The organism is Enterobacter cloacae complex sp. OE43NF, from assembly GCF_023544405.1.
GTDB lineage: Bacteria > Pseudomonadota > Gammaproteobacteria > Enterobacterales > Enterobacteriaceae > Enterobacter > Enterobacter cloacae.
The window spans coordinates 1-53,781 of record NZ_JAMJFW010000035.1 but is presented as its reverse complement, the minus strand read 5'-3'; the positions used below and the strand labels follow the sequence as shown (position 1 = coordinate 53,781).

46 protein-coding genes are annotated in these 53,781 nt (G+C 54.8%); 21 read left to right on the top strand and 25 right to left on the bottom strand.

The features are described from left to right. Positions 1–100: 100 nt before the first annotated feature. Complete coding sequence (locus M8370_RS16395; protein WP_040021918.1) at positions 101–1,747, bottom strand: dihydroxyacetone kinase subunit DhaK; 1,647 nt, start codon at positions 1,745–1,747, stop codon at positions 101–103. 137 nt (positions 1,748–1,884) lie between these two features. On the opposite strand from M8370_RS16395, the gene M8370_RS16390 reads away from it, so the two are divergent. Then, positions 1,885–3,387, top strand: a complete 1,503-nt coding sequence (locus M8370_RS16390; protein WP_038420703.1) for a helicase HerA-like C-terminal domain-containing protein — start codon at positions 1,885–1,887, stop codon at positions 3,385–3,387. Here M8370_RS16390 and mnmL read toward each other — a convergent pair. Then, positions 3,367–4,308 (bottom strand): tRNA modification radical SAM protein MnmL/YtqA, encoded by a 942-nt coding sequence (gene mnmL, locus M8370_RS16385; protein ID WP_097533874.1) that lies wholly within the window; start codon positions 4,306–4,308, stop codon positions 3,367–3,369. The two genes, M8370_RS16390 and mnmL, sit on opposite strands and share 21 nt — an antisense overlap. 681 nt (positions 4,309–4,989) lie before the next feature. On the opposite strand from mnmL, the gene gltB reads away from it, so the two are divergent. Further along, positions 4,990–9,450 (top strand): glutamate synthase large subunit, encoded by a 4,461-nt coding sequence (gene gltB / locus M8370_RS16380; RefSeq protein ID WP_058661929.1) that lies wholly within the window; start codon positions 4,990–4,992, stop codon positions 9,448–9,450. 9 nt (positions 9,451–9,459) lie between these two features. After that, a complete protein-coding gene (gene gltD, locus M8370_RS16375) occupies positions 9,460–10,878 on the top strand; it encodes a glutamate synthase subunit GltD (RefSeq protein ID WP_058661928.1) in 1,419 nt (472 codons plus the stop codon). A 30-nt stretch (positions 10,879–10,908) separates the two neighbouring features. Here gltD and M8370_RS16370 read toward each other — a convergent pair whose 3' ends face one another. The 9 genes from M8370_RS16370 to zapE form a co-directional block, all read right to left on the bottom strand. Continuing rightward, on the bottom strand, positions 10,909–11,460 hold the full coding sequence (locus M8370_RS16370; RefSeq protein WP_013098960.1) for a DUF1120 domain-containing protein: 552 nt from the start codon (positions 11,458–11,460) through the stop codon (positions 10,909–10,911). After that, positions 11,457–13,883, bottom strand: coding sequence for a fimbrial biogenesis outer membrane usher protein (locus M8370_RS16365; RefSeq protein WP_250021392.1), 2,427 nt, complete (start codon positions 13,881–13,883; stop codon positions 11,457–11,459). Before M8370_RS16365 ends, M8370_RS16370 begins: the two co-directional genes overlap by 4 nt. A gap of 6 nt (positions 13,884–13,889) precedes the next feature. After that, the gene (locus M8370_RS16360; protein ID WP_038420707.1) at positions 13,890–14,597 is read right to left on the bottom strand and encodes a fimbria/pilus chaperone family protein; all 708 of its coding nucleotides are present in this window, start codon (positions 14,595–14,597) and stop codon (positions 13,890–13,892) included. Between the two features lie 110 nt (positions 14,598–14,707). Continuing rightward, positions 14,708–15,379 carry a DUF1120 domain-containing protein gene (locus M8370_RS16355; protein WP_038983653.1) on the bottom strand — a complete coding sequence of 224 codons (672 nt, stop codon included), beginning with the start codon at positions 15,377–15,379 and terminating at the stop codon, positions 14,708–14,710. 421 nt (positions 15,380–15,800) lie between these two features. Beyond that, on the bottom strand, positions 15,801–16,298 hold the full coding sequence (gene sspB / locus M8370_RS16350; RefSeq protein ID WP_013098964.1) for a ClpXP protease specificity-enhancing factor: 498 nt from the start codon (positions 16,296–16,298) through the stop codon (positions 15,801–15,803). Between the two features lie 5 nt (positions 16,299–16,303). After that, on the bottom strand, positions 16,304–16,942 hold the full coding sequence (gene sspA / locus M8370_RS16345) for a stringent starvation protein SspA (protein ID WP_013098965.1): 639 nt from the start codon (positions 16,940–16,942) through the stop codon (positions 16,304–16,306). A gap of 308 nt (positions 16,943–17,250) precedes the next feature. Beyond that, positions 17,251–17,643, bottom strand: coding sequence for a 30S ribosomal protein S9 (gene rpsI, locus M8370_RS16340; RefSeq protein WP_000829818.1), 393 nt, complete (start codon positions 17,641–17,643; stop codon positions 17,251–17,253). Between the two features lie 15 nt (positions 17,644–17,658). Then, positions 17,659–18,087, bottom strand: a complete 429-nt coding sequence (gene rplM / locus M8370_RS16335) for a 50S ribosomal protein L13 (protein WP_013098967.1) — start codon at positions 18,085–18,087, stop codon at positions 17,659–17,661. Between the two features lie 289 nt (positions 18,088–18,376). Continuing rightward, entirely contained in the window at positions 18,377–19,501 is a 1,125-nt protein-coding gene (gene zapE, locus M8370_RS16330; RefSeq protein ID WP_250021390.1) for a cell division protein ZapE, read from the bottom strand. 189 nt (positions 19,502–19,690) lie between these two features. Here zapE and zapG point away from each other — a divergent pair, with 189 nt between their 5' ends. From zapG to degS, 3 genes are all read left to right on the top strand, one after another. Beyond that, the gene (zapG, locus tag M8370_RS16325; protein WP_008502832.1) at positions 19,691–20,089 is read left to right on the top strand and encodes a Z-ring associated protein ZapG; all 399 of its coding nucleotides are present in this window, start codon (positions 19,691–19,693) and stop codon (positions 20,087–20,089) included. 172 nt (positions 20,090–20,261) lie between these two features. Further along, positions 20,262–21,629 (top strand): serine endoprotease DegQ, encoded by a 1,368-nt coding sequence (gene degQ, locus M8370_RS16320; RefSeq protein ID WP_013098969.1) that lies wholly within the window; start codon positions 20,262–20,264, stop codon positions 21,627–21,629. A gap of 93 nt (positions 21,630–21,722) precedes the next feature. Continuing rightward, on the top strand, positions 21,723–22,790 hold the full coding sequence (gene degS / locus M8370_RS16315; protein ID WP_013098970.1) for an outer membrane-stress sensor serine endopeptidase DegS: 1,068 nt from the start codon (positions 21,723–21,725) through the stop codon (positions 22,788–22,790). 50 nt (positions 22,791–22,840) lie between these two features. Here the strand turns inward: degS and mdh are convergent, their stop codons facing one another. After that, a complete protein-coding gene (gene mdh, locus M8370_RS16310; RefSeq protein WP_020687375.1) occupies positions 22,841–23,779 on the bottom strand; it encodes a malate dehydrogenase in 939 nt (312 codons plus the stop codon). Between the two features lie 397 nt (positions 23,780–24,176). Between mdh and argR the strand changes: the two genes are divergently transcribed. The 3 genes from argR to yhcN (M8370_RS16295) all read left to right on the top strand — a co-directional run bounded on the left by argR (position 24,177) and on the right by yhcN (M8370_RS16295) (position 25,662). Continuing rightward, a complete protein-coding gene (gene argR, locus M8370_RS16305) occupies positions 24,177–24,647 on the top strand; it encodes a transcriptional regulator ArgR (protein ID WP_013098972.1) in 471 nt (156 codons plus the stop codon). A 375-nt stretch (positions 24,648–25,022) separates the two neighbouring features. Beyond that, a complete protein-coding gene (gene yhcN / locus M8370_RS16300; RefSeq protein WP_250021388.1) occupies positions 25,023–25,286 on the top strand; it encodes a peroxide/acid stress response protein YhcN in 264 nt (87 codons plus the stop codon). A 109-nt stretch (positions 25,287–25,395) separates the two neighbouring features. After that, complete coding sequence (gene yhcN / locus M8370_RS16295) at positions 25,396–25,662, top strand: peroxide/acid stress response protein YhcN (protein ID WP_013098974.1); 267 nt, start codon at positions 25,396–25,398, stop codon at positions 25,660–25,662. 67 nt (positions 25,663–25,729) lie between these two features. Here the strand turns inward: yhcN (M8370_RS16295) and M8370_RS16290 are convergent, their stop codons facing one another. From M8370_RS16290 to aaeX, 5 genes are all read right to left on the bottom strand, one after another. After that, positions 25,730–26,002 carry a barstar family protein gene (locus M8370_RS16290; RefSeq protein WP_013098975.1) on the bottom strand — a complete coding sequence of 91 codons (273 nt, stop codon included), beginning with the start codon at positions 26,000–26,002 and terminating at the stop codon, positions 25,730–25,732. Positions 26,003–26,047: 45 nt separating this feature from the next. Beyond that, complete coding sequence (locus tag M8370_RS16285; protein ID WP_013098976.1) at positions 26,048–27,502, bottom strand: NAD-dependent succinate-semialdehyde dehydrogenase; 1,455 nt, start codon at positions 27,500–27,502, stop codon at positions 26,048–26,050. Positions 27,503–27,590: 88 nt separating this feature from the next. Next, the gene (gene aaeB, locus M8370_RS16280; RefSeq protein WP_013098977.1) at positions 27,591–29,558 is read right to left on the bottom strand and encodes a p-hydroxybenzoic acid efflux pump subunit AaeB; all 1,968 of its coding nucleotides are present in this window, start codon (positions 29,556–29,558) and stop codon (positions 27,591–27,593) included. Between the two features lie 5 nt (positions 29,559–29,563). After that, positions 29,564–30,496: a p-hydroxybenzoic acid efflux pump subunit AaeA gene (gene aaeA / locus M8370_RS16275; RefSeq protein WP_013098978.1), complete on the bottom strand. Its 933-nt coding sequence runs from the start codon at positions 30,494–30,496 to the stop codon at positions 29,564–29,566. 7 nt (positions 30,497–30,503) lie between these two features. Beyond that, entirely contained in the window at positions 30,504–30,707 is a 204-nt protein-coding gene (aaeX, locus tag M8370_RS16270) for a p-hydroxybenzoic acid efflux pump operon protein AaeX (RefSeq protein ID WP_003860416.1), read from the bottom strand. Positions 30,708–30,885: 178 nt separating this feature from the next. Between aaeX and aaeR the strand changes: the two genes are divergently transcribed. Continuing rightward, positions 30,886–31,812 (top strand): HTH-type transcriptional activator AaeR, encoded by a 927-nt coding sequence (aaeR, locus tag M8370_RS16265; RefSeq protein ID WP_013098979.1) that lies wholly within the window; start codon positions 30,886–30,888, stop codon positions 31,810–31,812. 49 nt (positions 31,813–31,861) lie between these two features. Here the strand turns inward: aaeR and tldD are convergent, their stop codons facing one another. The 8 genes from tldD to csrD form a co-directional block, all read right to left on the bottom strand. Then, a complete protein-coding gene (tldD, locus tag M8370_RS16260) occupies positions 31,862–33,307 on the bottom strand; it encodes a metalloprotease TldD (RefSeq protein WP_020687383.1) in 1,446 nt (481 codons plus the stop codon). A gap of 84 nt (positions 33,308–33,391) precedes the next feature. Next, positions 33,392–37,192: an AsmA2 domain-containing protein YhdP gene (yhdP, locus tag M8370_RS16255; RefSeq protein WP_250021386.1), complete on the bottom strand. Its 3,801-nt coding sequence runs from the start codon at positions 37,190–37,192 to the stop codon at positions 33,392–33,394. Positions 37,193–37,233: 41 nt separating this feature from the next. After that, complete coding sequence (rng, locus tag M8370_RS16250) at positions 37,234–38,703, bottom strand: ribonuclease G (RefSeq protein ID WP_014833490.1); 1,470 nt, start codon at positions 38,701–38,703, stop codon at positions 37,234–37,236. Further along, positions 38,693–39,286 (bottom strand): Maf family protein, encoded by a 594-nt coding sequence (locus tag M8370_RS16245; RefSeq protein WP_038420713.1) that lies wholly within the window; start codon positions 39,284–39,286, stop codon positions 38,693–38,695. Before M8370_RS16245 ends, rng begins: the two co-directional genes overlap by 11 nt. Positions 39,287–39,295: 9 nt before the next feature. Next, positions 39,296–39,784, bottom strand: a complete 489-nt coding sequence (mreD, locus tag M8370_RS16240; RefSeq protein ID WP_013098985.1) for a rod shape-determining protein MreD — start codon at positions 39,782–39,784, stop codon at positions 39,296–39,298. Further along, positions 39,784–40,788 carry a rod shape-determining protein MreC gene (mreC, locus tag M8370_RS16235; protein ID WP_250021384.1) on the bottom strand — a complete coding sequence of 335 codons (1,005 nt, stop codon included), beginning with the start codon at positions 40,786–40,788 and terminating at the stop codon, positions 39,784–39,786. The genes mreD and mreC overlap by 1 nt, the downstream gene beginning before the upstream one ends. 61 nt (positions 40,789–40,849) lie before the next feature. Next, positions 40,850–41,893, bottom strand: a complete 1,044-nt coding sequence (gene mreB / locus M8370_RS16230) for a rod shape-determining protein MreB (protein WP_000913396.1) — start codon at positions 41,891–41,893, stop codon at positions 40,850–40,852. A gap of 282 nt (positions 41,894–42,175) precedes the next feature. Next, positions 42,176–44,116 (bottom strand): RNase E specificity factor CsrD, encoded by a 1,941-nt coding sequence (gene csrD / locus M8370_RS16225; protein ID WP_013098987.1) that lies wholly within the window; start codon positions 44,114–44,116, stop codon positions 42,176–42,178. 181 nt (positions 44,117–44,297) lie between these two features. Here csrD and acuI point away from each other — a divergent pair, with 181 nt between their 5' ends. The 11 genes from acuI to fis all read left to right on the top strand — a co-directional run. Continuing rightward, on the top strand, positions 44,298–45,272 hold the full coding sequence (gene acuI, locus M8370_RS16220; RefSeq protein ID WP_250021382.1) for an acrylyl-CoA reductase (NADPH): 975 nt from the start codon (positions 44,298–44,300) through the stop codon (positions 45,270–45,272). A 77-nt stretch (positions 45,273–45,349) separates the two neighbouring features. Continuing rightward, a complete protein-coding gene (gene msrP / locus M8370_RS16215) occupies positions 45,350–46,351 on the top strand; it encodes a protein-methionine-sulfoxide reductase catalytic subunit MsrP (RefSeq protein ID WP_013098989.1) in 1,002 nt (333 codons plus the stop codon). After that, positions 46,352–46,951, top strand: a complete 600-nt coding sequence (msrQ, locus tag M8370_RS16210; protein WP_013098990.1) for a protein-methionine-sulfoxide reductase heme-binding subunit MsrQ — start codon at positions 46,352–46,354, stop codon at positions 46,949–46,951. A 233-nt stretch (positions 46,952–47,184) separates the two neighbouring features. Further along, positions 47,185–47,637, top strand: a complete 453-nt coding sequence (gene aroQ / locus M8370_RS16205) for a type II 3-dehydroquinate dehydratase (protein ID WP_013098991.1) — start codon at positions 47,185–47,187, stop codon at positions 47,635–47,637. 21 nt (positions 47,638–47,658) lie between these two features. Further along, on the top strand, positions 47,659–48,123 hold the full coding sequence (gene accB / locus M8370_RS16200) for an acetyl-CoA carboxylase biotin carboxyl carrier protein (RefSeq protein ID WP_013098992.1): 465 nt from the start codon (positions 47,659–47,661) through the stop codon (positions 48,121–48,123). Between the two features lie 10 nt (positions 48,124–48,133). Further along, the gene (gene accC / locus M8370_RS16195) at positions 48,134–49,483 is read left to right on the top strand and encodes an acetyl-CoA carboxylase biotin carboxylase subunit (RefSeq protein ID WP_003860388.1); all 1,350 of its coding nucleotides are present in this window, start codon (positions 48,134–48,136) and stop codon (positions 49,481–49,483) included. Positions 49,484–49,591: 108 nt separating this feature from the next. Continuing rightward, positions 49,592–49,834 (top strand): YhdT family protein, encoded by a 243-nt coding sequence (locus M8370_RS16190; RefSeq protein WP_047351792.1) that lies wholly within the window; start codon positions 49,592–49,594, stop codon positions 49,832–49,834. Next, positions 49,824–51,275, top strand: coding sequence for a sodium/pantothenate symporter (gene panF / locus M8370_RS16185; protein WP_020687390.1), 1,452 nt, complete (start codon positions 49,824–49,826; stop codon positions 51,273–51,275). The genes M8370_RS16190 and panF overlap by 11 nt, the downstream gene beginning before the upstream one ends. 11 nt (positions 51,276–51,286) lie before the next feature. Further along, positions 51,287–52,168 carry a 50S ribosomal protein L11 methyltransferase gene (gene prmA, locus M8370_RS16180; RefSeq protein ID WP_250021380.1) on the top strand — a complete coding sequence of 294 codons (882 nt, stop codon included), beginning with the start codon at positions 51,287–51,289 and terminating at the stop codon, positions 52,166–52,168. A gap of 329 nt (positions 52,169–52,497) precedes the next feature. Then, complete coding sequence (gene dusB, locus M8370_RS16175; protein WP_013098996.1) at positions 52,498–53,463, top strand: tRNA dihydrouridine synthase DusB; 966 nt, start codon at positions 52,498–52,500, stop codon at positions 53,461–53,463. Positions 53,464–53,486: 23 nt separating this feature from the next. After that, the coding region (fis, locus tag M8370_RS16170; protein ID WP_000462905.1) for a DNA-binding transcriptional regulator Fis at positions 53,487–53,781 on the top strand (295 nt) is incomplete at its 3' end.

Here is a 53,781-nt window from a genome sequence, read left to right as displayed (position 1 = left end):
CATTTTCCTGAAACAACTTTCGTCGCTTTCGGTAAAAAAATTACTGGGGATCCCTCAGCCCAAAGGGAGAGGGCGCAAACACTAAAAACGGTAACGGTCGTTACCGTTTTGCTTCTACCATGGCCTTAAACACCTCTGCCACCGCAACCGCTCCCGGATCCATTACCCCATCCAGATTCTCTTTATTCACATACGACGAACGTCCCGCGCCCGCTTTGCCCATTCTGGCCGTTGCCTCTGCGCCCTGCTGTGCCGCCTGCGCTGCCGCCTGAAGATCGTTTTTCTGCAACGTCTCCAGCGCCGGCTGTAGCGCATCGATCAGCGTGCGATCGCCGAGATCGGCCCCGCCATACTGCTTCATCTGTGCCAGCCCGCTCAGCAATGCATCCGCAAGCGATTGTCCGTCATGCAGCTTTTGTCCGGCTGCCGTGAAAAAGATCGACATTAATACGCCGCTCGATCCGCCCATCACCGTTGCCAGACGCTCGCCCACCAGCAGAAGTAATGTCGACACGTCGTTAAGAGGAAGGTTATTCTCCTCCAGACGCTGCGCAATCTCCCGCGCCCCTTGCGCAAAGGTGGATCCGGTATCACCATCCCCCACTTTCGCATCCAGCGCGTTCAGACGGTTTTCCAGCTGAATCAACGTCTTTGTCACCACAGAGACATATTCGCCCACCTGCGGATTTGCGGACGGGGTAAACTCCACGCGGTCATGGATCGCACTATGCTCCAGGGTACGCAGCGGGGCAAACGCCACCGGCTTCTGCCAGCCCAGCGTCTCAACCTCTTCATGAAGGGCTTTTTCGAACAGATCGTTTAGCTTCAGCAGCGTCAGCGAAAAGCCCTTCATATCCAGGGCGCTCACCAGCGGTGCCGGGCCAATCAGGTACGCCAGGTTATCTTTCAGTGCCGAGTGGGCCAGCTCTTTGGTGAGCAGAGCCATCTCAAGCGCTGATACGCCCCCCAGGTTATTGATCAACACTGCGAAGCGCCCGTCACCCGCCTTCGCCTTGAGCGGCGTCACCAGCGTGTCGATAATCGCTTTACTGTTCTGCGTATCCACGACGGAAGCCCCCGGCTCACCATGAATGCCCAGACCCAGCTCGACATGACCTTGCTTAATGCGCCCTTCTTCCTCGTCGCTTCCCGGCAGATTACACGTTTGCATCGCAACACCCAGGCTCCAGAGGTTATCGCAGGCCTGTTGCGCAATATTACGCACTTCACTCAGCGATTTTCCGTGCTCTGCGGCATAACCCGCGATCTTATGAACCAGCGCCGTACCGGCAATGCCGCGCGGCTGTTTGTTGTCCGGCAGCGCAATATCGTCTGCCACAATGACCATCTCCACCTTCAGGCCGTAGCGTTTCGCCTTTTCTGCCGCCAGACCAAAATTCAGGCGGTCACCGGTGTAGTTTTTAACGATCAGCAGGCAGCCACGGTCACCCGTCACCGCCACAATGGCATTCAGCACCGCATCCACGCTCGGCGAGGCGAAAAGATCGCCGCACACTGCTGCCGTCAACATACCTTTGCCGACAAACCCGGCGTGTGCAGGCTCGTGGCCGGAACCGCCACCGGAGATCACCGCCACGCGGCTCTTGTCCCAGTCGCTGCGGGCCACAATGCGAATGGCAGGATCAACATCAAGCTTGACGAGGTTACCGTGCGGAGCAGAAATCAGAATGCCTTCAATAGCATCGTTGACCAGTTGTTTGCGATTATTAAAAAAGAATCTGGACATACATTCTCAACTTGTTGTGAACCGTATGCAAAAGCATAGTCCGCGCTGGGTAATACGCCGCAAAGTAAGGAATTTTTAACGCCATTTTGCCGTCAGGTTGCCTATACTCCACCCAGGACTAAGAGAGGATGAGTATCATGAGTACACCATTGTTAATTGCCAGGACGCTGGAGAAAGAGCTGTTTTTACTGCCTGCGATGGCGAACCGTCACGGCCTGATCACCGGCGCCACCGGGACGGGGAAAACCGTTACCCTGCAGAAGCTGGCCGAATCGCTCTCTGAGATTGGCGTGCCGGTCTTTATGGCCGATGTAAAAGGCGATTTAACCGGTGTGGCTCAGGAGGGGGCCCCCTCAGAAAAACTCCTTGAGCGTCTGAAAAATATCGGCGTCAATGACTGGACGCCGCACAACAACCCGGTAGTTGTCTGGGATATCTTTGGTGAGAAAGGTCATCCGGTACGTGCCACCGTCTCCGATCTTGGCCCGCTGCTGCTGGCCCGTCTTCTGAATCTCAACGATGTCCAGTCCGGGGTGTTGAACATCATCTTCCGTATTGCCGACGATCAGGGGCTGCTGCTGCTCGATTTCAAAGATCTGCGCGCCATTACCCAATACATCGGCGATAACGCTAAATCCTTCCAGAACCAGTACGGCAACATCAGCAGTGCCTCCGTGGGGGCCATTCAGCGCGGGTTACTGACGCTGGAGCAACAGGGTGCAGAGCATTTCTTCGGCGAGCCGATGCTCGATATCAAAGACTGGATGCGCACTGACAGCAACGGCAAAGGCATCATCAACATTCTGAGCTCAGAGAAGCTCTATCAGATGCCGAAACTCTACGCCGCCAGCCTGCTGTGGATGCTCTCTGAACTTTACGAACAGCTGCCGGAGGCGGGCGACCTTGAGAAGCCGAAGCTGGTGTTCTTCTTCGACGAAGCGCACCTGCTGTTCAACGATGCGCCGCAGGTGCTGCTCGACAAGATCGAGCAGGTTATCCGGCTGATCCGCTCCAAAGGCGTCGGCGTGTGGTTTGTTTCGCAAAACCCGTCGGATATCCCCGATAACGTGCTGGGGCAGCTCGGTAATCGCGTCCAGCACGCCCTGCGCGCCTTTACGCCAAAAGATCAGAAAGCCGTCAAAGCTGCCGCACAAACCATGCGCGCGAACCCGGCCTTTGATACCGAAGCGGCGATTCAGGCGCTGGGTACCGGTGAGGCGCTGATCTCCTTCCTGGATGCCAAAGGCAGCCCGTCCATTGTGGAACGCGCCATGGTGATTGCCCCTTGCTCGCGAATGGGGCCGGTAACGGACGATGAGCGCAACGGACTGATTAACCACTCCCCGGTTTACGGGAAATACGAAGATGAAGTGGATCGCGAATCTGCCTTCGAGATGCTGCAAAAAGGGGTACAGGCCACCACCGACTCGCAGGACGCCCCACCCGCCAAGGGGCAGTCAGTCGCGGTGGATGACGGCATTCTGGGTGGGCTGAAAGACATTTTGTTTGGCAGTACTGGGCCGCGCGGCGGCAAGCGCGATGGCGTTGTACAGACGATGGCGAAAAGCGCCGCGCGGCAGGTCACGAATCAGATAGTGCGCGGCATGCTGGGGAGTCTGTTAGGCGGTCGCCGCCGGTAGCGGAGCGACCCACGGCCGTCCCAGCGCCGAGCCCTGCACACCGTGCTCATGCAGATAGCGGTCAATCTCCACCATCCCCGTCCAGCGGTTCTCACACCATAGCGGTGCCAGAAGCGTTGGACGGCGGGCGCTGGCGGAGATACGGTGATAGACAATCTCGGGCGGCGTATGACGGATCATCTCCCCTGCCGTTACCGTATACTCGTCGAGTGCGATGCCGTTTAACCGCCCGGCTTGCCAGGCTTTGGCCATAATGCTGCCCTGCACAATATGCAGCGGGTGCAGCTTGATCCCGTCCACGCCTGTCTCAACGACTTTTTCCAGCGTCTCCAGGCCATGCTGAAGCCCTTCTCCCGGCAGGCCGACAATCAGATGCGTGCAAACTTTCAGGCCACGTTCGCGGGCCAGGCGCGTGGTGCGCTGATAGCAGGCAAAATCATGGCCGCGATTAATACGGTGCAGGGTTTTGTCATGCGCGCTCTGCAGGCCTAGTTCCAGCCAGATCTCATAGCCCTGCTCTTTATACTCGCTGAGTAAATCCAGCACCGCGTCGGGCACGCAGTCCGGACGCGTACCGACACACAGCCCGACAATGTTCGCCTGAGCGACCGCCTGTTGATACATCGAACGCAGCACCTGCACTTCCGCCCATGTGCTGGTGTAGGCCTGGAAATAGGCCAGATACTGCTTTGCCCGGTTCACAAGACGGGCCTGATGCGCGAGCTGTTCCGCGATAGATTTATGCTGCTGCGCCTCGTCCGCAAAGGAGGCCACGTTACAGAAGGTGCAGCCGCCGCGCCCGAGCGTACCATCGCGATTCGGGCAGCTAAAACCGCCATGCAGCGTCAGCTTGTGAACCTTTTGCCCGTAGCGCTGCAAAAGATCCCCACCAAACATATTGACTAATTTCTGTAACTGCATAATCTGATAGACCGTCCCGAAGAAAGGGGACAAGCCTGCCATTTTTAGCCACCATCGGCGATGACCTGGATCAATCGCCCTGGCTGGCCTTTATCTATTTGAATAACTACTCAAGATTACTGCAATTTCATTCACGCCAAACGTAATTACTTTTCCTTATGTTCTGATTGTTTTTTTTATTTATAACGCCAGCACTGAAAAACAGTGACTTTATGCGGGTTTAAACCGCACAGCAGTTTATTATCCTGCCATAAAACCGCTATTCAGCACGCTGCATCAATAATACCGCTTTCATATAGTGAGTCAGATCACACTCCGCTGCGACTTCGCAGGGCGTTTAGTGGTTGTAAAAATAGTTAAATATCTTTTAAATACAATCCATTAGCTTCTCTATAGCACATTTTTGTATAAATAAGATTGCCATTTGACCTGTGTACCAATTCCCGATAAGTTGGAAATCCGCTGGAAGCTTTCTGGATGAGCGGCCTGCTCATCATATTTATGCAGTAATTGAGATTCCCTCTGAAGCAAGTCCTCAAACTTGTTTACCTGCGCGAAAGGATGAAAAGAGGGCGAATGCGAGGTCCGCGTATGAAACGCAAACCCCGTCGCCATGCTCTTTCTGTGCCTGTGCGCCACGGTTCAGTGGGAAGCCCGACGAGCCTGGGGAGGTTCACTGATATGTTGTACGATAAATCCCTTGAGAAGGATAACTGTGGTTTCGGCCTGATCGCCCACATAGAAGGCGAACCTAGCCACAAGGTAGTGCGTACTGCTATTCACGCACTGGCCCGTATGCAGCACCGTGGTGCCATCCTTGCCGATGGTAAAACCGGCGACGGTTGCGGCCTGCTGCTGCAAAAACCGGATCGTTTCTTCCGTATCGTGGCGGAAGAGCGCGGCTGGCGTTTAGCCAAAAACTACGCTGTCGGTATGCTGTTCCTGAATCAGGATCCTGAAAAAGCTGCCGCCTCACGCCGCATCGTTGAAGAAGAACTTCAGCGTGAAACCCTGTCTATTGTCGGCTGGCGCGATGTGCCAACCAACGAAGGGGTGCTCGGTGAAATCGCCCTCTCCTCGCTGCCTCGTATTGAACAGATTTTTGTTAATGCGCCTGCGGGCTGGCGTCCACGTGATATGGAACGCCGTCTGTTTATCGCCCGCCGCCGCATTGAAAAACGTCTCCAGGACGATAAAGAGTTCTACGTCTGTAGCCTCTCGAACCTGGTGAACATCTATAAAGGTCTGTGTATGCCGGCTGACCTGCCGCGCTTCTACCTGGACCTGGCGGACCTGCGTCTGGAATCGGCCATTTGCCTGTTCCACCAGCGCTTCTCCACCAACACCGTTCCACGCTGGCCGCTGGCACAGCCGTTCCGCTATCTGGCGCACAACGGCGAGATCAACACCATCACCGGTAACCGCCAGTGGGCGCGCGCCCGTACCTATAAGTTCCAGACCCCACTGATCCCGGACCTGCATGATGCTGCGCCGTTCGTTAACGAAACCGGCTCTGACTCCAGCTCCATGGATAACATGCTGGAACTGCTGCTGGCAGGCGGCATGGATATCGTGCGTGCCATGCGTCTGCTCGTGCCACCGGCCTGGCAGAACAACCCGGATATGGATCCGGAGCTGCGCGCATTCTTTGACTTTAACTCCATGCACATGGAGCCATGGGATGGCCCGGCGGGCATCGTCATGTCCGACGGTCGTTTTGCCGCCTGTAACCTGGACCGTAACGGTCTGCGTCCGGCGCGCTACGTCATCACCAAAGACAAGCTCATCACCTGCGCCTCAGAAGTCGGTATCTGGGATTACCAGCCTGACGAAGTGGTTGAGAAAGGCCGCGTTGGGCCGGGCGAGCTGATGGTTATCGATACCCGCGGTGGGCGTATTCTGCACTCCGCCGAAACCGATAACGATCTGAAGAGCCGCCATCCCTATAAAGAGTGGATGGAGAAAAACGTGCGCCGTCTGGTGCCGTTCGAAGATCTGCCGGACGAAGAAGTGGGCAGCCGCGAGCTGGACGACGATACGCTGGCAAGCTTCCAGAAGCAGTTTAACTACAGTGCGGAAGAGCTGGATTCCGTCATCCGCGTGCTTGGTGAAAACGGCCAGGAGGCTGTCGGCTCCATGGGTGACGATACCCCGTTTGCCGTGCTCTCCAGTCAGCCACGTGTAATTTATGACTACTTCCGTCAACAGTTTGCACAGGTGACCAACCCGCCAATCGACCCGCTGCGTGAAGCCCACGTCATGTCATTGGCGACAAGCATTGGTCGCGAGATGAACGTCTTCTGCGAGGCAGAAGGCCAGGCTCACCGCCTGACCTTTAAATCGCCGATCCTGCTTTACTCCGATTTCAAACAGCTCACCACGCTGAAAGAGGATCACTACCGTGCAGACACGCTCGATATTACCTTCGACGTGGCCGAAGCGACCCTCGAAGAGACGGTGAACGCGCTGTGTGACAAAGCGGAACAGATGGTGCGTAACGGCACCGTTCTGCTGGTGCTGTCTGACCGTAACATTGCGAAGAACCGCCTGCCGGTGCCTGCGCCAATGGCGGTGGGGGCTATCCAGACGCGTCTGGTCGATAAGAGCCTGCGCTGCGACGCCAACATCATTGTTGAAACCGCAAGCGCACGCGATCCGCACCACTTTGCCGTGCTGTTAGGCTTTGGTGCGACGGCGATCTATCCATACCTGGCCTACGAAACGCTGGCTCGTCTGGTGGACACCCGCGCGATCGACAAAGATTACCGTACCGTGATGCTGAACTACCGTAACGGCATCAACAAAGGTCTCTACAAAATCATGTCCAAAATGGGCATCTCGACCATCGCCTCTTACCGCTGCTCGAAGCTGTTTGAAGCGGTTGGCCTGCATAACGACGTGGCAAACCTCTGCTTCCAGGGCGTGGTCAGCCGCATCGGTGGAGCCGGTTTTGCCGACTTCCAGCAGGATCTGGTGAACCTGTCTAAGCGCGCCTGGCTGGCACGTAAGCCGCTGGAGCAAGGTGGTCTGCTGAAGTACGTTCACGGTGGCGAGTATCACGCCTACAACCCGGACGTGGTGCGCACGCTGCAGCAGGCCGTCCAGAGCGGCGAGTACAGCGATTATCAGCAGTATGCTGAGCTGGTGAACAACCGCCCGGCGGCCACGCTGCGCGATCTGCTGGCGCTGAACCCGGGTGATGAAGCGGTCAGCATCGACGACGTAGAACCTGCGTCTGAGCTGTTTAAACGCTTCGACACCGCTGCGATGTCCATCGGCGCATTAAGCCCGGAAGCCCACGAGGCGCTGGCCGAAGCGATGAACAGCATCGGCGGTAACTCTAACTCCGGTGAAGGCGGTGAAGATCCTGCCCGCTACGGCACCAATAAAGTGTCCCGTATCAAGCAGGTGGCATCCGGTCGCTTTGGCGTAACGCCAGCGTACCTGGTCAACGCCGACGTCATTCAGATTAAAGTCGCTCAGGGGGCAAAACCGGGCGAAGGCGGTCAGTTACCGGGTGATAAAGTCACCCCGTACATCGCCAAACTGCGTTACTCGGTACCGGGCGTGACGCTGATCTCCCCGCCGCCGCACCACGATATCTACTCTATCGAGGATCTGGCGCAGCTGATTTTCGACCTGAAACAGGTCAACCCGAAAGCGATGATCTCCGTGAAGCTGGTTTCCGAACCGGGCGTCGGCACCATCGCGACCGGTGTGGCGAAAGCCTATGCGGATCTCATCACCATCGCCGGTTATGACGGTGGTACTGGTGCAAGCCCGCTCTCTTCCGTGAAATACGCGGGTTGTCCGTGGGAGCTGGGCCTGGTGGAAACCCAACAGGCACTGGTGGCAAACGGTCTGCGTCATAAGATCCGTCTGCAGGTGGACGGCGGCCTGAAAACCGGCCTCGACATCATCAAAGCGGCGATTCTGGGTGCGGAAAGCTTCGGCTTTGGTACCGGCCCGATGGTTGCGCTGGGCTGTAAATACCTGCGTATTTGCCACCTGAACAACTGTGCGACCGGCGTTGCAACCCAGGACGAGAAGCTGCGTAAGAACCACTATCACGGCCTGCCGTTCAAAGTGACAAACTACTTTGACTTCATCGCCCGTGAAACCCGCGAGCTGATGGCGCAACTGGGTGTAAAACGTCTGGTGGATCTGATTGGCCGTACCGACCTGCTGAAAGAGCTGGACGGTTTCACTGCCAAACAGCAGAAACTGGATCTGGGCAAGCTGCTGGAAACGGCCGAGCCGCACCCAGGTAAGGCGGTCTACTGCACCGAGAACAACCCGCCGTTCGACAATGGCGTGCTGAACGCGCAGCTGCTGCAGCAGGCGAAGCCATATGTGGATGAGAAGCAGAGCAAAACGTTCTGGTTTGATATCCGCAACACCGACCGCTCTGTGGGTGCGTCGCTCTCTGGTTACATCGCGCAGACGCACGGTGACCAGGGGCTGGCAGCGGATCCGATTACCGCGCACTTCAGCGGTACCGCGGGTCAGAGCTTCGGCGTATGGAACGCAGGCGGCGTTGAGCTGTACCTGACCGGTGATGCCAACGACTACGTCGGCAAAGGCATGGCGGGCGGTCTGCTGGCGGTGCGTCCTCCGGTCGGCTCAGCCTTCCGCAGCCACGAAGCGAGCATCATCGGTAACACCTGTCTCTACGGCGCGACCGGCGGTCGTCTGTTTGCCGCAGGCCGTGCGGGCGAACGTTTCGCGGTGCGTAACTCCGGTGCGATCACCGTGGTGGAAGGTATTGGCGACAACGGCTGTGAATACATGACGGGCGGGATTGTTTGCGTTCTCGGTAAAACCGGCGTGAACTTTGGCGCAGGCATGACGGGCGGTTTTGCATACGTCCTGGATGAAGATGGTGAGTTCCGCAAACGCGTGAACCCAGAGCTGGTGGAAGTGCTGGACGTTGATACGCTGGCGATCCACGAAGAACACCTGCGCGGTTTGATTACCGAACACGTGCAGCATACCGGTTCTTCGCGCGGCGAAGAGATCCTGGCGAACTGGCCAGCGTTCTCTGCGAAATTCGCGCTGGTTAAACCGAAGTCCAGCGATGTTAAAGCCCTGTTGGGTCACCGTAGTCGTAGCGCAGCAGAGCTGCGTGTGCAGGCGCAGTAAGGAATTCAGATGAGCCAGAACGTATACCAGTTTATCGACCTGCAGCGTGTTGATCCGCCAAAGAAACCGCTGAAGATCCGTAAAATTGAATTTGTAGAAATCTATGAGCCGTTTTCAGAAGGCCAGGCCAAAGCACAGGCAGACCGTTGCCTGTCCTGCGGTAACCCTTACTGTGAGTGGAAATGTCCGGTCCATAACTACATCCCTAACTGGCTGAAGCTGGCCAACGAAGGGCGTATTTTTGAAGCCGCCGAGCTTTCTCACCAGACCAACACCCTGCCAGAAGTGTGCGGCCGCGTGTGTCCGCAGGACCGTCTGTGTGAAGGCTCCTGTACGCTGAACGACGAGTTTGGCGCGGTGACCATCGGTAACATTGAGCGCTACATCAACGATAAAGCGTTTGAGATGGGCTGGCGTCCGGATATGACCGGCGTGAAGCAAACCGATAAGCGCGTGGCGATCATCGGCGCGGGTCCGGCGGGCCTGGCCTGTGCGGATGTCCTGACCCGTAACGGCGTGAAGGCGGTGGTCTTTGACCGTCATCCGGAGATCGGCGGCCTGCTGACCTTCGGTATCCCGGCCTTCAAGCTGGAGAAAGAGGTTATGACCCGTCGCCGTGAAATTTTCACCGGCATGGGCATTGAGTTCAAACTGAATGTAGAAGTGGGCCGCGACGTGCAGCTCGACGATCTGCTGAAGCATTACGACGCCGTGTTCCTGGGCGTGGGCACCTATCAGTCCATGCGTGGCGGACTCGAGAACGAAGACGCGCCAGGCGTGTACGACGCGCTGCCGTTCCTGATTGCCAACACCAAACAGATCATGGGATATGGCGAAACGGCTGACGAGCCTTACGTCAGCATGGAAGGCAAACGCGTGGTGGTACTGGGTGGCGGTGACACCGCGATGGACTGCGTGCGTACCTCTATTCGTCAGAACGCGGCGCACGTAATCTGTGCTTACCGTCGTGACGAAGAGAACATGCCGGGCTCAAAACGCGAAGTGAAAAACGCGCGTGAAGAGGGCGTGGAGTTCCAGTTCAACATCCAGCCTCTGGGTATTGAAGTGAATGCCAACGGTAAAGTGAGCGGCGTGAAGATGGCGCGCACCGAGATGGGTGCCCCGGATGCCAAAGGCCGTCGTCGCGCGGAGATCGTGGCTGGTTCTGAGCACGTGATCCCGGCTGACGCGGTCGTCATGGCGTTCGGTTTCCGTCCTCACAGCATGGAGTGGCTGGCGAAGCACAGCGTTGAGCTGGATTCGCAGGGTCGTATTATCGCGCCAGAAGGCAGCGACAATGCGTTCCAGACCAGCAACCCGAAAATCTTCGCCGGTGGTGATATCGTTCGTGGTTCTGACCTGGTGGTGACGGCAATTGCCGAAGGCCGTAAGGCGGCAGACGGTATACTGAACTATCTGGAAGTGTAAAAAATGGCCCGGCGATTGCCGGGCCAACTTTTATTTTTTAAGCAGTTGCCAGGTTAAATCGGTCTCCAGCGCGGTTTGATCCGAAATATGGTTAAACGCGCTGTCATTGAGCACCGGGAAAATGGTGACGGTAAAGTTCATCTGCTGGCCGCTGGGTACCCTGCCGTTTTCAACCGCCACGACAGCCTCGTTATTGCGGATATAGAGCGATGACCCATTATCAGTATCCGGCGTAAAATTCACCTGATCCGTTGTTTTCCCTACGTTGTAGCTTTTACCATCCAGCGTCAGGTTGCTGACTTTTATCGCCACACCACCGTTCTGACCAAACTGAAAACGCCCTTTCTGACCAGAAGCCCCCTGTAACAGCGTCGCCATCTGCTGTTTTTCCGGGCAATAGACGCTGACATTTATGTCTTTTTCCGGCATTTTGTTCCAGCTCTGTTGGCTGGTGACAATGCTGTCACGCCGCATCTGGTGATAATCCACAACCGGCTGAGAGAGCGTTAGCTGACAATCGTCAGCATAAGAAAGGCACGGTAAAGCAAGCAGCAATAGCGCAGCCAGACGTTGAATGTTCATCGACATACTCCGTTAACTTCTTCGTAAAACGCGTCTTCGTCGTGCTTTTCAGGAAGCGTAAAATCAAGTTTGCACAGACGGTTATTGTCATCATCAACGACATAAAGCGCGCTAATCTGATCGGCATCGTTCAGGAAGACATGTCCGTCATCAACCACTGTCACCACGTAGTTATTTTTATCATCCACCACCGACAGACCTTTCTTCAGCGGCTTCCCGTCGGCCTGCTTAATACGTAACATCACGCGGCGGCTGTTCAATACTTTGAAGCTCACTTCGCTTACCGAGCCATGTGCAGCAGCAATATATTTGGTCCCGTTCGCCAGGGTCATGCTCTGCGGTAGCTTGTTCGCATCCACTTCGATACGTGAGTTACGCCATTCAGTCAGGCCGGGAATGACAGCCTGGCCCCAGCGGTCGGTCCAGACGGTGCCCTGCGGCGTGGTGATCTCAACGCCCGCTTTCGGTTCGCTGAGTCTGGCGATGGCAAACGTGTCCTTGATGGAATACGGTGAGAAGGTCACACCGTCTTTGTGCATCGCAATGCCGCCAGACAGAGTCGCATTGTAGTTACGCTGATGATCGCCGCTGGTACCGCCCCCGACGCTAAGCTGGGTGTAGTGAAGATTAGTGTTGATGTTGCCGTTGAAGCTGTTTTCCTGTGATTCGTCATCACGATCGGCAGAAATATAGTAGTTGGTGTTCTCCCCCAGCGACCCGCTGTTCGCCAGACCATAGCTGGTGCTGTCGGCCTGCTTACGCATATACGAACTCAGGCTCTGCGAACCGCCTAACGGAATGCTGAGGTTGATATAGAGCAGATCGTCGTCCTGGTCGTCATCCGTGCTGCCCACTGCGCTTTGCCAGTTCACGTTGATTGAAGCGTATTTGAAGGTTTTCCCCCACGACAGAAGCAAGTAGCGGGAATCTTCGCCGTCTCCTGCGGCCTGGTTGTAGCTCAGGCCCGCGCTAAATGCCCCGGCCAATTCTGTGGACCACCGTACGTTGGCCGAATAACTGTTGTCATAGCCCTGATAATCATCATCCATGGCATCTGCGAGTTCACGATAATCACCGCTGTAATGCGCCACGCTGGCAGACAGGCCGACATTCTCAGTCAACGAGTAATCGCTCTGGAGTTCGTTTTTGATACCGTTATCACTGTCGCCAAATTGCGCGTTGCTGGCGGCCATACTGGTTGAGACGTTCCAGCCATCGGTAACCATAAATTCTGTGCGCGCCCCCGCGGCCTGATAATCTTCAGCTACCACGCCGGAGGCAAGCAGGTTCATCCAGGGGAAAATTCGCCAGCCATCGGATACGTTGAACACCAGCGGATCGCTGTAGTCACTGTCTATACCACGCACCTGGCCCGCCGAAACGGTCAGGCCGTTTGGTTTTGAAAGATTTCGGGCTTTTACGGATGCGGCGGGAACAATGTAGCGGTTGGTCGAACCATCGGACTCCACAACGGTGACGTCAAGATCGACGTTGTTACGGACCATCGGGACGTCATCCAGCGTGAACGGGCCCGCCGGTACTAACGTGTTGAAAATGAGTCTTCCGTTTTGACGCACTTCAACGCGCGCCTGCGAGGTTCGGGCAATACCGGATACGCTCACCCCCGAACTGTCTTTCTGCAGACCGCTGGTCGGCATTAACTGCACACCGGTAATCGGGACGCCGCTTAACACATCTGACATGGCGTTAATTTCCCCCACCTGCATGGTCAGGCGTTGAGGAACAAACACATGCTCTGCGTAGGTATAAATACTCTCTGCGTTTCGGTTGCCGTTGTCATCCGTCAGGATATAGCGGCTGCGTAGCGACCAATCCATCGCGTTGAAGCCCGCCTCCAGGCTTGCCTGTGAGTAACGGTTACTGCTGCTGTCACTTCCGCTGTATTCGTTTTTGGTGCTGAAGAGCGAGTAGTTAAGCATGCCTGCCGTGCCGCCATGCTGGAAATTTTTGACATCAGCGCTCAGGCTGTTAAGTGCTTCCGCTGGCAGATAAAGCTCGACCGCTTCCTGGTTTGGCAAGGGATTGATCACCGCCTGAGCGTAATCGCTACGCAGATCATGGCAGGTCTCATTCGCCTTTATGGGCACCGGCATGAGACCAGCAAATTCCAGGAAGTCGTTATCAACGCACATCGTTCCGTCTTCACTGAAGCGTACGGCCGCTGTTCCGCGATCGTTACCGTTCACTTTGACAGAAACGGAATACGTCCCGGGTAAAAAGCGCGGCGCTTGTGCAAAATAGCGGTTTAGATCGGCCCCAAGACCACGTGATTTCAGGATATCAGTATCAAACGTCACCTCCCTCGCGTGGAGGGAGGGAGCATCAAGCAACATCAGAGGTATTGCGCTATAAATCACAGCGCGCACAAAAAGTGCAAGTTGGCTTTTTTTACGCACCGCCATAATCCTTTATTTTTTATTGAGATCCGAGATAAAGCTGGGCACTTCGACCCCATAGCGGCTGGCCGGGAAAAACTTCACTTTCGTGTTTCCACTGACGGATTTGCCCATAGAAACCGTCATGGTTTCACCGGGTAAAATGTAGGTTTTGGCAAGCGATCCGCTGATGCCTGAAGGCTGCAGCACCACGTTCTGTGCCAGACGCACAACATATTTGCTTGGGTTTTTTACCGTGACGGACGTGCCTGACGCGGTCCATTCGAGGAATTTCCACGCATCGGTTACCACGGCCAGCTTCGCAGGGCGAATTAGCACGGGCAGGTCCTGACGAATATTGATGCCAATTTTCACTTTATTGTCATCGCTCTTCGGCGGGATCCCTTCAAAGGTCACACGCTTGTAGTGCTCAACGTCCAGCGGTTTGCTGGTTTGCAGGATGAAGCGCAATTGCTGAGTCTGACCGGGCTCGAGACGTACCACGGGCTGAGTGGTGACAAGTTTCAGGCCTTTATCATCCGGCAGATCCACCACGTCGGTGTACAGCAGCGACGGATGGCTATCGGTATTTTTGACGTTGATGGTGCCACTGTGGGTCGCTTCATCAATCACCAGCAGACTGGTTTCTGGCACCATACCGGCTGCATGTACGCCAAACTGTGCAGAGAATAAAGCTGCGGCAGCGAGTGTTTTAAATAAAACCTTTTTAGAGCATGTCATATGTATATTCCTTGAAAGCACTACTTAACATTCCGTGTTGATGGCGCTTATTTTTGAGAGAAAGGGTGTTCCCTCTGCATTAAATTTAACTCACTTTAAATTTGAAAGAATTACAGATACTTTAGGCTGATCGTCAACTGACCATCCAGCCGGGTATCATCGGTAATAGCAAGCGTTGTGGTATTCTGAATAGCCAGAGACGTTACCAGCGGAAATGTTGCAGTCTGGAAAGCAAGCGGGTCAATACTTCCCGCTAATGCGACGGTAATATTACGATTATTTTCACCCTGACTTGAACCATCAGTACTCTTAGCCCAGGTCGTTGAGCCATTCTGCTGATATATTGGATCGACAGATTTTCCGTCTGCTGTAACGCTATTCACCTTCATAAACATGGCATAAGAGCCAATATTTACCGTGCCTGCTTTGCCAACGCCATAGGTCTGGTTAGTCGCACTCTGTGCCCCACCCGTAAATGTACCGGCAGAAACGGTTAATCCTGCGTTAGAGTCGGCGCGATCGTCTATCATATTCCAGGCCACTTTTGTTGCTGCCGTGCAGGTAATGGTGAGATCGATATTCCGTTGCCCTAACTGGTTCACCGCCGTAGAGGACAATTCACCTAAGCGGATATTTCCATAGTCCACCACGCCGCCATTGCTAAATTCAGGAGTACAGGCCGAGGCTGTCAGCGTCCCTTTAATTTTCAATATCGCGGTTTCAGCGGCAAACGTAGAGTTTACGCAAAGGAATAATGCTGTAGCCAATAGAATTTTTTTCACGAGTTAATCCATAACTTATGATTTAAAGAAAATAAAATTCGACTGAATTCATCCTTGATAGTCGCTATTACCTCCGTTTGCAAAATGCATGGTGCGATAATATAGAAATCATAAATACATGCAACTTAGGTTTATTAACTTTTCTTTTTAGATTTACTCAAACAATAGGCATGGTTTATAAAACAGAGGTTTCCAGTTCTTTTTAGACCATTTGTATTCAGAATAATTATTGCTTGCGATGATTTATTTTCGCTGGCTTTGTATTCCAAAATTTCTGTCATATAGAATAAAGCATTGCACTGTCTTAATTTTGTACAAATCTATACATAGAAAAAATATTCGTTCAACAGGCGCTTAATCTTTACATCGACAAAAAAAATCCAGCCGACTGAGGAGGGCTGGATTTTATAATGGATGACGCTTATTTTACCACTCTGAGAGCCGGACGCCCGCCGCGTGGTGGCGGATCGTCATCAGGATCGTTTTCATCCTGGCGGTCAGGTTTGTCGCCGTCAATAACCGACATCACCGTGTCGCTGTCTCGCTCCCCGGTTGCATCGTCTTCATTCAGGCTGGCAACGTCTTCATCGTAAGCCGCTTCCGGCTCGAACATCGTACCCGCGCCGTTTTCCCGCGCGTAGATAGCCAGCACCGCGGCCAGCGGCACGGAAACCTGACGTGGTACGCCGCCGAAACGCGCGTTAAAACGCACTTCGTCGTTCGCCAGTTCAAGATTACCCACCGCACGGGGGGCAATGTTCAAAACGATCTGTCCGTCACGCGCGTATTCCATCGGAACCAGCACGCCCGGCAACGTCACATCCACAACCAGGTGCGGCGTGAGCTGGTTATCCAGCAGCCATTCATAGAAGGCGCGCAGCAGATACGGACGGCGTGGTGAAAGTTGTGACATTTCCACAGTCATTAGCCTCGGCCGAGACGCATTTCACGTTCCGGTTCAGTTAAGGATGCCAGGAAGGAGTCGCGTTCAAAGACGCGGGTCATATAGCCTTTCAGCTCTTTTGCGCCCGGGCCGCTGAATTCAACGCCAAGTGTCGGCAGGCGCCACAGCAGCGGTGCCAGGTAGCAGTCCACCAGGCTGAACTCATCGCTCAGGAAAAACGGTTTCTGGCCGAACACAGGGGCAATCGCCAGCAGCTCTTCACGCAGTTGTTTACGTGCAGCGTCTGCTTCTGAAGCAGAGCCGTTTTCGATCACGTTCATCAGCGTGTACCAGTCTTTCTCGATACGCTGCATGTACAGGCGGCTTTCGCCACGCGCAACAGGGTAAACAGGCATCAGCGGTGGATGCGGGAAACGCTCATCCAGGTATTCCATAATGATACGGGATTCCCACAGGGTCAGCTCGCGATCCACCAGCGTTGGTACACTTTGGCTCGGGTTGAGATCGATCAGATCCTGAGGTGGGTTATCCTTTTCCACATGCTCGATCTCAAAACTGACACCCTTCTCGGCCAGCACGATACGAACCTGATGGCTATAAATGTCAGTAGGACCAGAAAACAGCGTCATTACCGAACGTTTGTTGGCAGCGACAGCCATGAAAACCTCCAGGTATATTCAGAATTTTTACTGCTACCGGCCCGGTGGGGCCAGCCAGATGATGTAGCGCCCATCCCAGAGAAGACACATTGTTCAAGAATCGAACAAAAATCGAGTATTCACCGATATTTGGGCAGAAAATTGGATGATAGTTTACCAGATTTTGATGGCTTTGTGGTGAGGGGATTCTGGAAATGCGGAAAAAGAGGAGATATATGCATTGATAATGTGGATAACCTGAGCATTACCCATAAAAAAACCCGCCGAAGCGGGTTTTTCGCCAATCGTTCTGCGTGAGCAGAAAATGATTAACGTTTGGAGAACTGTGGACGACGACGTGCTTTACGCAGACCCACTTTCTTACGTTCAACCTGACGAGCGTCACGAGTAACGAAGCCAGCTTTACGCAGTTCAGAACGCAGGGATTCGTCGTACTCCATCAGAGCGCGGGTGATACCGTGACGGATCGCACCTGCCTGACCGGAGATACCACCACCTTTAACGGTGATGTACAGATCCAGTTTTTCTACCATATCAACCAGTTCCAGCGGCTGGCGAACTACCATGCGGGCAGTTTCGCGACCGAAGTACTGTTCCAGAGAACGCTGGTTGATTACGATTTTACCGTTGCCCGGTTTGATGAACACGCGAGCTGCGGAACTTTTGCGGCGACCAGTGCCGTAGTATTGATTTTCAGCCATTGCCTATAATCCCGATTAGATGTCAAGAACTTGCGGTTGCTGTGCCGCGTGGTTGTGCTCGTTACCTGCGTAAACTTTCAGTTTACGGAACATAGCACGACCCAGCGGGCCTTTTGGCAGCATGCCTTTAACCGCGATTTCAATCACACGCTCAGGACGGCGAGCAATCATCTCTTCAAAGGTCGCTTCTTTGATACCACCGATGTGGCCAGTGTGGTGGTAGTACATTTTGTCTTCGCGCTTGTTGCCGGTTACAGCAACTTTTTCTGCGTTCAGAACGATGATGTAGTCACCAGTATCAACGTGCGGAGTGTATTCCGCTTTGTGCTTACCGCGCAGGCGACGAGCCAGTTCAGTAGCCAGACGGCCCAGAGTTTTACCGGTCGCGTCAACAACATACCAGTCGCGTTGTACGGTTTCTGGTTTAGCTGTAAAAGTTTTCATTAAAAGCTTACCCAAATAATAAGTTACACGTTGGTGAACACCCAAACGTTTAGTCAGTTGAGGTTCACACGACAAAGTCCGGCAAACCTACCCCTTCGAATAGCTCATGCCGACACATAGAAAGTTTCGGGAAAAAAACCTTCTCGTAACGTGGGGTCGCAAGATTATAGAGAAGTTGAGGTCAAAGATCGACCCTTAAATGTGATTTGGAATGGGTTTTTCGGGGGGCGAGTTTTTGCGGTCCGGTGCCCTCACCCCCAGCCCCTCTCTCACGGGGAGAGGGTAGCATTTAAGGCATATGCTCCAGCTTCAGGTATTCCTCGCTTTGCATCTCCTGCAGGCGCGACAGGCAGCGCTGGAACTCAAACTTCAAACGTTCCCCCTGATACACCTCATATAAAGGCACCTCGGCGCTCACCACCAGCTTGACGTGGCGTTCGTAAAACTCGTCCACCAGCGCAATGAAGCGTCGCGCTTCGCTTTCCATCAGCCGTGTCATGACGGGTACATCCAGCAGCATCACCGTGTGGAACAGGCGCGAAAGAGCGATGTAGTCGTGCTGACTGCGGGCATCCACGCACAGCGTCGCAAAAGAGACCGCCAGCGTTTGGTTTTCAACACCGAGCGTGGGCAACGGACGATGGTTAATCTCCAGCGTCGGGGCGTTTTCGCGCTTTGCCCCCGCCAGCGCCAGCCACAGTTTATCCATCTGGCGGGTGGTCTCGGCATTCAGCGGTGAGAGCCACAGGTGCGCCTGAGTCAGCGTGCGCAAACGGTAATCCACGCCCGCATCAACATTCATAATGTCACAATGCTGTTTGATGGCATCAATGGCAGGCAGGAAACGCGACCGCTGGAGGCCGTTACGATACAGCTCATCCGGCGGAATATTCGAGGTGGCGACCAGCGTGATGCCGCGGGCAAACAGCGCTTTCATCAGGCCGCCCAACAGCATGGCATCGGTGATATCCGAAACAAAAAACTCATCGAAACAGAGGACGTCCGTTTCAGCTTTAAACCTGTCAGCCACAATCTCCAGCGGATCGCTTTTGCCCTGCAGCGCCGTTAACTCTTCATGTACTCGCAGCATAAAGCGGTGGAAGTGCAGGCGTTGTTTACGCTCACCCGGCAGGCTCTGATAAAACAGATCCATCAACCAGGTTTTCCCGCGACCGACACCGCCCCACATATATAAACCGCGTGCCGGAGCGTTAGCCTGTGGCTCTTTTTTTCCGAGCAGCCGGCTCAATGCCGCCTTCAGCCCACCGCTCTGCCCTGCTTCCGCAGGTTTTGCCGTAAGCTCATGGAAAAGGGTATCCAGACGGTTAACCGCTTCACGTTGAACGTCATCCGGCTGATGTGAGCCCTCGTCCAGGGCCAGTTGATATCGCGATGCGGGGGACAGGTTTTGCATAATCTTGTTGTTATTCCTTCAATTAAACCTCATCAGCAGGCGTGACTGATGAAAAAAAGGCCGTTCTACACTACGCGATGATACGTCAGGATTCCACTTCTGCAGAAATAGCGGTTATAGTGGCAATATCAGGCACAGGCAGGAGCCGAGCCAACACCCTACGGAACAACAAGACAACGGGAGAAGTTCATGACCTGGGAATATGCGCTAATCGGTTTAGTCGTCGGCATCGTGATCGGTGCTGTGGCCATGCGTTTCGGTAATCGCAAATTGCGTCAGCAGCAGTCACTGCAATACGAACTGGAAAAGAACAAAGCCGAGCTGGAAGAGTACCGCGAAGAGCTGGTCAGCCACTTTGCCCGTAGCGCTGAGCTGCTGGACAACATGGCGACCGACTACCGCCAGCTGTATCAGCACATGGCAAAAAGCTCCAGCAGCCTGCTGCCGGAAATGACCGCGGAAACCAACCCGTTCCGCAACCGTCTGGCAGACTCTGAGGCCGGTAACGATCAGGCCCCTGTTCAGATGCCTCGCGACTATTCTGATGGCGCGTCCGGCCTGCTGCGCGGTGGTGTTAAGCGCGATTAATCACACAACCTGAAATTATTTTACGGGCGCAGCGATTGCGCCCGTCCTTTCTTCCTGACCCCAGCTATTATTTAGTTAAACACCTCATTGTTCAGCGGTTTAAAATTCAATAACATCAACGTGTTTTTGGGCCCGTTTTTTCCTTTACTCCAGGTTACGAGAGTCAGCATCGATGAAGAAAAAGAACCAGCTGTTGAGCGCGTTAGCGTTAAGTGTCGGGTTATCTCTCTCGGCGTCCTTCCCTGCCTTTGCCGCCCTTCCCTCGCAGGTGCCGGGCCAGACGGCGATTCCGAGCCTCGCACCCATGCTGGAAAAAGTGTTGCCTGCAGTAGTCAGCGTGCAGGTAGAAGGCACTGCCGTGCAAAGCCAGCGCGTACCTGAAGAACTGAAAAAATATTTTGGCGATGAGTCGCCCGACCAGCAGGCTCAGCCTTTTGAAGGGCTGGGCTCAGGCGTCATCATTGATGCGGCCAAAGGCTATATTCTGACCAACAACCACGTTATCAGCCAGGCCGATAAAATCAGCGTGCAGCTGAATGATGGTCGGGAATTTGATGCCAAACTGATCGGCGGCGATGACCAGAGCGACATCGCGCTGTTGCAGGTGCAAAACCCAAGTAATCTGACCCAGATTGCCATCGCCGACTCCGACAAACTGCGCGTCGGCGACTTTGCTGTTGCCGTGGGCAACCCCTTTGGTTTAGGACAAACGGCGACCTCCGGGATCATTTCCGCGCTGGGGCGCAGCGGCCTGAATCTTGAAGGCCTGGAAAACTTTATCCAGACCGATGCCTCAATTAACCGCGGGAACTCCGGCGGGGCGCTGCTGAACCTTAACGGCGAGCTGATTGGTATTAACACAGCAATCCTCGCGCCAGGTGGCGGCAGTATCGGGATCGGGTTTGCCATTCCCAGCAATATGGCCAAAACGCTGGCACAGCAGCTTATCCAGTTTGGTGAAGTCAAACGCGGCCTGTTGGGCATCAAAGGGATGGAGATGAGCGCCGATATCGCAAAAGCGTTCAACATCAACGTGCAGCGCGGTGCGTTCGTCAGTGAAGTGCTGCCCAATTCCGGCTCGGCAAAAGCGGGCATTAAATCAGGTGATGTGATCGTCAGCCTGAATGATAAGCCACTGAGCAGCTTTGCAGAGCTGCGCTCACGTATCGCCACCACCGAACCGGGCGCCAAAGTGAAGCTGGGCCTGATTCGTGACGGCAAACCGCTGAATGTGGAAGTGACGCTGGACAAGAGCACCTCTTCCTCCGCCAGTGCGGAGCTTATCGCCCCGGCACTGCAGGGCGCGACCCTCAGCGACGGGCAGCTTAAAGACGGCACCAAAGGCATCAGCATCGATACCGTAGAGAAGAGCAGCCCTGCCGCGCAGGCGGGATTGCATCAGGATGATGTGATCATCGGCGTGAATCGCACCCGCGTGCAGTCTATCGCTGAGCTGCGCAAGGTGCTGGAAAGTAAACCAACGGTCATTGCCCTGCAAATTATGCGCGGCAACGAATCTATCTATATTCTGTTGCGCTAAGCATTTGCTATCCCGGGTATCACCGCCGCGTGTGATGTCCGGGATAACTCATGTTATGCTGCAAACCGTTCCTTTTTTAACGACACGCGCATCATGCTTTTAAAGCTCTTTCGTTCCATTGCCATCGGTTTGATTGTTGCGGGCCTGCTGTTAGCGGCCATGCCGTCTTTACGCCAGTTCAACAAGCTGTCGGCTCCCCAGTTTGACAGCGCGGATGAAACGCCTGCCACCTATAATCAGGCCGTTCGCCGTGCCGCACCCGCAGTGGTGAACGTCTACAACCGTGGTCTTAACAGTTCAGCCCATAACCAGCTGGAGATCCGTACCCTCGGCTCCGGCGTGATTATGGACGATCGCGGATACATCATTACCAACAAGCACGTGATCAACGATGCTGACCAGATCATCGTCGCACTTCAGGATGGCCGCGTGTTTGAGGCCTTACTTGTCGGCTCTGACAGCCTGACCGATCTGGCCGTGCTGAAAATCAACGCCACCGGCGGGCTGCCGGTGATTCCGATCAACCGAAAACGCACTCCGCACATTGGCGATGTGGTTCTGGCTATCGGTAACCCATACAACCTGGGGCAGACCATCACCCAGGGGATCATCAGCGCCACAGGTCGCATCGGTCTGAACCCATCGGGACGGCAGAACTTCCTGCAAACCGATGCCTCCATCAACCACGGGAACTCCGGCGGCGCGCTGGTCAACTCGCTGGGCGAGCTTATGGGTATCAACACCCTCTCCTTCGATAAAAGCAACGATGGCGAGACGCCGGAAGGGATCGGCTTTGCCATTCCGTTCCAGCTGGCAACCAAAATTATGGACAAGCTGATCCGGGACGGTCGCGTGATCCGCGGTTACATCGGGATTGGTGGTCGCGAAATTGCCCCTATGCATACGCAGGGTGGCGGGATCGATCAGATTCAGGGGATTGTGGTTAACGAAGTGGCGCCTGGTGGACCGGCTGCCAATGCGGGCATTCAGGTTAATGATGTCATTCTGTCGGTCAACGGCACACCGGCGGTCTCTGCGCTTGAGACGATGGACCAGGTGGCAGAAATTCGCCCGGGTTCCATCATCCCGGTTGAAGTCATGCGCAACGATAAGAAACTGACGCTGCATGTGACCATTCAGGAATACCCGGCCACCAACTGACGGGCATAAAAAACGGAGCGTAGCGCTCCGTTTTTTTTACCGGGACAAGATCACTTGTTAACGAACTCTTCGCCCAGCGTGATATCTTTCTTCAGCGTGTCCAGCATGCCTTCCATCGCGTTTTGTTCAAACGCGCTCAGCGTGCCAATTGGCTTACGCTCTTCGATACCATTTTTACCGAGCAGCAGCGGCTGGGAGAAGAAGCGCGCGTGTTCGCCATCGCCTTCAACATAAGCGCATTCAACCACGCCCTTCTCGCCCTGCAGCGCGCGAACCAGTGACAGACCGAAACGTGCAGCCGCCTGGCCCATAGACAGCGTTGCAGAACCGCCACCCGCCTTCGCTTCCACCACTTCGGTGCCTGCGTTCTGAATACGTTTGGTCAGGTCAGCCACTTCCTGCTCGGTGAAGCTTACGCCTGGGATCTGCGACAGCAGCGGCAGAATCGTCACACCAGAGTGACCACCGATGACCGGCACTTCAACTTCCGTAGGCTGCTTGCCTTTCAGCTCAGCCACGAAGGTGTTAGAACGGATGATATCCAGCGTGGTCACACCGAACAGCTTGTTCTTGTCGTAAACGCCTGCTTTCTTCAGCACTTCTGCCGCAATAGCGACCGTGGTGTTCACCGGGTTAGTGATGATACCGATGCACGCTTTCGGACACACTTCAGCGATCTGCTGCACCAGGTTTTTCACAATGCCTGCGTTGACGTTGAACAGGTCGGAACGATCCATACCAGGCTTACGCGCCACACCGGCGGAGATCAGCACAACGTCAGCACCCTGCAGCGCAGGACGTGCGTCTTCGCCGGAGAAGCCTTTGATGTTAACAGCGGTCGGGATGTGGCTCAGGTCAACCGCCACACCTGGGGTTACCGGAGCAATGTCGTACAGGGAGAGTTCTGAGCCTGAAGGCAGTTGGGTTTTCAGTAGTAGGGCAAGCGCCTGGCCGATACCACCAGCAGCGCCGAGGACTGCGACTTTCATCCTAAACTCCTTATTATGGTTAACTTAAGTATCTGTAAATCCGTTGCGGCGACCTTAATTCAGCAGGTAATTAATTACAATTTTCGTAGCTAAAGAATTTGAGGTCACGCGACTTTCTCTCTTCCCAGAAGACTTTCTGACAACAGACGGCAACGAATTAAGAGGTGGTTACAATACACCCTGCCACGCCACCAAAACAACATCATTTTGATAACATTTAATTTACTTTTAAGCTTATTTGCGTGGCGTGACCCAGGCATGTTTTCCGATAACGAAATCTGATAATATCACTCCCTTTCATAACATTATTTCAGGCTACTGCCTGGTAGATAATTTGCATAAAAATTCATCCACATGCATAATAATGTTGTTTCTATCGTCATATTCCGGGTGACTTATGCGAAGCTCGTCTAAGCAAGAAGAATTAGTAAAGGCGTTTAAAGCGCTACTCAAAGAAGAGAAATTTAGTTCTCAGGGAGAAATTGTTCAGGCGCTGCAGGAACAAGGCTTCGACAATATCAACCAGTCGAAAGTCTCCCGTATGTTGACCAAATTTGGCGCGGTGCGTACCCGTAACGCCAAAATGGAGATGGTCTATTGCCTGCCAGCTGAACTTGGCGTGCCGACAACCTCCAGCCCGCTGAAGAATCTGGTTCTGGATATCGACCACAACGATGCCGTTGTGGTGATCCACACAAGCCCTGGTGCCGCACAGCTGATTGCCCGCATGCTGGACTCTCTGGGTAAAACGGAAGGGATTCTCGGTACCATCGCCGGTGATGACACCATCTTTACCACGCCAGCCAACGGCTTTTCGGTGAAAGATCTCCACGAGGCGATCCTGGTTCTGTTCGAACAGGAGCTGTAATCATCTCTCCCCGTAGCGTCGCTACGGGGTTCATTCTGCCCCCGCTGCGTTTTCCCCTGTTTTCTCCTGTCCTCAATTTAACAAATAGTGCTTTTTACCACTCATTAACATTCAGCCAGTGAATGATAAATCAAAGAATCGCACAAAATATCAAAATCATTTATCCATATGATTTACTTAGATATAACACGCCAACGCGAACAGAAAATGACCAACATTATGCCATTAGGTTATAAAAATTGCGCTGTTTAACACGTAATTACCCATGAAACAATTAGCCTGGTATTAATTTTTACCGTTATTAGTGTATACTTGATTTTGTGATGAGGGTCACGAAACAAAGACCCCACTAAAAAATTCGACGAGGTAAAAATCATGAAAATCAAAACAACTGTAGCGGCGCTGAGCGTCCTGTCTGTCCTGTCATTCGGTGCTTTCGCAGCAGATTCCATTGATGCCGATCAGGCGCAATCCCGTGAGGCTATCGGTACGGTTTCTGTCGGCGCAATCGGCACGTCTCCAATGGACATGCATGAGATGCTGAACAAAAAAGCGGAAGAACAAGGTGCATCATCCTATCGCATCATTGAAGCGCGTTCCGGTGACCACTGGCACGCTACCGCTGAGCTGTATAAATAAGTTTTAGTAATAACAGAAGACGACTATCTCCACTCAACGGCACCAGGCATAAAAATAGCAGTTCAACCCTTCTCGCCGTTGAGCAAAAACCTCTTCAGGAGCAAAGACTATGAAAACCAAATTAATCATCGCAACCCTCGGTCTGGCATCGGTTCTCTCTTTCGGCGCAAGCGCAGCCGTCCAGCAGGTGAATACCGAGCAGGCGCAAAATCTGCAGTCTATGGGTAGTGTTTCCGTAACGTCCGTCACCGGCTCTCCGATGGATATCCGTCAGGAGCTGGCTGCAAAAGCTGAAAAAGCAGGCGCCAGCAGCTACCGCGTCACCGAACTGAATCAGGGTGACCACTGGCACGCTACGGCAGAACTGTATAAATAAACCCTCGTCGTATCTCATCATACGACTTGCCCCTGGTCTCGCTGGTCAGGGGCTTTTTTTCGCGTAATCAATGGCGCGCGTTGAAACGCAACTGCCCTTCCAGCTCTTCTTCTGCTTCATCAAACAATAAAATCAGCGCCCCAAATCGTCTGCGCAGCTTATCGGGCAGATGAATAAACTCTATCTCCAGCGGTAACGGCAGCTGACTGCCGGTCACCACATCCCACAGCATATCCAGATTCGTGACGCTTTCCCGTTCCAGATCAAACGCCCGGATAAATTCACGATAGAAGTCTTCCTGACTGTCGATCTCGTCAAAATCAAAGGTATAGGTTTTCATTGCCAGCCACTCAGTCCAGGCGAGCGGCAGATGCCGCCCTGTCTATTATAATCCCCCGATATGCAGGGTTTTGACTTCCAGATACTCTTCCAGCCCCAGCACGGACCCTTCTCGACCCAGGCCAGACTCTTTTACCCCACCAAAAGGTCCAAGCTCCGTGGAAACGGCGCACTCATTAATCCCAATCATCCCGCTTTCGATTGCCTGCGAGACGCGGAAAACGCGCGACAGATTCTGAGTATAAAAGTAAGCCGCCAGACCATAAGGCGTGTTGTTGGCGCGCTGGATGACTTCATCTTCAGAAGTGAAACGGAAGCAGGCGGCAACGGGACCAAACGTCTCTTCTTCCGCCAGTTTCATGCCTTCATGACAGTCGCCAAGCACGGTGGGCATCCAGAAATTGCCGCCAAGCGGGTGTGGTTTACCGCCCGCCAGGACCGTCGCCCCCCGGGCAACAGCGTCTTCCACATGCTCGCGCACTTTGTTCACCGCGGAGGGTTCAATCAGCGGGCCTACGACTACACCGTCTTCCAGACCATTTCCCACTTTCAGCGCGTTCACCGCATCGGCCAGTTTGTTCACAAACTTGTCGTAGACGGTTTCCTGAATATAGAAGCGGTTAACGCTGACGCAGACCTGTCCGGCATTACGGAATTTGTTGGCGATTGCCCCTTTGACGGCAGCATCGATGTCCGCATCTTCAAACACGATATACGGGGCATTCCCCCCCAGCTCCATCGAAACTTTTTTCATGGTGTCCGCGGCGTTACGCACCAGCGTTTTGCCGACGGAAGTGGAGCCGGTAAACGAGATTTTCCGCACCTCGTGGCTCGCCATAATCGCGTCGCTGATCTCATGCGTATTACCGGCCACGGCGTTGAGGACCCCATCCGGCACACCGGCCTGTTTCGCCAGCGTGAGCAGCGCAAATGCGCTGAGCGGGGTGTTGTTTGCCGGTTTGATGACCCCGGTACACCCCGCGGCCAGCGCCGGGCCGAGCTTACGGGTGAGCATCGCCATCGGGAAGTTCCACGGCGTAATTGCCGCCACCACCCCCACAGGCTCACGGGTAGCCAGAATGCGGGAGCCCGGTTTGATCGGCGGAATAATTTCACCGTTAGCGCGCTTGGCCTCTTCGGCAAACCACTGAATAAAACTGGCGGCGTACTCCACCTCGCCTTCAGCTTCTTTCAGGGGTTTGCCCTGTTCGGTGGTCATTAACCGACCAAGCCAGCTTTTATTCTCAATAATCAGTTCATACCAGCGATAGAGAATGGTCGAGCGCTCTTTCGCGGTTTTGGCCCGCCAGGCAGGGAAGGCTTTCGCGGCGGCGGCAATCGCCTCTTCGGTTTCTGCTTTACCGGCTTTCGCCACTTTGGCGATAACATCACCGGTGGCCGGGTTCAACACATCAAACGTCGTGTCCAGCGGTTTCCATATGCCGTTAACCAGATAACCGGTCTGAAAAAGAATGTGGTCCTGAAGCGCCTGGGTAGTCATGTGTCCTCCCTTTCTGAATGTAAGAGCCTGCAGAAATAAGTATAGCCACAAAAAAACCGACGCTTTTAGCGTCGGTTTTTTACTTCAGTCAGTTATCCGTCAGGACATTCTGGTAGCGGTGCAGCATAAACACCAGCCGCGCTACCGGCTCTGTCACCTGAGGAGGTGCTTCCCAGACCCTGAGCTTCTCCTGGTAGACATCCAGCTCTTCCAGCAACTGCTTAAAGTAACGGCGTCGTTTGTCATCACTGGAGGCGGAAAGCACATGGTCCGCGGTACGGCGCAACTGGCGGTGGAATGCCGACAGATCGTCGTTGATGGGCACCGGTGCGTTACGCAGACGCTGATGCGCAATGATCATGGTTAACGCCAGACGAAAGCGGGCAATGTCGCCAGGGAACTTATTCAACAGTAAAAACAGCTGCTGATAGAGCGCAGGCAGATGGTTCTCTTTACGGCGCGCAGTGTTGGTGGTCATGGAGGAGACAGCCGCCGAAACGAACTGGTTCAACAGCACGCGACCTGTTCGCGCCTGGGAATTGTCGCGCACCAGCAGAATCACCATCATCGCCAGGAAACAGCCCACCAGCTGACCCAGGGCGCTGTCGAGGAACTGGCTGAAATGGAACGTCATGGGGTTATCCAGCACCAGAATGTTAATAGTACTGGCGAGGGCACCGAGCGATCCCAGACGGCGCTTCTGCACTTCTATCCCGATAAAGAATGCCATCACCGCAAGACTGATACAGAGCAGCAACATGCTCTGCTGCGTGGACGGGAGGATCACCAGGAAATAGAGCGCGCCAAGCGGTAACGCGGCAATCGTGCCGTACAGGAAATCGATAGCGACCATACGCGGGTTGGGCAGACGCATTGCCAGCGCCGTGACGACAGCAATCATGACCATCGCGCCGCTGCCGGAGGTCCAGCCAGTCCACAGCCAGAACAGCGTGCCGAGCATACAGGCAAGCGTGGTACGCCAGAAGTTGACCATCGCGTGGTGGCGCTCAGCCGATTCCGCCTTGATCACCACTTCACCCTGCAGGACTTCCTCTTCCGCCGCGCTGATTTTCGTATTGCCGATCACGCCCCGTTTCAGCAGCAGGTAGCGCGTCGCGGCGCCAACCCACGTATAAATGGTCACCGGTGTGTCGCGCTCTCCGGTCCAGGCAATGACCCGCCGCATGCGTTTGAGCTGCTTATGTACGTCCTGCACCGTTTCCACCGGCTCGGCAAACAGTTCGCGGAAGGTATCGGTAACCGATTCCGGGCGGGTGTTCTGAATAAGGTAGGTTTCGCACGCCTGGGTAATCAGCGTTAAGGAGACGGTATTGATCGCTTTAAGACGACGGTTGGCGCGCGCCCAGCGCGAGGACTCCATGTTAAGGTTACTGCGCATCCCTTCCAGCGCCTGCGTGCGGCGAACCAGTCCACTCCAGGCTTTGTCCACCTCTTCGCTGTCACCGTGCTTGATGCAGAGCTGCATCAGCTGATACTGGGAGACGATCAGCGCATCCAGTTCGCGATCCACCTCCTGTTTGATGGAGCGAGGGGAGAAAAGCAGGTCAGCAACAATTGCGCAGACGATACCAATCACGATCTCACTGCAGCGTTCCACGGCAAACTGCGGCGCGAGCAGCGGTTCGGTTTGAATGGTGATGACAATAATCAGTGCGGTATAACCCGCCAGCCCCCAGGCGTAAGAGTTTTCGACCTTCACCAGAGAGGAGAGCCAGGTGCAGAAGCCCGCCCAGATACAGCACACCAACACCATTAACAGTGGCGTGCGGATCATCAAAATGATAATGGTGAGCGCGGCGATACAGCCGATAAACGTCCCGATGATACGCAGCATTCCGCGATAGCGGATCGCCCCGGAATAAGGCTCCCCACCTGCCGCGAATGCCGGGCCAGCCGCGACAATCGCCGCCGTTAACACCGCCCAGCGGGGGGTTTCCAGCTGGAAGTGAAAGCCGACAAACAGCGCCAGCACAATGGCACTCGCCAGCTTCACGGCGAAGCGAATGTGCTGGCTGGCGATAGTAAAGATCCCCATAGCGATTAACCAAACTCGCGCAGACGATGGGCGATTTTACGGAAAATAGAGTCCTGGCTGGCGTCCCGGTCTTTCTCACCGGTGATCACCACCGTCGCGGTTGTGCCCGCAGGCCACAGGTTGCCCTGCTGTTCGTCCAGATGAATACGTACCGGCACACGCTGGGCCAGGCGCACCCATTCCAGGTTGGAATCAACCGTCGCCATCCCTTTCGCATCATTGGAGCTGCTGGAGTTGGTGACGCCAGCCGCAACGCTATCTACGGTACCTTTAAAGACGCGGTTGCTGCCAAGCGGCGTGATCTCTGCGCGGTAGCCCGGACGAACGCCTTCCAGTTTGGTCTCTTCCATATAGGCAAGCACATAGAATGAGTTTTGTTTCACCAGCGCCACGGCGGTTGAACCGCGGGTGATAAACTCCCCGGCATAGACATTCAGGTTGGTGACCCAGCCATCGGCAGGTGCGCGGATCACGGTACGCTCCAGATCGAGCTTCGCCAGGTCGCGCGTCGCCTGCGCCTTTGCCAGCTGATGCAGCACGGTTTGCAGCACGTTGTTAGACTGATCGATCTCTTCCCGGGACATCGCCTGAACCCCCAGCTGGTTACGGCGGCCCGCCTCGCGGCGTTTCTCCGCAGCCAGCGCCTGGTAATAGGCGACATCCGCTTCCGCTTCTTCCAGTGCTTTCTGGTAACGCGGCTGGTCAATGGTGAACAGCACCTGGTCTTTCTTCACCAGCTGGTTATCGTGGACGTTAACCGCCGTGATAAGACCGGCCACGTCGGGGGCGATCGCCACAACATCGGCGCTAAAACGCGCGTCACGCGTCCACGGTGATTCGGTGTAATAGACCCAGGCGCGAAAAATAGCGATGAACGCGAGGATAACCAGCGCCATGGTGATGGCGGTGCGGGAGATTTTTCTTGTTAGCGTTTTCACATCAACCTCAGACAAACATGCGCGATATCAGGTAGAACAGGCAGCAATACAGCGCGGTATTGAACAATGCAGGGTGCCAGACGAAATCGTAGATCCCGGTAGGAACCAGCACCTTGCGCACCAGCCAGAAGATCGCCAGTGATAAAAGAAGCTCGAAAAATATCGGTGGGAACGACAGACCGAACACCACGATAACGGGAAACAGACTCATGTTGACCTTGATAAGAGAGAGTGCAGGCTTCAGAATTTTTAGCGCACGCCACCGCGGGAGAGCAAGAAACGCCGGGCGAGAATGGCGCAGCCGTTATGTAATTAATAATATATTAACGTAACTGTTATGCTGTTATCTATAATATGTGATCTAAATCACTTTTAAGCCAGAGTGAACAATGGAACGTTTAAAACGCATGTCGGTCTTCGCCAAAGTGGTTGAACTTGGCTCATTTACTGCTGCTGCCCGGCAGTTGCAGATGAGCGTCTCCTCCATCAGTCAGACGGTGTCAAAACTGGAAGATGAACTGCAGGTGAAGCTGCTCAACCGCAGCACCCGCAGTATTGGTCTGACGGAGGCGGGTAAAATTTACTATCAGGGCTGTCGCCGCATGATGCATGAAGTGCAGGATGTTCACGAGCAGCTCTATGCCTTTAACAACACGCCCATCGGGACACTACGGATTGGCTGTTCTTCAACTATGGCACAAAATGTTCTCGCCGCCATGACCGCAGAGATGCTGAAAGAATATCCGGGATTAACCGTGAATCTGGTTACCGGTATTCCCGCCCCGGACCTGATCGCAGACGGGCTGGATGTGGTGATCCGCGTTGGCGCGCTGCAGGACTCCAGCCTCTTCTCCCGTCGACTCGGGAGTATGCCGATGGTGGTCTGTGCCTCGAAGAGCTATCTGGCGCAGTACGGCGTGCCGGAGAAACCAGCCGATCTCGCCAACCACTCCTGGCTGGAGTACAGCGTCCGCCCCGATAATGAATTTGAACTGATTGCCCCGGAAGGCATTTCTACCCGACTGCTGCCGGAAGGACGGTTTGTCACCAACGACCCGATGACCATCTCGCGCTGGCTGGTGGCGGGCGCCGGGATCGCTTACGTCCCGTTAATGTGGGTGATCAATGAGATCAACAGCGGAGTGCTGGAGATCCTGTTCCCTCGCTACCAGTCCGATCCGCGTCCGGTGTATGCCCTGTATACCGAAAAAGACAAACTGCCGCTTAAGGTGCAGGTGTGCATTAACTATCTGACCGAGTATTTTGTGGAGGTTGCCGAACTGTTTCAGGGCATGCGGGGAAGAAGGAAAGAGTAGGTATTTCCCCTCTCCCCGTTGGGGAGAGGGTTAGGGTGAGGGGAGAAAATTACGCCGTGCCGCCCACCGTGAGGTTATCGACCTTGAGTGTCGGCTGGCCCACGCCCACTGGCAGGCTCTGGCCCTCTTTACCGCAGACACCCACGCCGTTGTCCAGCTTGAGATCGTTACCGACCATGGAGATCTGCTGCATGGCTTCGATACCGGAACCAATCAGCGTCGCGCCTTTCACCGCTTTGGTCACTTTGCCTTTTTCGATCAGATACGCTTCTGACGTAGAGAAGACGAATTTACCGGAGGTGATATCCACCTGACCACCGCCAAAGTTTGGCGCGAAGATCCCGTAATCAACAGACTCGATGATCTCCTGCGGCGTGGACTGGCCTGGCAGCATGTAGGTGTTAGTCATACGCGGCATCGGCAGATGCGCATAAGATTCACGACGGCCGTTACCCGTTGGCGCCACGCCCATCAGGCGCGCGTTCAGTTTGTCCTGCATATAGCCTTTCAGCACACCGTTTTCGATCAGCACGTTGTACTGACCCGGCGTACCTTCATCATCGATGGAGATAGAGCCACGGCGATCAACCATGGTACCGTCATCCACCACCGTGCACAGTTCAGAGGAGACAAGCTGCCCTATCTGACCGCTAAATACCGAGGTGCCGCGGCGGTTAAAGTCCCCTTCCAGACCATGCCCCACGGCTTCATGCAGCAGCACGCCCGGCCAGCCAGCGCCCAGTACCACCGGGAATGTCCCCGCAGGTGCCGCCACGGCAGAAAGATTCACCATCGCCATACGCACGGCTTCTTTTGCCCACGCGTCGGCACGGGCTTCACCGTCGACGTCACCCAGGAACCAGTCATAACCAAAACGACCACCGCCGCCGCTTGAGCCACGCTCGCGCTTGCCGTCCTCTTCCACCTGCACGCTGATGGAGAGACGCACCAGCGGACGGACATCCGCCGCCAGGGTGCCGTCCGTCGCCGCGACCAGAATCAGTTCATAGACACCGCTCAGGCTGGCAGACACTTCCTGTACGCGTTTATCAGCAGCACGCGCCACTTTGTCCACGCGGCGCAAGATATCCAGCTTCTCTTCACGGCTCATGCTCTGCAGCGGGTCGATGCTGGTGTAGAGCGCAGAATGCTGCACCTCACCCAGCGTTTTAACACGGCCATCGCCTGCGTCACGCACGATGGTACGTGCCGCCTGCGCGCTCTGCTCCAGCGCAGCCAGGCTTATCTGGTCCGCATAGGCAAAACCGGTTTTCTCGCCGCTGATGGCGCGCACGCCAACGCCCTGGTCAATGTTGTAAGAACCATCTTTGATGATGCTGTCTTCTAAAACCCAGGATTCGTGATAGCTCGACTGGAAATAGAGATCGCCGTAGTCGAGACGGCGTTCGGTCAGTTGACCAAGAATGGAGAACAGGTCCTGATGGCTCAGGCCGTTCGCTGCGAGCAAATGTTCACTTACCAGGTTCAGACTCATCGTATTGCTACTCGTTCGTTGCCGCCTGTGGCGGTATAAAGATCGTATTTATTGAGAGTGAGGCAATTACCTGCCCACGTCAAATCATTGCTGTGCATCTTTGCGCGGCTGGCGCAGCACTTCATTAATCTGCGGTTTATCCACCGGACCGGTGATGCGGTAGCGCAGAATAGAGACCTTGCTCCACAGCGGCCCCAGCACTTTACTGGCGGCAAACACCGCAGCACCAACAATCGGGTTCACCACAAAGGCAGCTGCCACTCCCACGCTCGCGGAGATTTCTGGCGCCACAACGGCTTCCATATCCAGCTCGCGACGTACAAGGTTAACCGAGCCCTTCATGGCGATATCCGCTTCCAGGCCATCCACCAGCGTGTCGTCCGTATGCATAACGCCGTCCTTGATCCACGCCGTACTGCGGATGGAATCGTAGTAGAACCCTTCGCTGAAGGTATCGCTGAAATCAAAACGCAGCTTACGCAGCAGCGCATCAAAGCTCAGGAGACGCAGGATCTGCCCGGCGCGTCCCGTGCTCACATCGGCAATTTCACCTTTTCCGAAGCGGGTTTTCAGTATGCCGTTAAGCGAGGCCTCATCCGGCTTCCACGGCGCGTCACGCCAGTGAAGATCGTAATCGACGTCAAATGACGAGCCGCGCAGCGGCGTGCTGATACCAAAGAAATTGGCTGCTGCATCCAGTTTGTTACCCTTAATGTCGCCTTTCAGCGAGGTGCGCTGTTCGCCTGGGTTATTCACCCACTCGCCCGCGGCCGTCAGACGACCAAAGCCGGTATCCACCAGCCCACCCGTGAGGCTCAGCGTGTTGCCCTGAATCGCGAAGTCACCGTCAATGCGGCCATATTTTTGTCCCCACAGCCAGCACTCAGCACAGCGCAGTTGCAGATCCGGCCAGCCGCTGAAGTCCACGCGGGAAGTGTTACTCAACGGCGATGCCGGAGTCGATTGATCTTTCCCGCCCGCCGTTGCCGGGTTGTAGTAGAGATAGCGGATTGCCGCCTGCCACGGGGCGTTATCGCGCATGGTCAGGGTGGCGTTGATCTCCCTGCCCTGAGCCTCTACTTTCGAGCCGTTAGCCGTGGGCTGAGAGACGATACTCAGGTTGTTCCACTGTTGCCCACCCAGCGTGAGCGACGGTGTGCGCACGGTGATGGTTTGCGGGAACTGCGCCGCCTCATCCACGTTTTGCCCGACGCCTTTCTGGAACAGCGCCAGCCACTGCGCGCCATCCATCGGCGGGAGATTCAGCTCAATGCCCTGGTGATCCGGGAGCGGAGGCGTGGTTCGGCTGTCCGTCGTCCAGATGGCTTTGTCCAGCGTCAGCTTACGGTTGAGCAGCCAGCGGCTGTTGAAATGATTCGTGCCACCCGCGCTGCCGGTTAACTCGAAGCTGTTCAGGTTGCCCACGACGTTAAGCGTCACGGGCAGCGCCTGTCCGGCCTGTTTATCCAGCGGTGCAGGCAGCTGGCTGCTGAGATTTTTCAGATCGCCAGTAAGATCGACCTTATACTTCGTACCGGCGTGGTAGGGCAGTTCAATATCCACCTTCCCCTTCCAGGCGGCTGCACCATCAACCGACTCCTGAATGGGTTTCGGCAGTACATCCATCCGCGAGGGTTGCCAGTTACCGTCCAGATTGACAGCCACCTGGTAGGCCTTCTCCCCCTCGGTGGTCGAGAAGTCGATGTTGACGGGCTGATTGAACCAGTTGGCTGTGAGCGGCTCACTCTTCAGGTTGCCGTTCACAAAGCTGAACTGTCCGCTGAGGTTCTTCAGCGTACTTTCCAGCGGTTTGATATACAGGCTGTTGTTGTTCAGGCGGACGTCACCTTTGGCGGTGGTCATTTCGCCGTCCAGCGGGATATCCAGATGTAAGCGAGCATTCACATCGCCATCAAGCTGAAGTTGCTCAAGCGTGGCAGCCAGCGAAGCTTTCAGCGGCGTCTCTTCAAAATAGGGACCGACCGCCTTGCCCGGCCCGTTGATATCGGCATCAATCAGCAGTTTCTCTTTTGAGTAATCGGGGATATTTGCCGTCAGGTTGGTGGCCGTCACGCCGCCCAGCGCGACGCTGTCTGACTTCATCCACAACCCGTCATTGAGAAAATTAAGCTCGATATCGAGGTTTTTCAGTGCAGGCCAGCCCGGCTGGAACGCAAAGGTAGCGTTGTGCAACGGCACCAGCACCTGGAACTGACCTTCGTTATGTTTGTATGGGAAAAGATGCGGATTGCCGCCATAGGCCAGGGTGGCGTTATCCGCCTGACCGCCCTGAATCGCCCCGCTCAGGTAGTCCACAAGCGCTTTTCCCATCAGGTTTTCCGGGAAGTAACGCCAGGCCTGAGAACCGTCGCTGGTGCTGATCCCCGCCAGAATACCCAGCCACGGCTCTTCACCTTCAGGCTTTAAATAGCGGAAATCCCCGCGGGCATGAACCGCTTTGGCTTTCACATCGATATGGCGGCCATCAAGCTGGAAGCCTTTATCGTTGCGCAGCCAGTTAAGCACCGCGTTGCCTTTTTCAATTTCCAGAGGTGCCCTGAAGACCGTTTCATAAGGCATTTTGGCGTCATGCATCTCAACGGTCATCCTGCCGTTCTCAACGCTGCCCTCCAGCTTGCCGCTGAAGTTCTCAGCCCCCGGCAGCAGTTTCCACTGTTTCCAGGCCAGATCTTTCCACGTCGCCTGGAAGCGGGTTTTCTCGGTTGCCTGCAGCGGGATATCCAGCGCGAGGGCATCAATTTCCCCACTTGGCTGCGTCGCCAGCCAAACGTCACCCAAATCCGGAGAGAGCTTCGCTGCCATGGAGCGCAGCCCTTCAATAGCCGCCAAATCGAGATGCGTGGCGCGGATACGCAGCTCATCGCTACGCTTATTATTCGTGCCGCCGACATCCTGCTCAGGCATCCATGCCAGCGTCAGCGCGCCGCGCGGCCAGGGTTTGCCGTCCATGGTGATGCGCGTATCCGGGATGGCAAACTGCCAGCCCCCTTTCTCTTTCGTCACATGTGCGGTGAGGTTATCTACAGAGAGTTGATGCTGCTTGCTTTCGCCTTGCCAGCTTGCACCGCCCTGCTTCAGCCAGATATCGCCGCTGGCGAACACGCCTTTCGTCAGGGTCATCCAGCCTTCCAGGCTAAAACGGGCCGTTTCCAGCTGCATGTTTTGCTGCAGCCAGTCGCCGAGCCACGGCTTCACATCCACGTCGTCAGCCTGTAGCCACACCTTGCCGTTGTTGAGCAAGCCGTCGTCATCACGCAGATCCATACGGACCTGCATGACCCCATGCTGGCCGTTCAGGCTGGAGAGGTTCACCTGCCCCTCGGCACGGTGACGCTCTTTGCCGTTAAGCCAGGTCAGTTGGGGGATCTTCAGTTCGGCGCGTTGGCCGGAAAGGGTAATAAAGCTCACTTCGCTGTCGCGCAGATCGAAATGATCGAACTGACGCAGGAAGAGATCGCTCAGGCGGTTGGCTTCAAGGCTCTGCGTGTTATCCCCGCCGGAGAGCGGCGTGTTGGTCAAAAACTGAAGCTGATAAAAGGTGAGATCGCGGAACTGCCAGCGCATGTGCAGCAGGCTTTGCCAGACATCCAGTGCCAGGGTCACGCGTTTGATTTTCAGATAGCCGCCATCTTTCAGGCTGGCACTGATGTCCCGGGCATCCAGCGTCGGGCCAAAGTTTTGCCAACTGGCGCTGACCTGGCTTACGTCAACCGGCACACCGGTGGCGGATTCGATCTTCGCCAGCACCTGCGGACGCCAGCTGTCCAGATGCGGTAAAACGAGGCGCAGCCCACTCACGAGCAGCGCGACAATCACGACAAGCGTTGCCCCTGTAAGCAGTAATATCCCCGGCAATCGCCTCACGCATCTCTCCTTGTCAGCTTTTTCACGCAGCGAACTGCGTCTTACATCATGACGACGTCAAATTGCTCCTGGTTATAGAGCGGCTCAATTTGTACTTTTACCTGTTTGCCGACAAAGATTTCCACTTCCGCCAGCGCGTGCGACTCTTCACCTTTCAGCGCTTCAGCCACCGCAGGGGAAGCATAGACCAGAAAACGATCGGAGTCGTAGGCATGATGAACGCGGACAATTTCACGCATGATCTCATAGCAGACGGTCTCCACCGTCTTTACGGTGCCGCGTCCGTGGCAGGTTGGACACTCGTTACACAGCACATGTTCCACACTTTCACGGGTCCGTTTACGCGTCATTTCCACCAGCCCCAGCTGTGAGAAGCCGTTAATGCTGGTTTTCACGCGATCTTTACTCAGCGCCTGCTCAAGCGAGTGCAGCACACGACGGCGATGGTCTTCATTATTCATATCGATAAAGTCGATGATGATAATGCCACCCAGGTTGCGCAGACGAAGCTGGCGCGCAATGGCCTGTGTCGCTTCAATGTTGGTATTGAAGATAGTGTCATCCAGGTTGCGATGACCGACAAACGCACCGGTGTTGATGTCCACGGTGGTCATTGCTTCGGTCTGATCGATGATCAGATAACCGCCGGACTTCAGTTCAACCTTGCGCTCCAGCGCACGCTGGATCTCATTTTCGACATCATAGAGATCGAAGATTGGCTGACGCCCGGTGTAATGTTCCAGCAGGCCAGGCATTTCCGGAATGTACTCAGCGGTAAATTCGAGCAGCGCTTCGTAGGTGAGGCGCGAGTCCACGCGGATTCGGTCGAGCTGAGCATCAGCAAAATCACGCAGCACGCGCTGGGCAAGCGCCAGCTCACCGTACAGCTGATAGCGGGTCTGGTTGCGTTTTTTACGCTCCATCACCTTGGTCCAGACGCGCTTCAGGTAAGCCGCATCGGATGCCAGATCCTCTTCGCTAACCCCTTCGGCGGCGGTTCGGATGATAAACCCGCCCTGTTCGTCGCAGTAGGCGCTGACCACTTTCTTAAGGCGCTCGCGCTCGCTTTCACTTTCAATACGCTGGGAAACCCCCACGTGCGACGCGCCGGGCATAAATACCAGGTAACGGGAAGGTAATGTGATGTCGGTTGTCAGACGGGCGCCTTTGGTGCCAAGGGGGTCTTTCACCACCTGCACCATCAGATCCTGCCCCTGACGCACCAGCTCCGAAATGTCGCGTACGGCAAACTGCTTTTGCTCTTCGCCTGCGACACACTCGGTATGCGGCATGATATCGGAGGCATGTAAAAATGCCGCCTTATCCAGTCCAATATCTACAAAAGCCGCCTGCATACCCGGCAGTACGCGGCTGACACGACCTTTGTAGATATTGCCTACTATTCCGCGTCGCGCTTCACGCTCAATATGAATTTCCTGAAGAATGCCACCATCAATGTAGGCCACACGGGTTTCCGATGGCGTTACGTTTACCAACAATTCAGCCGTCATAATTATCCCTTCCCTCACGCAGTGAGTTAAAATTGCTCAGCAACTCATACGTTTCCACCAGCGGTAAGCCGACTACGGCGTGATAGCTGCCATTTATCTTCCTGACAAAACAGCCACCCAGCCCTTGAATACCGTATGCACCTGCTTTATCCATCGGTTCACCGCTGGCAATATACGCGGCGATCTCGTCGTTGGTCAGTACTCTGAAGGTCACGTCCGTCACCACCAGACAATCCAGCACGTGCTTGCTGTCCGCCAGCGCCACCGCGGTCATCACCTGATGCGTTTGCCCGGACATTTTGTGCAGCATATGTGCTGCATGCTCAGCGTCTCGCGGTTTCTCAAGCACTTCACCGTTAAGGATAACGATGGTATCCGCCCCCAATACCGGCAGGTCGCGTGGCACGCACGCAACGCCAGCCTGCGCTTTCTCACGCGCCAGGCGAGAAACATACTGCTGAGCACTTTCGCCCTCAGCACGTTTTTCTTCGATGCCGGTAACGATACGTTCAAAAGCGATGCCCAACTGCGTGAGCAACTCCTGACGACGTGGAGAACCGGAGGCAAGATAGATAGACGTCATAGAAACCTTTTACTGCACAGCAAACTGCTGGCGAACCTTACGCATCAGCAGGAACAGCCACGGCCAGAGCACACCGTTGACTACACTACTCCAGAATACTTCGGGTCGGAAAGAGACGTTGATCACTAAAAACTCTGCCCAGAAAACAACGATATCCGCGGCAAGCGACAACAACATCACGACCAGCGCCTGTTGCCAGAGCGCGAGGTTACGAAAGAGCTGGAATTTGAGTGCAACGAGATATGCAATGATGCTCATGGATAACGCACGAACACCCAGCGTTGAGCCACTAATGAGATCCAGTATGGCACCCATTACAAAGCCTGTGCCAACATTTACGCGGTGCGGCAGGGCAAGGATCCAGTAGAGCAAAATGAGCAATACCCAGTTTGGCCGGTAAACAAGAATGTCGTCCGGCCAGGGCATTATCTGCAGCAACAGCGCGATGAGAAACGAGAGCCAGATAACCCAGCGTCCCTGGCTACGATAACTGGCCACTACTGCCCTCCGGATGAGAGTTTAGGCGGTGGCGGCGCATACGTTATCCCGGTCGCCGGCGCGGGTACTGGCGCAGGCGGCCCCATCGCATCCGGAGCAGGAAGAACCTGCGGCATCATCTGCATCAGGCGCTCATTGGCAACGCGATGCACCTCTTCAGGCGTCATTGGGTTGGCACCGTTACGATCGGCTCCCCACAGCAGCAGCAGGTAGCGAAGACGCTGTAAACCCGCCGTTGGACGCGCCTGAATCACGGTGTAGGCACGCTGCGTATCAAGCTTCACAGAAGAGACAACCGCAACCGGATACCCTTCAGGGAAACGTCCACCCAGACCGGAGGTGACCAGCACGTCGCCCACACGGATATCCGTGTTGGCTGGCAGGTGCTCCAGCTGCAGATCGTCCGTGCAGCCGTTACCCGCCGCAATGACGCGAATATCGTTACGCAGAACCTGAATAGGCAGCGCATGGGTGGCATCGCAGATCAGCAGTACACGGCTGGTCAGTTTGGCGACGGCGACCACCTGGCCCACCACACCTTTATCACTGATAACAGGCTGACCTTCATACACACCATTCACGCTACCTTTGTCGATCACCACCTGATCGCTGTAAGGATCGTTTACGGTGGAGATCACCTGCGTCACCATCTTCTGCTCATCCTGACGCAGCGGCGATCCAAGCAGCTCACGCAGACGCGCATTTTCCTGCTTGTATTGCCCTAACATCAGCAGTTCGCTGTTTTTCAACAGCAGTTCCTGGCGCAATGCCCGGTTTTCAAGTTCGAGTTGGTCACGTGAGGACAGCGTTTGAGAAACGGAGTCAAGCAGTTCACGGGGACCATTGGATATAAAGTAGAAAGGACTGACGGCGGTATCCATGTACGTTCTGATCTGGCTGAACGTACCGAGGCGGCTATCGGCAATAATGACACCAAGCGCAACCAGAACCGCCAGGATCAGGCGAAACTGTAGCGAGGGGCCACGGCTAAAAATTGGCTTCATAGGCTATGCGTATTCTCGTGTCAGAGAGAAAGGGTAGCGATTCGCTACCCTTTCACCATGACTACTCTTCGCTGAACAAGTCGCCGCCGTGCATGTCGATCATTTCCAGCGCCTTGCCACCACCACGGGCGACGCAAGTCAGTGGATCTTCTGCAACTACGACAGGAATACCTGTCTCTTCCATTAACAGGCGGTCGAGGTTACGCAGCAGCGCACCACCACCGGTCAGAACCATACCGCGCTCAGAGATATCGGACGCCAGTTCAGGCGGGCACTGTTCCAGCGCAACCATCACCGCGCTCACGATACCGGTCAGCGGCTCTTGCAGCGCTTCCAGAATTTCGTTGGAGTTCAGGGTAAAGCCGCGTGGCACACCTTCCGCCAGGTTACGGCCGCGCACTTCGATTTCGCGAACTTCATCACCCGGATAAGCAGAACCGATCTCGTGCTTGATGCGCTCAGCGGTCGCTTCACCGATCAGGGAGCCGTAGTTACGGCGCACGTAGTTAATGATCGCTTCATCGAAACGGTCACCACCGATACGCACAGAAGAGGAGTAAACCACGCCGTTCAGGGAAATAACGGCCACTTCAGTGGTACCACCACCGATATCAACCACCATCGAACCGGTGGCTTCAGAAACAGGCAGGCCTGCACCGATAGCCGCAGCCATTGGCTCTTCAATCAGGAACACTTCACGCGCGCCTGCACCCTGAGCAGATTCGCGAATTGCGCGACGTTCTACCTGGGTCGCACCGACCGGCACACAAACCAGCACACGTGGGCTTGGACGCATGAAGCTGTTGCTGTGAACCTGCTTGATGAAGTGCTGAAGCATTTTTTCAGTCACGAAGAAGTCAGCGATAACGCCGTCTTTCATTGGGCGGATCGCGGCGATGTTACCTGGGGTACGACCCAGCATCTGCTTCGCGTCATGACCCACTGCGGCTACGCTTTTCGGCGAGCCGGCACGATCCTGACGAATGGCCACAACAGAAGGCTCATTCAATACGATGCCTTGTCCTTTTACATAAATAAGGGTATTCGCGGTACCCAGGTCAATGGACAGGTCATTGGAAAACATGCCACGAAATTTTTTCAACATACTAAGGGATAATCCTGAAAGCTGGGGCGGAAAACAAAATCCGCTTACTTTACCAACCACACGCAGCAGCGACAAGGCGCAAAAATCACCTGCTGCGGTGAAAATTTGTGCAGCACGTTTCCTTCTGTTACAAATTCATCCCCTGACTCCCTCAGGGCTGAGTACACAGTAGCGTTCCTCACTTTCATTTGTAACCCGCTAAAGGTCGTTCACTGGCTTTTTGCTCGTCATACTCAAAGCTACAGGCGCGATATTCTACGTGAAAACAGCGTAAACGGCAGGTCAAACAGAGTATCTTTGCAAATATTTTTTCACATTGGTGTCAAGCGGCTGAGAGGCGGCAAAAAAATCCCCCTGACCGCCCATCACACCACGCTCTGTCAACATCTGCCATTCGCCTCTGGAGCGCACGCCCGTGGCAAATACTTGTGTTCGCGTTCCCTTACACGCTTCCACCAGACTCTGCACCAGCAGCTGGTTTTCCGTGCGCTTTTCAATATTCCTGACCAGCCCCGGATGTAGCTTTAATAATTCCACATCCAGCTCCTTGATCCAGCTGGTACTGACCAGCGTCAGGCCCGCCTGTGTCACCGCCACACGCGCACCCAGCGCATTGATCAAACGTACCACCGGACGTAACCGGCTGATGTGTTGACCAACATCCGCCTCTGCAAGTTCAAAAATAATGTGTTTGCGTTGCGATTTTTCGCATTGCATTAATGTATCGCGCAGCCAGCGTTGAAAACGCGGGCGAATTAACGACTCTACGGTCACCTGTAATGCCAGACTTTCTTCAGGCCAAAAAGATAAAAACGGAATCAGTCGGCTAATTTGCTGACGGTCATACTCTTCGGAGAGTCCAAATTGCAGGACCATCGGCAGATATTCCGCTGAAATAACCTCTTCCGTGCCGTCGAAAATGCGACACATTAATTCACGGTGGTGAACATGGCCGTTTTTCATCACCGCCGGTTTTTGATAAAGGCGGGGGCCACCGCGGCTCAACATTTGTTCAATGAGGGTACGCCAGCGCACATTGCCACGCCCTTTCTCAGGCAGGGAATCGTCATATACCGCCCAACCGTTCGCCCCTTGCAGCACCGCGTTTCGGGTTGCCGCTTCCGCATGCTCCATCACCTGTTCAGTTGACTGCCCGCCGCGCCAGGCGCAGATCCCCATATGCACCATATCATCCCGGTCAAGCATTTTGCTCTGCGGCAGCGCATCCACCGCCTTCAGCAACTGGCTGGCGATGCTCTCCGACTCCTTAAGTGTGCGATGGGGTAACAACACCGCAAAGTCGCTGCGGTGATAGCGCGCCAGCAGCGCGCCGGGATAGCGCATAATAAAAGTCGACAGCAAGTTGATGAGCGTAAAGAGGTTCTCTTCCGCCACGCGGCGTCCCCAGGTATCGCGCAGGAGATCGAAATCCGGCAGACGAACCATCATGACGACCCCGTGCGTTCCTACCTTTTCCGGGTCGTCCAGCAGCGTGGCCAGTTGATTATCAAAGAACAGGCGGTTATTCAGACCGGTTTTGTTATCCTGCGCGGCATAGGAACGGATCAGCGTATCCATGCGGCTGCGCTGATCGCTGGCGAACTGAATTTCGGAAAGCAGCGTGTCCAGCGCGCTGCTGGTGCTGGACGGCCACTCATAGACCGACCCCCGCACCTGCGGACCGCGCTCCCCGTTGAGTATTCGCACGGAGCGGTTTTCCAGCAGCTCCTGACCGGAGAGCTGACGGCGTAGCCAGCGAACCGCAAGAAAAATCAGCAGGACAATAAAGGCGACGGCAACGGTGAGTGGCGCGGTGGTCATCATCGAGCGGAAATAGCTGGCCATGGGATCGAGGTAGACCAGGCGTATCGTCATCCCCGGATTTTTAAGGGAATGGACATTCACTTCCCGATACTGGCTCACGACGCCCGCAGGCCGATAGCTGCCCTGACGCTGATGGCTTAGCACCGGATGCTTTCCCTGGGTGATGTCGACCTGCACAATATCAACCGGTACCATCAATTCATCCAGCTCGCGGGAGAGTTCCGGTAGCGGAGTGGTAATCAGACGCGTATCAATAACCGACGCAACAGACTCAACCCGGTTGACCAGCTTGTCCTGAATGGCGTTATAAAAGCTCAGGGAGCAGCCAAGGAGCGTGACAAAAATGGTTAACCCCGTCAGCAACGTGATAAAAGCTGAGAACTTCGTCGTTAATCGCATCCTTGAGATTACTCCGTGGGTTGATGGGTAGCGAGTAAGCGCTAACTTGCATTTCAAATGCGCCATACTACCAAACCTGGTGTATCTGGCAATTTATTGCGTTAAATCGGCATAGCGTTTCATTGAGCGAGTATAGTCTTCAGAACGAATTTTCCAATCATCAGAATAGTGAGGATCCTGTATGCAGGCTTTGATCTTAGAACAGCAGGACGGCAATACCGTTGCCTCGGTGCAAGCCCTTGATGAGAGCCGTCTGCCCGAAGGCGACGTCACCGTCGACATCGACTGGTCCAGTCTGAATTACAAGGATGCCCTGGCCATCACCGGCAAAGGTAAAATCATCCGAAATTTCCCGATGGTGCCGGGGATTGATTTTGCAGGCCACGTTCATTCCAGCGAAGATCCGCGGTTTCATGTCGGCCAGCAGGTGCTGCTCACCGGCTGGGGCGTCGGCGAAAATCACTGGGGCGGGCTGGCAACGCAGGCGCGGGTGAAAGGCGAGTGGCTGGTGCCCATGCCTGCTGGGCTGGATGGCCGCAAAGCGATGATTATCGGCACCGCAGGCTTTACCGCCATGCTGTGCGTCATGGCCCTTGAAGATGCCGGTATCCGCCCTGAGTCAGGCGAGATAGTCGTGACCGGGGCCAGCGGTGGCGTTGGCAGCACGGCGGTGGCTTTACTGCACAAACTGGGGTATCAGGTCGTCGCGGTCTCAGGCCGTGAAAGCACCCATGACTACCTGCGTCAGCTTGGTGCCAGCCGCATTCTCGGCCGCGACGAATTTGCCGAAACCCGTCCGCTGGAAAAACAGATCTGGGCCGGAGCGGTGGATACCGTCGGAAATAACGTGCTGGCAAAAGTGCTGGCGCAGATGAACTACGGTGGCTGCGTGGCGGCCTGCGGTCTGGCGGGCGGTTTTGCCCTGCCAACCACCGTTATGCCCTTTATCCTGCGTAACGTGCGCCTGCAGGGTGTGGATTCCGTCATGACTCCGGCGGCCCGTCGTGCAGAAGCCTGGGAGCGTCTGGTGCGCGACCTGCCTGAGTCCTTCTTCACGCAGAGTGCAACCGAAATCGCCCTCAGCCAGGCGCCGGAATATGCCGGTAAGATCATGGATAATCAGTTCCATGGCCGCGCGCTGGTGAAAATTGCCTAATCTTCAAATTTTCGTGACATATTCGCGCTAATCCTTCTCCTCCGTCATGCTTAGAAAAACGCATGACGGAGGATGCCATGAAAACCCGAAAACTGACGGAAGCCGACGTAACGTCCGAATCTGTCTTTATGTTACAGCGCCGCCAGATCCTGAAAATGCTTGGCATCAGTGCCACCGCGTTGTCGCTCACACCTGCGGCTCACGCTGATTTGCTCGACTGGTTTAAAGGCAACGATCGGCCAAAAGCCCCTTCCGGTGCCCCGCTCACCTTTACGAAACCTGCCGAGTGGCAAAACAAACTGACGCTCACGCCAGAAGATAAAGTCACCGGTTATAACAACTTCTACGAATTCGGGCTTGATAAAGCCGATCCTGCGGCCAATGCAGGCAGCATGAAAACCGATCCGTGGACGTTGAAAATTGACGGCGAAGTGGCAAAACCCTTAACGCTGGATCATCACGATCTCACCACCCGTTTCCCGTTAGAGGAACGCATTTATCGTATGCGCTGCGTGGAAGCCTGGTCGATGGTGGTACCGTGGGTAGGTTTTCCGCTGCATAAGCTGCTGGCAATGGTTGAACCCACCAGCAATGCGAAATATGTCGCATTCCAGACGCGTTACGCCCCGGACGAGATGCCAGGCCAGAAGGACCGGTTCATCGGCGGTGGGCTTGCATATCCTTATGTAGAAGGATTACGCCTTGACGAAGCCATGCATCCTCTTACCCTTCTGACCGTCGGCGTTTACGGTAAAGCGCTCCCGCCGCAGAACGGCGCCCCCATCCGGCTGACAGTACCGTGGAAATATGGCTTCAAGGGCATTAAATCGATCGTCAGTATTAAGCTCACCCGTGAGCGTCCGCCCACAACATGGAATCTCGCCGCGCCGGACGAATACGGTTTCTTCGCCAACGTGAACCCACATGTCGATCACCCACGCTGGTCGCAGGCGACGGAACGGTTTATCGGTTCCGGCGGGGCGCTGGATGTGAAGCGTCAGCCCACGCTGCTTTTTAACGGCTATGCGGATGAAGTGGCATCGCTCTACCGTGGCCTCAATTTACGGGAGAACTTCTGAGTGCGTTTAACGGCAAAACAGGTAACCTGGCTGAAAGTGCTGCTGCATTTAGCCGGGTTGCTCCCGTTTATCTGGTTGTTCTGGGCCGCCAGCCAGGGGCTCTTTAGTGCCGATCCGGCTAAAGATATCCAGCATTTTACTGGTCGGATGGCTCTGAAATTTTTACTGGCGACCTTGCTGGTTTCGCCGCTGGCACGCTACGCTAAACAGCCACTATTGATACGCACACGTCGGCTTTTAGGGCTATGGTGTTTCGCCTGGGCCACGTTGCACCTGACCAGCTACGCGTTGCTGGAACTGGGGATTAACAACCTGGCACTGCTGGGCCGCGAACTGGTCACGCGTCCTTATCTGACGCTGGGCATTGTCAGTTGGCTGGTGTTACTGGCATTAGCGCTGACATCCACGCAATATGCGCAGCGAAAACTGGGTAAGCGCTGGCAGTTGCTGCACAACTTCGTCTATCTTGTCGCGATCCTCGCACCCATCCATTATCTGTGGTCCGTGAAGATCCTCTCGCCTCAGCCCATCCTCTACGCGCTGCTGGCTTTGGCGCTTTTAGCATGGCGTTACAAGAAGTTCCGCCAGTGGTTGCGATAGTTCGCGAAACTGTGCGTTTTCCCGCAGATTACTTATCAACCGCCATTCTTTTTCGGATAGCGGTTGATAATCTTCCCTGATAAGACCAGTATTTAGCTGCCAAATGCTACGAAATCGTTATAATGTGCGACTTTGGTTTTCCTGAATGCATTTTAGGAAAGTCATCAGGTGACTTTCGCGTTTCAAAGGTATATTTTGGTTTTTACCCGAGATTCGCAGGAGATAGCGACACAATGGCAGAAAAATTCCGAATCTTAGTTTTAAACGGACCGAACCTGAACATGCTCGGCACCCGTGAGCCAGAGAAGTATGGCACGCTGACATTGAGTGAAATTGTTAACCGTTTGGGCACGGAAGCAGCGTCACTGAATGTGGATTTGGATCATTTTCAGTCAAACGCGGAGTACGCACTCATCGACCGTATTCATCAGGCTAAAGACACTGTGGACTATATCCTGATCAATCCGGCCGCGTTTACGCACACCAGTGTTGCTATCCGCGACGCACTGCTGGCGGTGAGTATCCCGTTTATCGAGATCCACCTCAGCAACGTGCACGCCCGAGAGCCGTTCCGCCACCATTCGTATCTGTCGGATATCGCCGCTGGCGTTATCTGCGGACTGGGCGCAGACGGTTATTCATACGCTTTACAGACAGCGGTAAAACGCCTGTCACAATCACACTAAACAAGAGTACGGAACCCACTCATGGATATTCGTAAGATTAAAAAACTGATCGAGCTGGTTGAAGAATCAGGCATCTCCGAACTGGAAATTTCTGAAGGCGAAGAGTCTGTACGCATCAGCCGTGCAGCCCCAGCCGCTAGCTTCCCGGTAATGCAGCAAGCTTATGCTGCGCCAGTGCAGCAGCCTGCGCTCTCTGCAGCCGTTGCGCCAGCCGCAACTGAAGCCGCACCTGCCGCTGCAGCAGAAATCAGTGGTCACATCGTACGTTCCCCAATGGTTGGTACTTTCTACCGCACCCCGAGCCCGGACGCGAAGGCGTTCATCGAAGTGGGTCAGAAAGTCAACGTAGGCGATACCCTGTGTATCGTTGAAGCCATGAAAATGATGAACCAGATCGAAGCAGACAAATCAGGTACTGTGAAGGCGATTCTGGTCGAAAGTGGTCAGCCGGTAGAATTTGACGAGCCGCTGGTCGTCATCGAGTAACGAGGCGAACATGCTGGATAAAATTGTTATCGCCAACCGCGGCGAGATCGCACTGCGTATTCTTCGTGCCTGTAAAGAACTGGGCATCAAGACTGTCGCTGTGCACTCAAGCGCGGATCGCGATTTAAAACACGTATTGCTGGCGGATGAGACGGTCTGTATCGGCCCGGCTCCGTCCGTAAAAAGCTATCTGAACATCCCGGCAATCATCAGCGCCGCTGAAATCACTGGCGCGGTGGCAATTCACCCGGGTTATGGCTTCCTCTCCGAGAACGCCAACTTTGCTGAGCAGGTTGAACGCTCTGGCTTTATCTTCATCGGCCCGAAAGCTGACACCATCCGCCTGATGGGTGACAAAGTGTCTGCAATCACCGCGATGAAAAAAGCCGGTGTTCCAACCGTTCCAGGTTCTGACGGCCCACTGACTGACGACATGGATGCAAACCGTGCTCATGCTAAACGCATTGGCTACCCGGTGATCATCAAGGCGTCCGGCGGCGGCGGCGGTCGCGGTATGCGCGTAGTGCGCAGCGACGCTGAACTGGCACAGTCCATCTCCATGACCAAAGCGGAAGCGAAAGCAGCTTTCAGCAATGATATGGTGTACATGGAAAAATACCTGGAAAACCCACGCCACATCGAAATTCAGGTGCTGGCAGACGGTCAGGGTAACGCTATCTATCTGGCAGAACGTGACTGCTCCATGCAGCGTCGTCACCAGAAAGTGGTCGAAGAAGCACCAGCACCGGGCATTACCCCGGAACTGCGTCGCTACATCGGCGAGCGTTGTGCCAAAGCGTGTGTCGACATCGGCTATCGCGGGGCGGGTACCTTCGAATTCTTGTTCGAAAACGGTGAGTTCTACTTCATTGAGATGAACACCCGTATTCAGGTTGAACACCCGGTTACCGAAATGATCACCGGCGTTGACCTGATCAAAGAGCAGCTGCGTATCGCTGCCGGCCAGCCTCTGTCCATCAAACAGGAAGAAGTAGTGGTCAAAGGCCATGCGGTCGAGTGCCGTATCAACGCCGAAGACCCGAATACCTTCCTGCCAAGCCCGGGTAAAATCACGCGTTTCCACGCGCCGGGTGGCTTTGGCGTGCGTTGGGAGTCTCATATTTACGCCGGTTACACCGTACCGCCGTACTATGACTCAATGATCGGTAAGCTTATCTGCTACGGCGAAAACCGTGACGTGGCGATTGCCCGCATGAAGAACGCCCTGCAGGAGCTAATCATCGACGGTATCAAAACCAACGTTGATCTGCAGATGCGCATCATGAGCGACGAGCACTTCCAGAATGGTGGGACGAACATCCACTATCTGGAGAAAAAACTCGGTCTCAACGAGAAGTAAGAAAGCATCTATGCTAAAAGGCCGGTTTAACCGGCCTTTTTTATTTCTGGGGATCGTCAAGGCCCATCATGTACAATCCCCGCTTTCTTCATCCACAAGGGACAAAAAATGGACAAACGTTTTGTTCAGGCCCATAAAGAAGCGCGCTGGGCGCTGTGGCTGACCCTTCTCTATCTTGCCGCATGGTTGGTAACCGCTTACTTACCTGATTCTGCAATTGGCATCACCGGCCTGCCTCACTGGTTTGAAATGGCCTGTCTGCTGGTACCGCTGATTTTTGTCCTGCTGTGCTGGGCAATGGTGAAATTCATTTATCGCGATATCCCGCTGGAGGACGACGATGCAGCTTGAAGTCATTCTGCCGCTTATCGCGTATTTGTTGGTCGTGTTTGGCGTGTCCGTGTATGCCATGCGCAAAAGGGCAACCGGCACCTTCCTGAACGAATATTTCCTCGGCAGCCGTTCAATGGGCGGCATTGTGTTAGCGATGACGCTCACCGCCACCTATATCAGCGCCAGCTCATTTATTGGCGGTCCCGGGGCAGCCTATAAATATGGGTTAGGCTGGGTGCTGCTGGCGATGATACAGCTCCCGGCTATCTGGCTTTCGCTGGGTATACTCGGCAAGAAGTTCGCTATTCTGGCGCGTCGCTATAATGCCGTGACGCTGAACGACATGCTGTTTGCCCGCTACCGCAGCCGTTTACTGGTATGGCTGGCAAGTCTAAGCCTGCTGGTCGCCTTTGTGGGTGCGATGACGGTGCAGTTTATTGGCGGTGCACGTCTGCTTGAAACCGCAGCAGGGATCCCTTACGAGACTGGCCTGCTTATCTTTGGGATCAGTATCGCGCTTTATACGGCGTTTGGTGGATTCCGCGCCAGCGTACTGAACGACACCCTGCAGGGCATGGTGATGCTCATCGGAACCATTGTGCTGCTGGTGGGGATTGTCCATGCGGCAGGCGGCCTGAGCCATGCTGTTGAAACCCTGGAAGCGATTGACCCGAAACTGGTCACTCCAGAGGGCGCAGATGACATTCTTTCACCCACCTTTATGACCTCCTTCTGGGTGCTGGTCTGCTTCGGCGTCATTGGACTGCCGCATACCGCTGTACGGTGTATCTCCTATAAGGACAGTAAAGCGGTCCATCGCGGCATTATTATCGGGACCATTGTGGTGGCGATACTGATGCTGGGAATGCATCTGGCGGGTGCATTAGGTCGTGCGGTGATCCCAGATCTTACCGTGCCCGACCTGGTGATCCCTACCCTGATGGTTAAAGTCCTGCCACCCTTTGCTGCCGGGATTTTCCTTGCCGCACCGATGGCCGCCATTATGTCGACGATCAACGCTCAGTTGCTGCAAAGTTCCGCTACGATTATCAAAGATCTCTATCTGAATTTGCGTCCCGAGCAGTTGAAAAACGAACGACGCTTAAAGCGGATGTCTGCGGTGATCACGTTGTTATTAGGGGCGCTGCTGCTGCTGGCCGCCTGGCGTCCACCGGAGATGATCATCTGGCTGAACCTGCTTGCGTTTGGCGGCCTTGAAGCTGTTTTCCTGTGGCCTCTGGTGCTTGGCCTGTACTGGGAACGCGCGAATGCTGCGGGCGCGCTAAGCGGCATGATTGTTGGCGGTGTCGTGTACGCCGTGCTCGCCACCTTTAAGATCCAGTACCTGGGCTTCCATCCAATTGTACCTTCGTTACTGTTAAGTTTACTGGCGTTTGTGGTGGGGAACCGTTTCGGTCAACCCGTCCCACAACCCGCTATGATGTCTACTGATAAATAAAGAGTTTTGCCATGCCGTGGATCCAACTAAAACTGAACACAACCGGCGCTCACGCCGAAGAGCTGAGCGATGCGCTGATGGAGGCCGGCTCGGTCTCTATCACCTTCCAGGACACGCATGACACGCCGGTCTTTGAGCCGCTGCCGGGCGAAACGCGCCTGTGGGGCGATACCGACGTGATTGGCCTGTTTGATGCCGAAACAGACATGAAAGAAGTGGTCGCGATTCTGGAACATCATCCTCTGCTGGGCGTGGGTTTTGCGCACAAAATCGAACAACTGGAAGACAAAGACTGGGAACGCGAGTGGATGGATAACTTCCACCCCATGCAGTTTGGCAAGCGTCTGTGGATCTGCCCAAGCTGGCGCGAAGTTCCCGATGTAAACGCGGTCAACGTGATGCTCGACCCGGGTCTGGCATTCGGTACCGGCACCCACCCGACCACCTCACTGTGCCTGCAGTGGCTGGATGGCCTGGATCTGGAAGGGAAAACCGTGATCGACTTCGGCTGTGGATCCGGGATCCTCGCCATTGCCGCACTGAAGCTGGGCGCCGCAAAAGCCATCGGGATCGATATCGATCCGCAGGCTATTCAGGCCAGTCGTGATAACGCCGAGCGTAACGGCGTTTCCGATCGCCTTGAGCTGTATCTGCCGGACGCGCAGCCAGAGGCCATGAAAGCCGATGTGGTGGTCGCTAACATCCTGGCGGGCCCATTACGCGAGCTTGCACCGTTAATCAGCGTGCTGCCCGTTGAGGGCGGTCTGCTGGGGCTTTCCGGGATCCTGGCAAGCCAGGCTGACAGCGTTTGCGAAGCCTACGCCGATCTCTTCACCCTCGATCCGGTGGTGGAAAAAGAAGAGTGGTGCCGCATCACGGGCAGTAAAAAATAAGAACATTTTTCGTACTGAGATGATGTTCTAAAATGCGACGCAGATCGCATAGAAGCGGGAGAATCTGCTGCTAAAAACAGCAGAATATCCCGCTCAACGGATTCATTTTTTGAGAAATGATGAGAAGTTACGGGAAATTGTAAGCGGTCATAAAATCGCCGTTAATACATAACACAATGATTTAAATAAAAAATAATTTTCATCATTGTGACTGGGTGGCGATTCCTTGATCTACAACAGTGGATTGTTCAAAGTTTGGCCTTTCATCTCGTGCAAAAAATGCGTAATATACGCCGCCTTGCAGTCACAGTATGGTCATTTCTTAACTCATGCGCATCGGACACCACCAGCTCAGAAATCGCCTGATCGCAGCCCCAATGGCAGGTATTACCGACCGGCCGTTCAGGACGCTGTGTTATGAGATGGGAGCCGGTTTAACCGTTTCCGAGATGATGTCGTCTAACCCGCAGGTCTGGGAAAGCGATAAATCCCGCCTTCGGATGGTGCACATTGATGAACCAGGTATTCGCACCGTGCAAATCGCCGGAAGTGTGCCTGAAGAGATGGCAGATGCCGCGCGGATTAACGTGGAAAGTGGCGCCCAGATTATTGATATCAACATGGGTTGCCCGGCCAAAAAAGTGAATCGCAAGCTTGCAGGTTCAGCCCTTCTGCAATACCCCGACCAGGTGAAGTCAATCCTGACGGCGGTTGTCAGCGCAGTGGACGTTCCTGTTACGTTGAAGATTCGCACGGGTTGGTCGCCGGAACACCGTAACTGTGTAGAGATTGCCCAACTGGCCGAAGACTGTGGCATTCAGGCCCTGACCATTCATGGACGCACTCGCGCCTGTTTGTTCAACGGTGAAGCTGAATACGACAGCATTCGGGCAGTTAAGCAGAAAGTTTCCATTCCGATTATCGCGAATGGCGACATTACTGACCCGCTTAAAGCCAGAGCTGTGCTCGACTATACGGGAGCTGATGCTCTGATGATAGGACGTGCAGCTCAGGGAAGACCCTGGATCTTTCGGGAAATCCAGCATTATCTGGACACTGGGGAGCTGCTTGCCCCGCTGCCACTGGCAGAGGTTAAGCGCTTGCTTTGTTCGCATGTTCGGGAACTGCATGACCACTACGGTCAGGCAAAAGGGTACCGAATTGCGCGTAAACACGTCTCCTGGTATCTCCAGGAGCACGCTCCAAATGACCAGTTTCGGCGCACATTCAACGCCATAGAGGATGCCAGCGAACAGCTGGAGGCGTTGGAGGCATACTTCGAAAATCTTGCGTAATGAAATAAAGAGCTGACAGAACTATGTTCGAACAACGCGTAAATTCTGACGTACTGACCGTTTCTACCGTTAACTCTCAGGATCAGGTAACTCAAAAACCCCTGCGTGACTCGGTTAAACAGGCACTGAAGAACTATTTTGCTCAACTGAATGGTCAGGATGTTAATGACCTGTATGAGCTGGTACTGGCTGAAGTTGAACAGCCACTGTTGGACATGGTGATGCAATACACCCGCGGTAACCAAACCCGCGCTGCGCTGATGATGGGTATCAACCGTGGTACTCTGCGTAAGAAACTGAAAAAATACGGCATGAACT

Excerpts from the sequence above, each read along its gene's own strand:
- sspA (WP_013098965.1), bottom strand. The coding sequence starts at position 16,942 with ATGGCTGTCGCTGCCAACAAACGTTCGGTAATGACGCTGTTTTCTGGT.
- aroQ (WP_013098991.1), top strand. The coding sequence starts at position 47,185 with ATGGCAGAAAAATTCCGAATCTTAGTTTTAAACGGACCGAACCTGAAC.
- M8370_RS16285 (WP_013098976.1), bottom strand. The coding sequence starts at position 27,502 with ATGACTACCCAGGCGCTTCAGGACCACATTCTTTTTCAGACCGGTTAT.
- msrP (WP_013098989.1), top strand. The coding sequence starts at position 45,350 with ATGAAAACCCGAAAACTGACGGAAGCCGACGTAACGTCCGAATCTGTC.
- gltD (WP_058661928.1), top strand. The coding sequence starts at position 9,460 with ATGAGCCAGAACGTATACCAGTTTATCGACCTGCAGCGTGTTGATCCG.
- M8370_RS16370 (WP_013098960.1), bottom strand. The coding sequence starts at position 11,460 with ATGAACATTCAACGTCTGGCTGCGCTATTGCTGCTTGCTTTACCGTGC.
- mreC (WP_250021384.1), bottom strand. The coding sequence starts at position 40,788 with ATGAAGCCAATTTTTAGCCGTGGCCCCTCGCTACAGTTTCGCCTGATC.
- rplM (WP_013098967.1), bottom strand. The coding sequence starts at position 18,087 with ATGAAAACTTTTACAGCTAAACCAGAAACCGTACAACGCGACTGGTAT.
- mnmL (WP_097533874.1), bottom strand. The coding sequence starts at position 4,308 with ATGCAGTTACAGAAATTAGTCAATATGTTTGGTGGGGATCTTTTGCAG.
- gltB (WP_058661929.1), top strand. The coding sequence starts at position 4,990 with ATGTTGTACGATAAATCCCTTGAGAAGGATAACTGTGGTTTCGGCCTG.
- M8370_RS16365 (WP_250021392.1), bottom strand. The coding sequence starts at position 13,883 with ATGGCGGTGCGTAAAAAAAGCCAACTTGCACTTTTTGTGCGCGCTGTG.
- yhcN (WP_013098974.1), top strand. The coding sequence starts at position 25,396 with ATGAAAACCAAATTAATCATCGCAACCCTCGGTCTGGCATCGGTTCTC.
- yhcN (WP_250021388.1), top strand. The coding sequence starts at position 25,023 with ATGAAAATCAAAACAACTGTAGCGGCGCTGAGCGTCCTGTCTGTCCTG.
- csrD (WP_013098987.1), bottom strand. The coding sequence starts at position 44,116 with ATGCGATTAACGACGAAGTTCTCAGCTTTTATCACGTTGCTGACGGGG.
- acuI (WP_250021382.1), top strand. The coding sequence starts at position 44,298 with ATGCAGGCTTTGATCTTAGAACAGCAGGACGGCAATACCGTTGCCTCG.
- panF (WP_020687390.1), top strand. The coding sequence starts at position 49,824 with ATGCAGCTTGAAGTCATTCTGCCGCTTATCGCGTATTTGTTGGTCGTG.
- aaeB (WP_013098977.1), bottom strand. The coding sequence starts at position 29,558 with ATGGGGATCTTTACTATCGCCAGCCAGCACATTCGCTTCGCCGTGAAG.
- mreB (WP_000913396.1), bottom strand. The coding sequence starts at position 41,893 with ATGTTGAAAAAATTTCGTGGCATGTTTTCCAATGACCTGTCCATTGAC.
- argR (WP_013098972.1), top strand. The coding sequence starts at position 24,177 with ATGCGAAGCTCGTCTAAGCAAGAAGAATTAGTAAAGGCGTTTAAAGCG.
- M8370_RS16245 (WP_038420713.1), bottom strand. The coding sequence starts at position 39,286 with ATGACGTCTATCTATCTTGCCTCCGGTTCTCCACGTCGTCAGGAGTTG.
- degS (WP_013098970.1), top strand. The coding sequence starts at position 21,723 with ATGCTTTTAAAGCTCTTTCGTTCCATTGCCATCGGTTTGATTGTTGCG.
- M8370_RS16390 (WP_038420703.1), top strand. The coding sequence starts at position 1,885 with ATGAGTACACCATTGTTAATTGCCAGGACGCTGGAGAAAGAGCTGTTT.
- dusB (WP_013098996.1), top strand. The coding sequence starts at position 52,498 with ATGCGCATCGGACACCACCAGCTCAGAAATCGCCTGATCGCAGCCCCA.
- mdh (WP_020687375.1), bottom strand. The coding sequence starts at position 23,779 with ATGAAAGTCGCAGTCCTCGGCGCTGCTGGTGGTATCGGCCAGGCGCTT.
- prmA (WP_250021380.1), top strand. The coding sequence starts at position 51,287 with ATGCCGTGGATCCAACTAAAACTGAACACAACCGGCGCTCACGCCGAA.
- M8370_RS16360 (WP_038420707.1), bottom strand. The coding sequence starts at position 14,597 with ATGACATGCTCTAAAAAGGTTTTATTTAAAACACTCGCTGCCGCAGCT.
- aaeX (WP_003860416.1), bottom strand. The coding sequence starts at position 30,707 with ATGAGTCTGTTTCCCGTTATCGTGGTGTTCGGTCTGTCGTTCCCACCG.
- aaeR (WP_013098979.1), top strand. The coding sequence starts at position 30,886 with ATGGAACGTTTAAAACGCATGTCGGTCTTCGCCAAAGTGGTTGAACTT.
- tldD (WP_020687383.1), bottom strand. The coding sequence starts at position 33,307 with ATGAGTCTGAACCTGGTAAGTGAACATTTGCTCGCAGCGAACGGCCTG.
- zapG (WP_008502832.1), top strand. The coding sequence starts at position 19,691 with ATGACCTGGGAATATGCGCTAATCGGTTTAGTCGTCGGCATCGTGATC.
- M8370_RS16395 (WP_040021918.1), bottom strand. The coding sequence starts at position 1,747 with ATGTCCAGATTCTTTTTTAATAATCGCAAACAACTGGTCAACGATGCT.
- rng (WP_014833490.1), bottom strand. The coding sequence starts at position 38,703 with ATGACGGCTGAATTGTTGGTAAACGTAACGCCATCGGAAACCCGTGTG.
- degQ (WP_013098969.1), top strand. The coding sequence starts at position 20,262 with ATGAAGAAAAAGAACCAGCTGTTGAGCGCGTTAGCGTTAAGTGTCGGG.
- accB (WP_013098992.1), top strand. The coding sequence starts at position 47,659 with ATGGATATTCGTAAGATTAAAAAACTGATCGAGCTGGTTGAAGAATCA.
- accC (WP_003860388.1), top strand. The coding sequence starts at position 48,134 with ATGCTGGATAAAATTGTTATCGCCAACCGCGGCGAGATCGCACTGCGT.
- M8370_RS16190 (WP_047351792.1), top strand. The coding sequence starts at position 49,592 with ATGGACAAACGTTTTGTTCAGGCCCATAAAGAAGCGCGCTGGGCGCTG.
- rpsI (WP_000829818.1), bottom strand. The coding sequence starts at position 17,643 with ATGGCTGAAAATCAATACTACGGCACTGGTCGCCGCAAAAGTTCCGCA.
- zapE (WP_250021390.1), bottom strand. The coding sequence starts at position 19,501 with ATGCAAAACCTGTCCCCCGCATCGCGATATCAACTGGCCCTGGACGAG.
- M8370_RS16290 (WP_013098975.1), bottom strand. The coding sequence starts at position 26,002 with ATGAAAACCTATACCTTTGATTTTGACGAGATCGACAGTCAGGAAGAC.